Source organism: Sphaerisporangium corydalis, from assembly GCF_025506355.1.
Classification (GTDB): Bacteria; Actinomycetota; Actinomycetes; order Streptosporangiales; family Streptosporangiaceae; genus Sphaerisporangium; species Sphaerisporangium corydalis.
The window spans coordinates 1-57,671 of the sequence record NZ_JANZYP010000021.1; the positions used below are offsets into that span (position 1 = coordinate 1).

Below are 57,671 nucleotides of genomic sequence, written 5' to 3' on the forward strand. Positions count from 1 at the left end.
TCGCCGCTCGAGTACCCCGAAGGGCCTTTCCGCTCGACTTGCATGTGTTAAGCACGCCGCCAGCGTTCGTCCTGAGCCAGGATCAAACTCTCCAAACAATGCCTGAAGAAATCCCGGCGAACACCACGCATCACCTGCGCGATGTCAACCAAAGGAACCACCCCCCACACACCGAAGCGTGTGAAGGACGGAGAAAATGCATAATCATGCACTGGCTTTTAACACACTGTTGAGTTCTCAAGAAACGGACGCGTACACCGTTCGCGATCGAAGCCGGAGTGGCTACGATCCCGCCAGGGGCGGACATCTCGTTGATCAATTTTAGCTGGTCTCGACAACCCTTGTCAAATCATCCGACCTGAGTTGTGGCTGTCTCAACCGTCCATCTAATGCCACCCCGTCGCCAGGGCAACCCGTGTAACTTACCCCGTTGCCAACGCGCTGTCACATCGAACCATCGAAAAGTTCGAACCGATCTCGCGTGGACAACACTTCGAGGCCGGATCCTCCATCGGAGACGGTGAATCCGAGAGTGTGTACTCGGGATGCCCGGGAGCCAGGCGCCTGTGCGGCGGCCCGTCGTTTCCCTGGGGCGAACAGAACACTAAGCCGCCTCAGGAGCTTCGTCAAATCGCTCTGGGCAAGGTCTCCCAGCTCAATCCTCCGATGACACAAAGTCTCACCCGCCCGCTACAGGACTGTTGCCGAAGAGCGAACGTCTTCCTTCTTCGGCAGTGGATGGCGATGGCAGTCGACTGGGACGGTCGCGGGTCGGCGAAGGGACCAGGCCAGGTGTACTGGATGGCCGGTCTGGCGCCGGGTGGCCGGTCTGGCGCCGTATGGGGCGCCGGGAACACCGACCACCGTCCCGCCGCCTCGGCGCCGAAGAGGAGGAGCAGCAGCGGTGGGAGTGAGGACGGGCGAGGGTGGGATCCCAGGGGGGATCCCAGGGGGGATCCCAGGGGGGATCCCAGGGGGGATCCCAGGGGGGATCCCAGGGGGGATCCCGAGGGGTGTGAACCCGCAGGGTGGGATCCCGCGCGGGATGTGAGTGCGGGAGTGCGATCCCGCGCGGGAGTGGGAACCCGCGCGGGGGTGGGAACCCGCGCGGGGGTGGGAACCCGCGCGGGGGTGGGAACCCGCGCGGGGGTGGGTTAGTTGGGGGGGGTTTCGATGCCGGCTACGGAGCGTTTGCCTCGGCGGAGGACCAGGTAGCGGCCGTGGAGGAGATCGGCGGTGGTGGGGATGAGGGTCTCGTCGGTGACCTTGGTGTTGTTGAGGTAGGCGCCGCCCTCCTTGACGGCGCGGCGGGCCGCCGACTTGCTCTCCACCAGGCCGCTCTCGGCGAGCAGGTCGACGTAGGAGGCTCCGAGGGCGGGGACGGTGGCCCGGGGTACCTCGGCCAGCGCGGACGCGAGCGTGCGCTCAGGGAGCTCCTGGAGGGAGCCCTGGCCGAAGAGGGCGCCCGATGCGGCGATCACCGCGGCGCACTCGTCGGCGCCGTGGAGCAGCGTCGTGAACTCCTCCGCGAGGGCCCGCTGCGCCTCTCGTGCCGCAGGGCGCTCCGAGGCGCTCTTCTCCAGCGCCTCGATCTCGTCCCTGGTCCGGAAGCTGAAGATCTTCAGGAACTTCACGACGTCGCGGTCATCGGAGTTCAGCCAGAACTGGTAGAACGCGTACGGCGAGGTCAGCTCGGGGTCCAGCCAGACGGCGCCGCCGGCGGTCTTGCCGAACTTGGTGCCGTCGGCCTTGGTGATGAGCGGGACGGTCAGCGCGTGCACGTGGCCGCCCTCGACCCGGCGGATCAGGTCGCAGCCTGCCGTGATGTTGCCCCACTGGTCGCTGCCGCCGATCTGCAGCGTGCAGCCGTGGCGCCGGTGGAGTTCGAGGTAGTCGTTGGCCTGGAGGATCTGGTAGCTGAACTCGGTGTAGCTCAGCCCCTCCCCCGCCAGGCGAGAGGACACCGACTCGCGGGCGAGCATCCGGTTCACGGGGAAGTGCTTGCCGACGTCGCGCAGGAAGTCGATCGCCGACAGCCCGGCGGTCCAGTCGAGGTTGCTCACCAGGATGGAGCCGGAGGCGTCGGAGAGGTCGATGAACTTCTCGACCTGGACACGGATGCGGCTCACCCACTCCTCGACGACCTCGGTCGAGTTGAGCGAACGCTCCTCGCTCTTGCCGCTGGGGTCGCCGATCAGACCGGTGGCGCCGCCGACCAGGCCGATGGCGCGGTGGCCCGCGCGCTGGATGCGTGTCAGCGCGAGGAGCGGGACGAGGTTGCCGACGTGCAGCGAGGGCGCCGTCGGGTCGAATCCGCAATAGACCGTGATCGGACCTTCGTCCATCGCCACCCGGAGGGCGTCGATATCGGTGGACTGCGCGATCAGGCCGCGCCAAGCAAGGTCATCGAGGATGTCGGTCACGATCCCGGCCTTCATTGTTCGTTCGACGGATGGGTGTACGGCTTTCGCCCTGTCTTACAGCCTGCCCGATCATCGCACCACTCCGCCACTTGAAAGACGTACCGCGCGGTCGCGATGGAGGGCCGGCCGTGCCTGGGTATGACCAAGAGCCGACTCGGCCCGGGAGGACCGAGGGTCAGCTCGGCCTAGTCCGACCAGAAGCGGACTTGGCCCGGCACGACCGAGGGTGGATCGGTTCGGCACGACCGAGGTCAGGTCCATCCGCCGCGAGCAAGGGCGGGTGCGGCCCGTCACGACCGAGGTTCAGGCCGGTCTGGCATGTCCAAGGTGAGGCCCATCCGCCGCGAGCGAGGGCCGGTCCGGCCTGTGTGGACGAGGGTCAGGCCGGTCTGGTCTTTGGGACGTGCTTGCGGTACGGGGAGACGGTGGGGTCGCCGTCGATCCAGAAGCGCCAGGGGGTGGTGGCGCCGGTGGACACGCCGGTTCGCGGTCCGGAGCGGATCAGCGCCGGGTCGGCGGGCTCTCCCACCAGCACCTGAAGCTCCGCCGAACTCCAGCCGGCGTCGCTCTCGCGTGAGAGGTCGGCGCCGGACTCCGCGCCAGGGACGGGGGAAGTAGAGGGCCTGGATCCCGCGTGACCGCTTGGCTCGGCGTCGCTGTTCCGCTCCGCGTAAGCGCTGGAGTCCGGGCGACCGCTCCGCTCCAAATGACCGCTGAGGTCCGGGCGGGCGGGCCGTTCTGTGGGTGGGGGGGTGCAGCAGTCGAGGCCGTTGTGGGCGCGGGTCAGGGCCAGGGCGACGGCCAGGCGGGCTGGGCCTCGGGCCAGGTCGCGGGTGGGTGGGGTGCGGTCTCGGCCGGTGAGCGCGGGGGACGTGCTCGGGCGGTGGCGGCGGGTGCGGGCTAGGTCGGCGCCCTCGATGATCTCGCCGGCGCGTAGCAGCACCCCCGACCCCATCCCCTCGGGCAGGCAGACGAGGTTGGCGCAGTAGTGCATGCCGTAGGTGAAGTAGACGTACAGGTGCCCCGGGGGGCCGAACATGACGGAGTTGCGCGGGGTCCGCCCCCGGTAGGTGTGGGACGCGGGGTCCTCGCCGGGCGGGCCGTAGGCCTCGACCTCGGTGAGGCGTACCGCGACCGGCCCGTGCCGAAGGACGCGCCCGAGCAGGTCGGGCGCCACCTCGTGCGCGGGCCGGTCGAAGAACTCCCGATCCAGGATCCGGTCGCCCACCTAGAAGAACTCCCGATCTAGGATGCGGTGGCCCACCTCGAAGGACTCCCGATCCACGATCCGGTCCCCCACCTCGAAGGACTCCCGGTCCACGATCCGGTCCCCCACCTCGAAGATGTCCCGGTCTACGATCCGGTCGCCCACGCGGCCTGGCCGTCGACGATCTCGCGGAGGGCGGTGAGCTGGTCGCGGACCCGGTCGGGCGCGGTCCCCCCGTGCGCCTTGCGTGAGGCGAGGGCGCCCTGGACGTTCAGTACGTCGAGCGTGCCGGGCACGCCGCCACGGTCGCCGGGGACGGCCGCCCCGCCGGGGGTCTCCACGAAGTGCGGGGAGATCTTGGCGAGGTCCTGCTCGGTCAGCTTTTCGAAGGTGGTGTCGTTGACCTGGCACCACACCACGAGGTGGCCGACGGCCTCGTGGGCGTCGCGGAACGGCACTCCCCTGCGGACCAGCAGCTCGGCCAGGTCGGTGGCGAGCGCGAAGCCGTCGGGCGCCGAGGACTCCAGGCGGGCGGTGTTGACCCGCATGGTGGAGACCAGGCCGGAGACCGCGGGCAGCACGAGCAGCAGCGTGTCGACGGCGTCGAACACCGGCTCCTTGTCCTCCTGCAGGTCACGGTTGTAGGTGAGCGGCAGGCCCTTGAGGGTGGTCAGCAGGGACACCAGGTTGCCGATGAGCCGGCCGGACTTGCCGCGCGCCAGCTCGGCGACGTCGGGGTTCTTCTTCTGCGGCATGATCGACGAGCCCGTGGAGTAGGCGTCGTCCATCTCGATCCAGTGGAACTCCTGGGAGGCCCACAGGACGATCTCCTCGCCCAGCCGCGACAGGTGGACGCCGATCAGCGCCGCGCAGAACAGGAACTCGGCGGCGAAGTCGCGGTCGGCGACGGCGTCCATGGAGTTCGGCGCCGCGGAGTCGAAGCCGAGCTCCTCGGCCACCGCCTGCGGGTCCAGGGGCAGCGACGACCCGGCGAGGGCGCCGGCGCCCAGCGGGGAGACGGCCGCGCGCCGGTCCCAGTCGCGCAGCCGGTCGACGTCGCGGGCGATCGGGTGGACGTGCGCCAAAAGCTGGTGCCCGAACGACACCGGCTGGGCGTGCTGGAGGTGGGTCATGCCGGGGGCCGCGGTCGCGGCGTGCTCCTCGGCCTGGCTCATCAGGGCCGTCTCCAGCTCGACGAGCCGCGACACGATGGAGCGGACGTGGTCGCGGAGGTAGAGCCGCAGGTCGGTGGCCACCTGGTCGTTGCGGCTGCGGCCGGCGCGCAGTTTGCCGCCGAGTGAGCCGAGACGCTCCAGGAGTCCTCGTTCCAGCGCGGTGTGCACGTCCTCGTCGGCGACGACGGGGCGGAAGTCGCCGGACTTGCAGGCGAGTTCGAGGTCGTCCAGGGCCGCGAGCATGCGTTCGAGCTCCGCCTCGCTCAGCAGCCCCGCGCGGTGGAGGACCCGGGCGTGCGCCCGTGACGCCAGCAGGTCGTACGGCGCGAGCCTCCAGTCGAACTGCACGCTGACCGAGAGCCGCGTCAGCGCGTCCGCCGGTCCGCCTTCGAACCTGCCACCCCAGAGCCGCATGGGCTTGCCACCCTCAGCCACCGTTCTCCTCTTCTCCCAGATCCAATGCTCAATCCGCGACCCTAGCCCAAACGGGGCCCGTCAGCCGAGACGACCGTCCCGGGCGGCGGCGATCTTCGAGGGAAGGCTCCAGAGCTGGACGAATCCCTTGGCCAGGGACTGGTCGAAGGCGTCGCCGGTGTCGTAGGTGGCCAGCGAGAAGTCGTACAGGGACGTCTCGGAGCGCCGGCCGGTCACCACGGCGCGCCCGGCGTGCATGGTCATGCGGATGTCGCCGGTGACGTGCTTCTGGGCGTCGGCGATGAAGGTGTCGAGCGCGTTCTTCAGGGGCGAGAACCACAGGCCGTCGTAGACCAGTTCGCCCCACCGCTGGTCGACCGAGCGCTTGAAGCGGGCGAGGTCGCGTTCGACGGTGACGTTCTCCAGCTCCATGTGGGCGGTGATCAGGGCGATGGCGCCCGGCGCCTCGTACACCTCGCGGGACTTGATGCCGACGAGCCGGTCCTCGACCATGTCGAGCCGCCCGACGCCCTGGGCGCCGGCGCGCTGGTTGAGCTCGGCGATGATCTGGAACGGGGTGAGGGCGCGGCCGTCCAGTGCGGTCGGCACGCCCGCCTGGAAGGTGACCACGACCTCGTCGGGCTCACGCGGCTGGGCGGGGTCGGCGGTGTAGGAGTAGACGTCCTCGATGGGGCCGTTCCAGATGTCCTCCAGGAAGCCGGTCTCGACGGCCCTGCCCCAGATGTTCTGGTCGATGGAGTAGGGCGACTTCTTGGTGACGTCGATCGGCAGGCCCTTCTCCTCGGCGAAGGCGATGGCCTTGTCGCGGGTCCAGGCGTAGTCGCGGGCGGGCGCGATGACCTTCAGGGCGGGGTTGAGCGCGGAGAGGCCGGCCTCGAACCGGACCTGGTCGTTGCCCTTGCCGGTGCAGCCGTGGGAGACGTGGGTGCCGTTGAACGCCTTGGCGGCGGTGGCCAGGTGCTTGACGATCAGCGGCCGGGACAGGGCGGACACCAGCGGGTAGCGGTCCATGTAGAGGGCGTTGGCCTGGAGCGCGGGCACGCAGAAGTCGGCGGCGAACTCCTCGCGGGCGTCCACCACGACCGACTCGGCGGCGCCGCAGTCGAGGGCGCGCTGCCGGATGACCTCCATGTCCTCGCCGCCCTGGCCGACGTCGACGGCCACGGCGATGACCTCGGCGCCGGTCTGGTCGGCGAGGAAGGGGATGGCCACGGACGTGTCCAGGCCGCCGGAGTAGGCGAGTACCACCCTGTCAGTCATTGCTCTGCTCTCCCAGGAAAGAATTCTTGTATGGCTTGTTCGGGTAACACCCGGGCGGTCGGCCCGGCCGGCGCGAGCCGGTGGTGGGCGCCCGTTCCTCCGGGCCTGTCGCTGATGCCCGCCTCGCGCGGGCCGGCGATGCCCGCCTCACGCGGGCTGACTACGTCGGGCCGTCAGCCTGAGCAGTGAGTCCGCGAGGAGGGTGCCGCCCACCGGATCGCGGCTGATCACCAGGATCGTGTCGTCGCCGGCGACCGTGCCGAGGATCGACTCCCAGTCGGCGTGGTCCAGGGCGGAGGCGAGGAACTGGGCGGCGCCGGGGGGCGTCCGGACGATCACGAGGTTGGCCGAGGCGTCGGCCGAGACCAGCAGCTCCTCGGCCACCCGCCGCAGCCGGGCCGCCGGGCTCTCGCCCGCGCCCATGCGGGTCAGCGGTATGCGGGCCCCGCCCTCGCCGGGCAGCGCGTACACCAGGGAGCCGTCGTCGCCCCTGAGCTTCAGCGCGCCCAGTTCGTCGAGGTCACGCGAGAGGGTGGCCTGGGTGACCTCCACCCCGCTCTCGGCGAGCAGCCTGGCCAGCTCCGGCTGGGACTTGACGCGGTGGCGGTTGACCAGCTCGGCGATCTTCGCGAGCCGACCGGCCTTGGTCAGCGGGATGGTCATCGCGCCACCAGCCAGTGGAGCAGGGCCTTCTGGGCGTGCAGGCGGTTCTCCGCCTGGTCCCACACTACGCTGCGGGGGCCGTCGATCAGCTCGGCGGTGATCTCCAGGCCCCGGTAGGCGGGCAGGCAGTGCAGGACGATGACGTCGGGGGCGGCCAGGCCGGCCAGTTCGGAGTTGACCTGGTAGGGCATGAGCGCGGCGGCCCGCTCGTCCTTGCCGTCCTGTCCCATGGACACCCAGGTGTCGGTGGCCAGGACGTGGGTGCCCGCCGCGGCGGCGGCGGGGTCGGTGAGCACGGTGACCGATCCGCCGGTGGTGGCGGCGATCTCGGCGGCGCGGTTCAGGATGAGGGCGTCGGGCTGGTAGGCGGCCGGCGCGGCGACGCGGACGTGCATCCCGGCGGTGGCGCCGCCGAGCAGGTAGGAGTGGGCCATGTTGTTGGCGCCGTCGCCGAGGTAGGTGAGCGTCTGCCCGGCGAGGGTGCCCCGCCGCTCGCGGACGGTCAGCAGGTCGGCGAGGATCTGGCAGGGGTGGAACTCGTCGGTCAGCGCGTTGACGACGGGCACGGCCGACGCCGAGGCCATGGCCTCGATGCGGTCCTGGCCGAAGGTGCGCCACACGATCGCGGCGACCTGGCGGGACAGGACGCGGGCGGTGTCCTCGACCGGTTCCCCCCGGCCCATCTGGGAGCCGCCCGCGTCGATGATCAGCGGCTGGCCGCCCAGCTCGGCGATGCCGACCGCGAAGGAGACGCGGGTGCGGGTGGAGTGCTTGTCGAACAGGACCGCGACGGTCTTCGGGCCCTCGAACGGCCGGTGGGCGAACCGGTCCTTCTTCATCGTCTCGGCCAGGTCGAGCACCTCGGCCTGCTCGGCGGGCGTCAGGTCGTCGTCCCGCAGGAAGTGCCGGACGGCGCTCATGGGGCCACCTCGGCGAGGATGGCGGGAAGGGCGGCGACGAAGGTGCCGGCCTGCTCGGCGGTGATCACCAGCGGGGGCGCGATGCGCACGGCGTCGGGCTGGACGGCGTTGACCAGGAAGCCGGCGCGCTGGGCGGCGGCCTGGACGTCGGCGGCGCGGCCGTCGGTGAGCACGGCGGCCAGCCACAGGCCCCGCCCGCGCACCCCGGAGAGCAGCGGGTGGCCGATGGCGGCGATGCCCTGCTTGAGCCGTTCGCCGATGGTGCGGACGTGGGCGAGTAGCCCGTCGCGTTCGATGGTGGTGAGCACCGCGAGCGCGGCGGCGCTGGACACCGGGTTGCCGCCGAAGGTGGAGCCGTGGTCGCCCTTGGCGAAGATCGTGCCGGCGTCGCCGAGGCCGACGCAGGCGCCGATCGGCATCCCGCCGCCGAGGCCCTTGGCCAGGGTGAGCACGTCGGGGACGATGCCGTCGTGCTGGTGGGCGAACCAGTGGCCGGTGCGGCCGATCGCCGACTGGATCTCGTCGAGCACCAGCAGCGCGCCGGTGGCGTCGCAGATCTCCCTGGCGGTGGTGAAGTAGCCGTCGGGCGGCGGCACGACGCCGGCCTCGCCCTGGGTGGGCTCAAGGAAGACCGCCGCGCAGTCCTCGGTGACGGCCTGCTTGAGCGCGTCGGCGTCACCGTAGGGGACGAAGCGGACGTCGATCGGGAACGGGCCGAACTGGTCGCGGATGGACGCCTTGCCGGTCAGCGCGAGCGCCCCGAGGGTGCGGCCGTGGAAGCCGTTCTCGGCGGCGACGAAGTACCGCCTGCCGGTGGTCCTGCCGTGCTTGATGGCGAGCTTGAGCGCGCACTCGTTGGCCTCGGTGCCGGAGTTGGCGAGGAAGACCCTCCCCGGGGCCTCCAGCAGGTGGAGCAGGCGCTCGGCGAGCAGCACCTCCGGCTCGTTGACGAACAGGTTGGAGGTGTGGGCGATCGCCGCCACCTGCCGGGACACGGCCTCCACCAGCGCGGGGTGGGCGTGGCCGAGCGAGCTGACCGCGATGCCGGCGATCAGGTCGAGGTGGCGCACCCCGTCGGCGTCCCAGACGTAGCAGCCCTCGCCGCGGACCGGGACCAGGGGAGGGACCCCGTAGTTCGGCATGAACGCGGCCTCGAAGCGTTCCCTGAGCGCCTGGGCGCCGGTGCCTTTCACGATCCCGCCTCGGGCACGACCATGGTTCCGATCCCCTCGTCCGTGAAGATTTCGAGCAGTACCGAATGCGGCACCCTGCCGTCGAGCACGTGGGCCTGGGGGACGCCGCCGGTGACGGCCGTCAGGCAGGCCTCCATCTTGGGCACCATGCCGCTGGACAGCCCCGGCAGGAGCTTGGCCAGTTCGGGTGCGGTCAACCGGCTGATCACCTCGGCGGCCGTGCCCTCCCCCGCGGCCGGCCAGTCGGCGTACAGGCCCTCGACGTCGGTGAGGACGACGAGCTTGCCGGCGCCCAGCGCCACCGCGAGCGCCGCGGCGGCGGTGTCGGCGTTGACGTTGTAGATCTCGCCGTCCTCGCCGCGCGCGATCGAGGACACCACCGGGATGCGCCCGTCGTCGAGCAGGGCACGCACGGCGCCCGCCTCGACCCGGACGATCTCGCCGACCTGGCCGATGTCGACCTTCTCGCCGTTCACCTCGGCGTGCTTGCGCTCGGCGGTGAACAGGTGGGCGTCCTCGCCCGACATGCCGATCGCGAACGGGCCGTGCCGGTTGATCATGCCGACGACGTCGCGGTTGACCTGGCCGACCAGCACCATGCGCACGACCTGCATGGCCTCGGGGGTGGTCACGCGCAGCCCGGCGGTGAAGCTGCTGGCGATGCCGAGCCGGTCGAGGTGGGCGTTGATCTGGGGTCCGCCGCCGTGCACGACGACGGGCCTGAGCCCGGCGTGCAGCAGGAACACCATGTCGTCGGCGAAGCTCGCGCGCAGGGTCTCGTCGGCCATGGCGTGCCCGCCGTACTTCACGACGACGGTCGCGCCGCGGAAGCGCCGCAGCCAGGGCAGGGCCTCGATGAGGACGGCGGCCTTGGCGTGCGCCTGGTCCCCGCCGCCCAGGTCCGGCCCGCCGATCGCGCTCATGTCGAGTACGCCGAGTTCTCGTGGACGTAGTCGGCGGTGAGGTCGGTGGTGTGCACGGTGGCGCTGTGCGGCCCGGCCGACAGGTCGATGGTGATCGTCACGTCGCGGGGGCGCAGGTCGACCTTGGCGCGGTCGTCGCCGGTGGCGCCGCCCCGGCAGATCCAGATGCCGTTGATGGCGACGTTGACCCGGTCGGGCTCGAAGACCGCGTCGGTGGTGCCGACGGCCGACAGGACGCGGCCCCAGTTGGGGTCCTCGCCGTGGAGGGCGCACTTGAGCAGGTTGGACCTGGCCACGGCCCTGCCGACGTCCACGGCGTCGTCCTCGTGGGCGGCGCCGACGACCTCGATGGCGATGGCCTTGGTGGCGCCTTCGGCGTCGACCAGGAGCTGCCTCGCGAGGTCGGCGCAGACCTCGGTGACCTTCTTCTCGAACTCGGCGGGGTGGGGGGTGACGCCGGAGGCGCCGCTGGCGAGCAGCAGCACGGTGTCGTTGGTGGACATGCACCCGTCGGTGTCCAGCCGGTCGAAGGTGACCGAGACGGCCTTGCGCAGGACCCGGTCGAGCTCCTCGGAGGTCAGGTCCGCGTCGGTGGTGATCACGCTGATCATGGTGGCCATGGCGGGGGCGAGCATGCCCGCGCCCTTGGCCATGCCGCCCACCATGTAGCCCTCTCCCCGGCGGAAGGAGATCTTGGTGACGGTGTCGGTGGTGCGGATCGCGTCGGCGGCGGCCAGGCCGCCGTCCCTGGCGAGCTGGGCGTGCGCGGAGGCGACGCCGGGCAGCAGGGCGTCCATGGGCAGCCGCTCGCCGATCAGCCCCGTGGAGCAGACCGCGATCTCGCCGGCCGAGTCGCCGAGGAGTTCGGCGGTCGTCTCGGCGGTGGCGTGGGTGTCCTGGAAGCCGGCCGGGCCGGTGCAGGCGTTCGCCCCGCCGGAGTTGAGGACGACCGCGACCACCCGGCCGCCGGCGAGCACCTGCTGGGACCACAGGACCGGGGCGGCCTTGAAGCGGTTGCGGGTGAAGACCCCGGCCGCGGCCCGCGAGGGGCCGTCGTTGACGACCAGGGCGACGTCGCGGGCGCCGCCGGACTTCAGGCCCGCGGGGACTCCGGCGGCGCGGAAGCCGAGGGGGGCGGTGACGCTCATGCCCGCCCCCCGGGGGCCGGGGCGGGGATCATCTCGCTGCGCTCGCTCACGGGGCGACTCCATTGAGGGGAAGGCCGAGTTCTTCTGCCAGGCCGAGGGCGAGGTTGGCGCTCTGGATCGCCCCGCCCGCGGTGCCCTTGGTCAGGTTGTCGATGGCCACCACGGCGACGACGCGCCCGGCCCGCTCGTCCAGGGTCACCTGGAGCGCGGCGGTGTTGGCGCCGAGGGTCATGGCGGTGGAGGGCCAGGTGCCTTCGGGCAGCAGGCGCAGGAAGGGCTCATGCTCGGTCGCCGCCGCGTACGCCTCGCGCAGCGCCGTCTGGGTCAGCCCGGGGACGGCGAGGGCGGTGCAGGTGGCGAGGATGCCCCGGCTCATCGGGGCGAGCATCGGGGTGAAGGACACCCTCACCGGCCGGCCGGCGACCTTGGAGAGGTTCTGCGCCATCTCCGGGGTGTGGCGGTGGGCGCCACCGACGCCGTAGGCGCTGACCGCGCCCATGACCTCGCTGCCCAGCAGGCTGGTCTTGGGCGAGCGCCCGGCGCCGGAGGTGCCGCTGGCCGCGACGACCACGACGTCGGGCTCGGCCAGCCCGGCGGCGAAGGCGGGGAACAGGGCGAGGGTGGCCGAGGTCGGGTAGCAGCCGGGCACCGCGACGCGCCGGGCGGTCCGCAGGACCTCGCGCTGGCCGGGCAGCTCGGGCAGCCCGTACGGCCAGGTGCCGGCGTGCTCCCCGCCGTAGAAGCGGGTCCATTCGTCGGGGTCGTCGAGGCGGAAGTCGGCGCCGCAGTCGACGACCAAAGTGTCGTCGCCGAGCTGCCCGGCGATGGCGGCGGACCGGCCGTGCGGGAGGGCGAGGAAGACGACGTCGTGGCCCTTGAGCGCCTCGGCGGTGGTGTCCTGGAGCACCGTGCCCGCCAGGGCGGGGAGGTGCGGCTGGTGCTCGCCCAGCGTGCCTCCTGCGCTGGCGCCCGCCGTCAGCGCGCCGATCTCCAGGGCGGGGTGGGTCAGGAGCAGGCGCAGCAGCTCGCCTCCGGCGTATCCGCTGGCTCCGGCGACCGCGGCCTTCATCGCTCCCCCTCGCATGAACATGCACCCGACCTCATGACTTCTATACGGGAAAAGTATGCACGGCCCAGCATCTTCATGCAACCCGGCCCACCGGGACACGTCACTGACCCGAACCTCTGTTGTCCGTACCTACCGGTCGGTATCCTCGACTTCTCAGGAGACGGCACCTACTCATCCCCGGGAGTCACCGCGCATGACTGTCACCCACGACCAGGTCCAGGCCCAGCTCACCGGACCGGGCCAGCTCTTCGAGATGGACGAGGTCGAGGTCCTCGGGGCCAAGGTCCGCACCTGGAAGCACGCCCCCACGACCTTCCGCGCCCTCCTGGAGAACAGCCGCTTCCACGGCGACAAGGTCTTCCTCGCCTACGAGGACGAGCGGATCACCTACGAGGAGCACTTCCGGCGGGCGGCGACGCTGGCCCGGCGGCTCGCGGAGGACTTCGGCGTCACCAAGGGCGACCGGGTCGCCATCGCCATGCGCAACTACCCCGAGTGGGTCGTCTCGTTCTCGGCCATCCTGGCGCTCGGAGCGGTGGCGGTGCCGCTCAACGCCTGGTGGACCACCCCTGAGCTGGAGTACGGGGTGACCGACTCCGGGGCCAAGGTCGTCATCGTCGACGGCGAGCGGGCCGAGCGGCTGCGGGACACCGCGGCACCGATGATCGTCACCCGGTCGGCCGGCGGGCTTCCCCCCGGCGCGCGTGAGTTCGCCGAGGTCCTCGGCGAGGTGGACCCCGGCGCGACGCTCCCGGAGGTCGACCTCGGCCCCGAGGACCCCGCGACGATCTTCTACACCTCCGGGACCACCGGGCGCCCCAAGGGCGCGCTCGGCAGCCACCGCAACCTCGGCCAGTCGCCGATGACCGTCGCCTACGCCCTGCTGCGCAGCGTGGCCCTGGCCGGCAAGGACCCCGCCACGGCGGCGAGCGCGCGGCGGATCACCCTGCTCACCGTGCCGCTGTTCCACGTCACCGGGTGCTTCGCGGTGATGACCGCGACCATGTTCACCGGCGGCGGCCTGGTCCTGATGTACAAGTGGGACCCCGGACTGGCGCTCCAGCTCATCGAGCGGGAGAAGGTCACGATCATGACCGGCGTCCCCACGAACGCCTGGCAGCTGCTGTCCCACCCCGACTTCGGCAAGTACGACATCTCCAGCCTCGGCGGGGTGAGCTACGGCGGCGCCCCGGCCCCGCCCAAGCTGCTGGAGCGCATCAACGACCAGCTCCCGCAGCGCCAGGCCTCCAACGGGTACGGCATGACCGAGACGACCGCGCTCGCGATCTACAACAGCGGGCCCGCGTACCTGGCCAAGCCCGACAGCATCGGCCTGCCCGTGGCCGTGTGCGACGTGCGCGTCTCCGACCCCCTCGGCCGGGAGCTGCCGGTGGGCGAGGTCGGCGAGCTGTGCATGCGCGGCCCCAACGTGATCAGCGGCTACTGGAACCGCCCGGACGCGACGGCGGAGACGTTCGTTCAGGGATGGCTGCACACCGGCGACCTGGCCAGGGTCGACGAGGAGGGCTACGTCTTCATCGTCGACCGGGCCAAGGACATGGTCATCAGGGGCGGCGAGAACGTCTACTGCGCCGAGGTCGAGGCGGCCCTGTTCGAGCATCCCGCCATCGACGACGCCGCCGTCATCGGCATCCCCGACGACGAGCTGGGCGAGCAGGTCGGCGCCGTCGTGCGGCTGAAGCCGGGCACGCGGGCGACCGCCGAGGAGCTGCGCGGGTTCCTGGCCGGCGTGCTGGCCCCGTTCAAGATCCCGGTCCGGTTCTGGTTCCGCGACGCCGAGCTTCCGCGCAACCCCGGCGGCAAGATCCTCAAGACCCATCTGCGCAAGGAGACCCTCGGCCTGTGAGACCGCCGCGCGGCCCGGCGCCTCGGCCGAGGCGCCGGGCCCGCGGGAGGCGGACGGGAGCGGCGGCCCGTTCGCGGGCATCATGAACGCATGGCGGCGGGAGGCGGGATGGTCGGCGCATCGTCGGTCCGGTTCTACAGGGACAACGGGTACCTGCTGGTCAAAGGGCTGCTCAGCAGGTCGGAGGCCCTGGCCTACCGGGAGGAGAGCCACGCGGTGCTCGCGCGGCTGCGCGGGACGGACCCGACGTGGGGCAGCGCCCGTGAGCTGGCGGCCGGCCCGACCGAGCTGCGGCACTGCCACGACGCGCAGTTCTACTCGGCCGCGTTCGCGCGGCTCATGGTCGACCCGCGTTTCACCGACGTGGCGGCGGCCGTGATGGGCACCGGCAACGTCCAGCTCCACCACACCAAGATCTTCGTGAAGCCGGCGGAGAAGGGGTCGCCCTTCCCGATGCACCAGGACGCCCCGCACCTCCCCCACACCAGGCACACCGTGGGCGCCGCCATCTTCCACTTCGACGACGCGCCGGAGGAGAAGGGATGCGTGCGCGTCGTGCCGGGCAGCCACAAGAACGGGCCGCTCCCGCACATCGAGGAGGGCGGCTGGCATCTGCCGCCGTCACAGTGGCCGCTGGAGGCCGCCGTGCCCATCGAGGCCGAGGCGGGGGACGTGCTGTTCCTCAGCTACCTCACCGTGCACGGGTCCGGCGTCAACACCGCGCCCGAGGCGCGCACGACCCTGCTGATCCAGTTCCGCGATCCCGAGGACTCCCCCGCCGACGACGTCCACCACTCCAGGGGCCAGGGCATGATGCTGCGCGGCGTCGACCCGACCGTGCGGACGACCTGACCCCTCCCGGCGCCGGCGTGCTCACCGGCCGCGCGCCGAACGGCCGAGGACGGGGATGAGCACCGCGGCGACCACCAGGTGCATGCCGGCCAGGGTCACCGTGCTCGCCGTGCCGACGGCGCTACCGAGCGGCCCGGCCAGCGACAGCACGAGCACCACGACCGCGATGATCGTCCAGGCGCGCCCCGGCCGCGAGGTGACCCGCTCCAGCAGCGCGAGCAGCCCCCACGCGGCCAGCCCGGCGAGAACGCTCGTCACGGCCACCGAGGCCGGCCCGACGGGCTGCTCGGCACCGCCCGTCCGGACGGTCAGGTCGACTCCGGCCACCGGGCCGGCCAGCGCCCAGAGGGCGAGCGCCGCGGCCGCCGCGCCGGCCACCGCCAGCGCGCGCCGGGTGGCGCTCCTCGAAGCGGGACGGGTGGGCATGGTTTCGTGGGACACGTGTTTCCCCTTTGCGGGACGGGAGGAGCGGGCCGTACCACGGCAGGTCCGCTTGGTTCAGGTCCACAGCGTCGCCGTCGCGGCGCGGCCGCCGCCACGGGCGGGCGGCCATGCCGGGTCCGTCCGCGGTAGGTCAAGGCATCGACTTTGGTAGGTGCCGCCGCCGCGACACCCGGAACTACTGTTTGCCGGGTGAACGACGACAGCTACCGCGACGCCGAGGCCGAGGCCGACTGCCGCAGTGCCCCCGGGCCCGTCACCGTCACCACCGTGATAGCGGGGGTGGGGGTGATGGTCGCGCTGACGATCTGGGCCCGGCTCGGCGCGCGACCGGCCGAACCGTTCCTCGGTCTCGACATCGCGGCCGGGGTGCTGAGCTGGGCGCTCGCGCCCGTCGTGTTGTGGCGGCCGGTCCCCGCCGCGCTGGGACTCACCCTGCTGGCGCTGGTGTCGCCGGCCGCCACCCCGGCCGCCACGCTGGCCGCCCTGCTGGTCGCCCAACGGCGCGGTTTCCGCGTGGCGGTCGCGGTGGGCGCGGCGGGGATCGCGGCGCACGCGGTGCGCGGCGTGTGGCGGCCGATCGGAGGGATCTCCTACGCCTGGTGGCTGGTCCTGATCGTCGCCGGGTACGGCGCGCTGGTCGGCTGGGGCGCCCTGGCCCAGGCGCGCCGCGCGCTCGTCAGGTCGCTGCGCGAGCGCGCCCGCCGCGCCGAGGCCGAGCAGGGCCGGCGGGTGGCCGAGGCCCGGATGCTCGAACGGACCAGGATCGCCCGGGAGATGCACGACGTGCTGGCCCATCGGCTGTCCCTGCTGGCCACCTACGCGGGCGCGCTGGAGTACCGCCCTGACTCCCCGCCCGAACAGCTCTCCCGCGCCGCCGGGGTGGTCCGCGCCGGAGTGCACCAGGCGCTCGACGAGCTCCGCGAAGTGATCAGCGTGCTGCGCGACGAGGACACCGCCGACGACCAGGACCCCGAGGGATGGCCACAGCGCGCGCTGGCCGACCTTCCCCGGCTGGTCGACGAGTCCCGTGACGCGGGAGGGCAGGTGCGGTTGCGCGACGAGGTGGTCGATCCGGACGCCCTGCCCCCGGCCGCCGCGCGCACCGCCTACCGGGTCGTGCGGGAGGGGCTGACCAATGCCAGGAAGCACGCGGCGAGCCAGCCCGTCGAGGTGGTCCTGGAGGGCCGGCCCGGCGCCCGGTTCGTGATCGACATCCGCAACCCGCTGCGCGAGGGCGGCGCCGCCGCGCCGATCACCCCCGGCACCGGGACGGGCCTGGTCGGGCTGACCGAGCGGGTGCAGCTCGCGGGCGGGCGGCTCGACCACGAGGTGACCGCCGGCGAGTTCCGCCTGCACGCCTGGCTGCCGTGGCCGGCGTGAACCGCCCGCTGCGCGTGCTCGTCGTGGACGACGACGCCCTCGTGCGCGCCGGGCTGTCGATGATGCTCGACGGCATCCACGGCATCGCCGTGGTGGGCGAGGCCGCCGACGGCGACGAGGTGCTCGCGGCCGCAGACGCGCACGCGCCCGACGTCGTGCTGATGGACCTGCGGATGCCGCGCGTTGACGGCATCACCGCCACCCGCAGGCTGCGGAGCAGGCGGAACCCGCCGGAGGTGATCATGCTGACCACGTTCGACACCGACGAGAACATCGTGTACGCGCTGCGCGCCGGGGCCAGCGGCTTCCTGCTCAAGGACACCCCGCCCGCGCAGATCGTCGAAGCGGTCCGCAAGGTCGCGGCCGGGGACCCGATCCTGTCCCCCCGGATCACCCGCAGGCTCATGGACCGCACGGCCACACAGGCGGGCGCCTACCAGCGGGCCCGCGCGGCGCTGGCCACCCTCAGCCCGCGCGAGAACGAGGTGGTCCTCGCCGTGGCGCACGGCCGGGCCAACGCCGAGATCGCCGCGGAACTGTTCATGAGCGTGGCCACCGTCAAGGCGCACGTCTCCAACGTGCTCGGCAAACTGGGCCTCGACAACCGCACCCAGATCGCCCTCCTCGCGCACGACGCCGGCCTCACCTGACCCGGGGCGCGCGCGCCCGGGACGGCGGGCCACCTCGGAAAATGAATTGCTCCGCGACGGCGCCGGCCTCCAGAATTGCCGTCTGTGCCCACCAGCCCGCCACGATCGCTCAGAACGCTGCTGCTCCGCCTGCGCATGGACGTGAGCCCGATCCGCGAGTCCCGCGACTTCCGGCTCCTGCTCGGCTCGGGTGTGGTGAGCATGTTCGGCAGCGTGCTGACCATGGTGGCCGTGCCGTTCCAGATGAAGCAGCTCACCGGCTCCTACGTCGCGGTCGGCCTGGTCAGCCTCGCGGAGTTCGGGCCGATGGTGGTGTGCGGGCTGTGGGGCGGGGCCATCGCCGACGCCCTCGACCGGCGCAAGATCGTCGTGCTGTCCGAGGTCGGCCTGTGCGTCACCTCGGTGCTGCTCATGGCGAGCGCCCTGTGGCTGCCGCCGCAGGCGCAGATCCCGGTGCTGTACGTGGTGGCGGGGCTCTCGGCTGGCCTGTCCAGCCTGCGCGGCCCCAGCGAACAGGCGATCATCAACCGGGTGCTGAGGCTCGACCAGATGGGCGCGGCGTTCGCCATCCAGGGCCTGACCCGCAACGCGGGCATGATCGTGGGCCCGGCCGTCGGCGGGGTCATCGTGGTCGCCTTCGGGCCCGCGACCTCCTACGGCATCGACATCGTGACCTTCCTGCTGTCGCTGATCCTGCTCGTCCGGGTCAGGCCGGTGTCGCTGGCGGCCGAGGCCGCCCCCGCCTCGCTGAGCTCACTGGTGGAAGGGGTCAGGTACGCCCTCAGGCGCCCCGATCTGATGGGCACCTACCTGGTCGACATCGCGGCCATGGTGTTCGCGTTCTCCAACGCCCTGTTCCCCTTCCTCGCCGAGGACCTGCACGCCACCCCGGCCCTCGGCGTGCTGTACGCGGCGGGAGGCGTCGGTTCGGTGATCGCCTCCGCCACCTCCGGCTGGACCGCGCACGTCCACCGCCACGGCCGGGCCGTCATCGTGTCGGCCACCCTGTGGGGCGCGGGCGTGCTCGTGGCCTCGGTCATGCCGAACATCTGGCTGATGGCGGTGTTCCTGGCCCTGGCCGGCGGCGCCGACATGATCAGCGGGTTGTTCCGCGGCATCATCTGGAACCAGACGATCCCCGACGAGTACCGGGGCCGGCTCGCCGGCATCGAGCTGCTGTCGTACTCCACCGGCCCCATGCTCGGCGACGCCCGCGCCGGTTTCCTGGCCCAGGCGGGCGGCCCCCGCTTCTCCCTGGGCCTGGGCGGCCTGCTGTGCATGGGCGCGGTCGCCGCCATGGCCGCCGCGCTGCCGAGGTTCCGCGCCTACGACGCCCGCACCGACGAACACGCCCTGGCCGAACGCGCCCGCCGCGAAACACCCGTCTCCCCCTGACCCCTGGCGGGGGCGCCGCCCTTCGGGATGGAAAGGGGGCGCGATTATCACAGCGGCCATTGATCCGATGTGGGGGCGAGCGTATGTTCCTCGCAGACACCCGAGTCCACCTCATGTTTTGGGGGTTCTCCACATGCCCGCACGTCTCCGGCGGACGATCACGGCGGCCTCGGCCCTGGTGATCCTCGCGCTGGCATCCCCCGTCGTGCCCGCCTCCGCGGCCGTCTACACCGCCGACGACTACTGTCTCGGCCAGTGCGCGGACGTGCTGCCGCCAGGCCAGAACGGCAACGCGACCCTCGTCGAGATCCTCGCCAACCAGTCGCTCGGCACGATGCCCCGGCACAGCGACGACCAGCTCGGCAAGTACGCCGGCCTCATCTCCGGGTACACCGGGCTGACCGACGACCAGATCAGCGCCTTCTTCAACGACGGCTCGTTCGGCGTGCCCGCCGGGCAGGCCGAGAGCACCACCAGCCCACGGGCGGACGTGACCATCGTCCGCGACCGGGCCACCGGCGTGCCGCACATCACCGGGACCACCCGCGAGGGCACGATGTTCGGCGCCGGCTACGCGGGCGCGCAGGACCGCCTGTGGGTCATGGACCTGATGCGGCACGTCGGCCGGGGCGAGCTGACCCCGTTCGCCGGCGGCGCGCCCGGCAACCGCGCGCTGGAACAGAGCGTCTGGCGCAACTCCCCCTACACCGAGGCCGACCTGCAGGCCCAGATCACCAGGCTCGGCGCCGCCGGCCCCCGGGGCGCCCAGCTCTACGCCGACGTGCAGAACTACGTCAGCGGGATCAACGCCTACATCGACCACTGCATGGCCGGGCGCAACTGCCCCGGCGAGTACGTGCTGACCGGCCACCTCGACGCGATCACCAACGAGGGCGGGCCCCAGGACTTCACCATGACCGACCTGGTCGCGGTGTCCGGCGTGATCGGCGGTCTGTTCGGCGGCGGTGGCGGGGCCGAGATGCAGTCCGCGCTCGTGCGGGTCGCCGCCCGCGCCAAGTACGGCACCGTCGCCGGCGACCAGGCCTGGTCGGCGTTCCGGGCGCGCAACGACCCCGAGGCCACGCTCACCCTGCACGACGGGCAGAGCTTCCCCTCGGGCGACGCCCCCGGCGCCACCGGGGCCGTGCTCCCCGACCCCTCGACCGTCCCGGTGGACATCACCGAACGCGAGAGCGGGTCGGCCACCACCGCGACCTCCGCCTCCCGGGGCGCGCTGGACGGGCTCCTGGTCGACAACTCCAAGCCCGGCATGTCCAACGCCGTGGTGGTGTCGGCCGCGAAGTCCGCCTCCGGCCACCCGATCGCCGTCTTCGGCCCGCAGACCGGGTACTTCGCCCCCCAGCTCCTCATGCTGGAGGAACTGTCGGGGCCCGGCATCCGGGCACGCGGCGCCGCCTTCTCCGGGCTGAACTTCTACGTCCTGCTCGGCCGGGGCACCGACTACGCGTGGAGCGCGACCTCCTCCGGCCAGGACATCACCGACACCTACGCCCTGCGGCTCTGCGAGCCCGGCGGCGGCACGGCGACCACGGCGTCGGACCACTACCTGTACCACGGCACCTGCACGGCCATGGAGACGCTGAAGAAGACCAACTCCTGGAAGCCCACGGTCGCCGACACCACGGCCGCCGGGTCCTACGACCTGGTGATGAAACGCACCAAGTACGGCCTGGTGACCTGGCGCGGCACCGTCGGCGGGCAGCCCACCGCGTTCGCCTCCCTGCGGTCGACCTACCAGCACGAGGCCGACTCGGCGATCGGGTTCCAGATGTTCAACGACCCGGCCCAGATGGGCGACGCCGCCGCGTTCGCCAACTCCGCCTCGGCGATCGGCTTCGCGTTCAACTGGTTCTACGTCAACTCCACCGACGCGGCGTACTTCATGTCGGGCAACACCCCGGTCAGGTCAGCCGCCTCCGACCCGAACCTGCCGATGCCGGCCGACACCGCGCACGAATGGGCCGGCTTCGATCCCACCGCCAACACCGCCACCTACACCGCCCCGGCCACCCACCCGCAGACCGCGGGCCAGGACTACCTGGTGAGCTGGAACAACAAGCAGGCCAAGGACTACGGCGCGGCGGACGGCAACTTCAGTTTCGGCCCCGTGCACCGGGCCGACCTGCTGGACGCCCCGGTCAAGGCGGCGCTGTCCGGCGCGGGCAAGCTGGACCGGGCCGGCACCGTGAAGATCGTCGCCGACGCCGCCGTCACCGACCTGCGCGGCAAGAAGGTGCTCCCCGACCTGCTGCGGGTGATCAACAGCGCGGCCGTGACCGACCCGGCGCTCGCCTCGGCGGTGGCACGGCTCTCGGCGTGGGCCTCCTCGGGCGCCCGCAGGCTGGAGACCTCACCGGGCAGCCGGGCCTACGCCGACGCCGACGCCATCCGGGTGTTCGACGCCTGGTGGCCGAAGCTGGTGCGGGCCGAGTTCAAACCCGCCCTGGGCGACGGGCTCTACCAGTCGCTGGTCAACGCCCTGCAGATCAACGAGTCCCCCTCGGGCCACCAGCAAGGAGACGTCTCCAGCCTGCCCGGCTCGGCCAACGAGGCCCAGACCCACAAGGGGTCCTCGTTCCAGTACGGGTGGTGGGGCCTGGTCGGCAAGGACGTCCGGTCGGTGCTCGGCGACCCCGTCGCCGGCCCGCTGGCCGCCAGGTACTGCGGCGGCGGCACGGTGGCGGGCTGCCGCACGGCCCTGCTCTCCAGCCTGTCGGCGGCGCTCGCCGAACCCGCCACCACCACCTACCCGGCCGACGACGCGTGCGCGGCGGGCGACCAGTGGTGCGCCGACTCCATCCGCCAGTCACCGCTCGGCGGCATCAAACAGCAGCTGATCGCCTGGCAGAACCGGCCAACGTACCAGCAGGTCGTGTCGTTCCCCGCCCACCGGGGCGACGCGATCGCCAACCTGTCGATCGGCGGGTCGGCCACCGCGTCCAGCAGCCAGTTCATCCTGCTCTACCCGGCGGGCAAGGCCATCGACGGCGACCCCTCCACCCGGTGGTCCAGCGCGTCCAGCGACGACCAGTGGCTCCGGGTCGACCTCGGCTCCACCAAGACCGTGGCCCGGGTGGTGCTCCGCTGGGAGGCCGCCTACGGGTCGGCGTACGCGATCCAGACCTCCACCGACGGCTCGGCCTGGACCACCGTCCACTCCACCGCCACCGGGAACGGCGGCGTGGACAACGTCACGTTCGCCCCGGTCACCGCGCGCTACGTGCGCATGAAGGGCGTCACCCGCGGCACCTCCTACGGGTACTCCCTCTACGAGATGGAGGTATACCCCCGCTGACCGCGCGGCACGGACGGCGGCGGACCGGGTCCGCCGCCGTCCCCGCGGCTAGGCCCCGCGCATCTGGGCGCCGGTGCGCTCGGACGCGGACGCCACCGCGGCGTCCCTGGCGGCCGTGGTCTCCTCGACCGTCAGCGTGCGGTCCGGAGCCCGGAAGCGCAGGGTGTAGGCCAGCGACTTCCTGCCCTCGCCCACCTGCGCGCCGGTGTACAGGTCGAACAGCCGGATCGACTCCAGCAGCGGCCCCGAGCCCGCGCGCAGCGCCGCCTCGACCTCGCTCACCGGGACCTCGGCCGGGACGACCAGCGCGACGTCCTGCGTGGCCACCGGGTAGGACGAGACCGGCTCGGCCTTCACCGGGCCGGGCAGCAACGCCTCAAGGACGCTCAGCTCCAACTCCATCGCGCAGGTGCGCGCCGGCAGCCCGTACGCCTCGGCGACGCGCGGGTGCAGCTCGCCGGCGTGCCCGAGCAGCGTCTCCCCCGCGTACAGCGCGGCGCACCGGCCGGGGTGCCACGGCTCGTGGCGGTCGGCCCGCACGCTCACCTCGACCCCGGCCTCACGCGCCACCACGCGCGCGGCCTCGACGGCGTCGGCCCAGGTCGCGTTGCGGCCCTCGCCCCACCAGCCGGACCGGTCGTGCTCACCGGCCAGCACCACGGCCAGCCGGAGCGGCTGGCGCGGCAGGGCGGCCGCGATGGAGGCCAGCTCCTCCTCGGTCGGCCTGCGGTCGACCCCGAGCACCGGGGCGGTGGCCGGGGCGCCAGGCTCGGGCCGGTAGACCAGGCCGGACTCGAACAGCGCCAGGTCGCCGAACCCCCGGCCCACGTTGCGCACCAGGGTCTTCAGCAGCCCCGGCAGCAAGGTCGTGCGCATCAGCGGCTCGTCCTCGCTGATCGGGTTGGCCAGGCGCAGGGCACGGCGCCGCGCGTCCTCTGCGGGAAGCTGCAGGCCGTCCAGGTCGCGCTCGCCCATGAACGGGTAGGAGAGCGTCTCGACGTACCCGGCGGAGGCGATCGCCCGGCCCACGCGGCGGCGCAGGCGCTGCGCCTCGGTGAGACCCGCCCCCGCCGGGGCGGCCGGCAGCACCGACGGCAGCTTCTCGTACCCTTCGAGGCGGATGACCTCCTCGGCGAGGTCGTTGGGGTCGGTCAGGTCGGGACGCCACGACGGCGCGGTCACCGTGAGCAGCTCGGCCGGGTCCGGCGGCACCGGGCCCTCCAGCACGTCGGCCGGCGGCGCCTCGGCCCCGGCGCCCTGGCTGACCACGGTGCAGCCGACCTGCTCCAGGCGGCGCACCACCGTGTCGCGGCCGTAGACGACGCCGGCCACCCGGTCGGGGTGGTCGGCCGGGATGGTGATCGTCGCGGGCTCGGTGTCCACCCAGGCGTGGGTGACGCCCGTGTCCGCGGTGCCGCCGCCGTAGGCGACCAAGAGCTGGACCGCGCGCCAGGAGGCGTACAGGGGAAGCTCGCGGTCGACGCCGCGCTCGAACCGGCGCGACGCCTCGCTGACCAGGTTGTGGCGCCGCGACATGCGGCTGGTGCCGGTGGCGGAGAAGTGCGCCGCCTCGATCACCAGGTCGGTGGACGCGTCGGAGATCTCGGTGTCCAGCCCGCCCATCGTGCCGGCCATCGAGATCGCGCCGGAGGAGTCGGTGATCAGGATGTCCTCGGGGTGCAGCTCGCGCACCACGTGGTCCAGCGTCTCCAGGGTCTCGCCCGGCCCGGCCCTGCGGACCACGACGGGCCCGCTCAGCCGGGAGCGGTCGAAGGCGTGCAGCGGCTGGCCCAGCTCGATCATCAGGTAGTTGGTGACGTCGACGGCCAGGGACACCGGCCGCATCCCCGCGCGGGCCAGGCGCACCTGCATCCACATCGGGGTCTCGGCGGCCGGGTCGACCCCCGACACCGAGCGCAGCACGAAGCGGTCGCACGCCGAGGGGTCGGCGATCGACGCCGGGTGGGACTCGCCGGCGGGCGCGGGCGGCTCCACGTCGGCCGGGTCGCGCCACGGCACCCCGAAGGCCGTGGCGGCCTCGCGGGCCACGCCGCGGATCGACAGCGCGTACCCCCGGTCGGGGGCGATCTCCAGCTCGATGACGTCGTCGCGCAGGCCGAGCAGCTCGACCACGTCGGCGCCGAGGTGGGTGTCGGCGGGCAGGATCAGGATGCCGCTGTGGTCCTCGCCGATGCCCAGCTCGCGCGCCGAGCAGATCATGCCGTCGGACACGTGGCCGTAGGTCTTGCGGGAACCGACCTCGAACCCGCCCGGCAGCACCGCGCCGGGAAGGGCCACCGCCACCCGGTCGCCGACCGCGAAGTTGACGGCGCCGCAGATGACCCAGCGCGGCGCCGCCTCCCCGACCTCGACCGAGCAGTAGCGGATGGGCTTCTTGAAGCCGGCCAGTTCCTCGACGGAGAGCACCTCGCCGACGACGACGTTCTTGATGTCGCCGCCGACGGACTCGATCGACTCCAGCTTGAGTCCGGCCGCCGTGAGCTTCTCGGCGACCTCTTGGGCGGTGGCGGCGGGCAGGTCGACGTACTCCCGCAGCCAGGAGAGCGGGAACTTCATCAGGCCTCCATACCGAACGGGAGTGTGAAGCGCACATCTCCCTCGACCATGTCTCGCATGTCCTCGGCGTCGTGGCGGAACATCAGCGTCCGCTCGACGCCCATGCCGAAGGCGAACCCGCTGTACCGTGCGGGATCGACGCCGCAGGCCACCAGCACGCGCGGGTTGACCATGCCGCAGCCGCCCCACTCGATCCAGCCCTCGGACTTGCAGGTGCGGCACGGCGGGTTGCCCGGGACGGCCGAGGCGCCCCGGCAGACGAAGCAGCGCAGGTCCATCTCGGCCGACGGCTCGGTGAACGGGAAGTAGTGGGGGCGGAAACGGGTGCCGATGCCCTCGCCGAACATGACCTCGGCGAACCGGTCGAGCGTCCCCTTCAGGTGGGCCATGGTCAGGCCCTCGTCGATCGCCAGCCCCTCGACCTGGTGGAAGACCGGGGTGTGGGTGGCGTCGAGCTCGTCGGTGCGGAAGGTCTTGCCGGGCGAGATCACGTACACCGGCAGCTCGCGCGACAGCAGCGCGCGGACCTGCACCGGGGAGGTCTGGGTGCGCAGCACCATGCCCGAGTCCGCTGACTCGACGAAGAACGTGTCGTGCTCGGAGCGGACCGGGTCGTCGGGCGCGATGTTGAGGGCGTCGAAGTTGTACCACTCGCCCTCCAGCTCGGGCCCCTCGGCCACCTCGTAGCCCATGGCGACGAAGGCGTCGGCGATGCGCTCCTGCAGGGTCGTGAGGGGGTGCCTGGCCCCGCGCGGCGCGCGGTCCCAGGGCAGCGTGACGTCGACGGTCTCCTCGATCAGGACGCGTTCGTCACGTTCGGCCGCCAGCGCGGCCTGCCGGGCGGCGACGGCCTCGCCGATCGCCTTGCGCGCCCCGCCGATGCGCTTGCCGGCCTCGGCCCGGGCCTGCGGCGGCAGCGCGCCGATCTCGCGGTTGGCGAGCGCGATCGGGGACCGGTCCCCCGCGTGGGCCAGCCGCGCCTGCTTGAGTTCGTCGAGGTCGGCGGCGGCGCCGATGGCGGCCACGGCTTCGGCCTCCATGCGCGCCACCTCGTCGGCGTGCAACGGCGTCACCTCGACCGGGTCATAGGTGTTCGACAAGAGAGAGCTCCGTATCCAGGGCTTGAGCGGGCACGAGTCTAGTCCGTCCCGAGTGGCGAGCCGATCGCGCGCGGGCCCGCCGGGGCCGGCGCGACTCGGCCGGGGCCGGCGGATGCCGGCGTGGTGTGGCCCACCGGCCGTCCCGGGCGACGCCTCAGGCGAAGTCGGGGGTGCCGGCGGGCATGGTAAATCGGAACTCGGCGCCGCCGCCGGGCGCCCGCTGCACGCTGATCGTGCCGCCGTGCGCCTCCACGAGGCCCTTGACGATGAACAGGCCGAGGCCCGTGCCACCGCGGCGCCGCCCGTTGCCCCGCCAGAACTGGCGGAAGACGCGCGAGGCCAGCTCGGGTGCGACACCCTCGCCCTGGTCACGCACGGACACGGCGACTCCCCATTCGACAGGCTCTACCACTATGGTGACGGTACCTCGGCCATGGCGCACCGCGTTTTCCAGCAAGTTTCCGAGGATCTGGTCGACCTTGTCCTGATCGAGCCACATCTCGGGTAGATCTCCGGGCACTTCCAGCAGGAAACGATCATCCCGCTCGCCCGCGGCCACCCGACCCGCGATGATCTTACGTGCCCTGGCGGGGACGTCGACAACCTGGCGGTGGATCTGCAGGCGGCCCGACTCTATGCGGGACACGTCGAGCAGCTCGGTGATCAGGCGGGTGACCCGGTCGGCGTCGGCGTTGACCGTCTCCAGCATCACGCGCTTCTGGTCGTCGGTGAACCTGCCCCACTTGGCCAGCAGTGTGGCGGTGAAGCCCTTGACGCTGGTCAGCGGGGAACGCAGCTCGTGGGCCACCGTGGAGACCAGGTCGGCCCGGCTGCGCTCCAGGCGGGCGCGCGCCGCGGCGTCGCGCAGGGTGACCACGACCCGGGCCACGTCGCCGCTCCGCTCGGGACTGCGCACGAAACGGGCGGCCACCAGCAGCTCGTTGCCGCCGGGCAGGTAGAGCGAGCACTCGGGCTGGCGGCTGCGGGTGCGCAGCCCGCCGTAGGCGTCGAGCCACTTCCACCAGTCGCGCCCGTCGTCGTCGCGGAAGGGCAGGACGTCGGGGAAGGTCTTGCCGACGACGGCGTCCGGCTCGATGCCGGTCAGGCGGGACGCGGCCCGGTTGAAGGCGGTCACCCTGCCGCGGTCGTCGGTCACGATGACGCCGTCGGGCAGGTCGTCGACCTCGATCGAGCATGCGTCATCGGCGTCCCGTTGATGGGTTCGTCCGCCGCGCACTATCGCCTCCTCGACCCTACAGGGCCGACAATAGCGGGTTTCCCGTGCCGGACGGCAGCCCCACGCTCCGGGCGGGACGCCCCCGGCGGGCCCGGAACGCCTCCCCCGAGGACAAATGCGGGCGGTGGCCGGACGTCCCGCGGGCGGCCCGCGGGACGCCTAGGCCGAGCGCTGCGCCCGCGCCGAGGCATAGAGGCAGACACCGGCGGCCATCGCCAGGTTGAGGCTCTCGGCCCGTCCGTAGATGGGCACCCGTACGGCCTCGTCGGCCATGGCGAGGATCTCCTCGGGCAGCCCCCAGGCCTCGTTGCCGAAGATCCACGCCGTCGGGCCGCTCAGGTCCACGTCGTCGAGCGTCCGCTCCCCCGCGCCGTCGGCGGCGAGCACGCGCAGCCCCTTGTCCTTCAGATGGCGCACGGCCCCGGCCACGGGGGCCGAGGTGACGACGGGGAGGTGGAACAGGCTCCCGGCGCTGGCCCTGACGCACTTGCCGTTGTAGGGGTCCACCGAGGCGTCGGTGAACACCACCGCGTCGGCCCCCGCCGCGTCCGCCGTGCGCAGGACCGTGCCGGCGTTGCCGGGGTCGCGCACGTGGGCGAGGACGGCGACCAGCCTGGCGTCCCCGGTGACGCCCTCGGCCAGCGGGACGTGCACGAACCGGCAGACCGCCAGCAGCCCCTGCGGGGTCACGGTCTGGGCCAGCTCGGCCATGACCTCGCCGCTCGCTCCGTGCACCGGGATCCCGGCCAGCCGGGCGGCGGTCACGATGTCGGCGTGCCTGGTCTCGGCCTCGGCGGTGGTGAACAGCTCGCTGGCGACGCCCGGGAGGGCGAGCGCCTCCCGCACCGCCTGCGGCCCCTCGGCCAGGAAGGCGCGGTCCCTGTCCCTGAACGCGCGCTTGGTCAGGCGTTTGGCCGCCTTGACGCGCGGCGACCTGATGTTGGTCAGCTCGGACCCTGCCACGTACCCCCCTGGTAGAACCCTGGACCGTCGCGGCGCCCCTGTGAGCGGTCCGCGGGGGCCCGGGAGGGCGTCCCGGGGACCCGGGAGAGCGCCGGTGAAATGAGTGAACGACCCGCTCCGCGACAGAACGAGTCGTTCACTGGGTCGTACGTCGGATCAGCTCGCGACCGGCGCGTTCACGTCCGACGGCAGTGCCTTCCTTGCGGTCTCGGCCAGCGCCGCGAAGGTCGGGGCGTCGTTGACCGCGAGGTCGGCGAGGATCTTACGGTCCACCTCGACACCAGCGGCCTTCAGGCCCTGGATGAACCGGTTGTAGGTGATGCCGTTCGCGCGCGCCGCCGCGTTGATGCGCTGGATCCAAAGGCGCCGGAAGGTGCCCTTCTTGTCCTTGCGATCACGGTAGGCATAGGTCAGTGAGTGGAGCATCTGCTCCTTGGCCTTGCGGTACAGCCTCGACCGCTGACCCCGGTAACCACTCGCCCGCTCGAGGACGACGCGGCGCTTCTTCTTGGCGTTGAGCGCCCGCTTTACGCGTGCCATTGTTCTATCTCCCCGGGGGTTCGGTTACTTGCCGAGCAGCTTTTTGATCTTCTTGGTGTCGGCGTCGGACATGACGACCTCAGGCTTGAGACGACGCGTCACCGTGGACGCCTTGTGCTCGTTGTAGTGAGCACGGTTCGCACGACGGCGAATGATCTTGCCGCTTCCGCTGAGGCGGAAACGCTTCTTCGCACCACTGTGCGTCTTCATCTTCGGCATGTCAGCCGTCTCTCCCTCGTTCATCCGTGCCGATTTCCCGGGTCAAGGTACCCCAGCCAAACGTCTGCCTGGCCGTGAACCTGACCCGGTCTTCGGTGTCTTGTCCACATCCCGCCGCGATGTCAGGCGGGGAGCGTCACTCCTGCGGTTCCGCCGACGCCATTTCCGGATCGAGGCCCATGTCGCCCTCCGCCGGATCGCCGGAGGTCCTCGCACGAGCCGCGGCCCGCTCGGCCTTGGCTTCCGCCTTCTTCTTGTGCGGCCCGATCACCATGATCATGTTTCGGCCGTCCTGCTTGGGCTGCGACTCGACGAAACCGAGTTCGGTGACGTCCTCCGCCAGCCTCTGCAGGAGCCGGAAACCCAGCTCGGGCCGCGACTGCTCGCGACCGCGGAACATGATCGTGACCTTGACCTTGTCCCCCGCCTTGAGGAACCTCACGACGTGACCCTTCTTGGTCTCGTAGTCGTGCGGGTCGATCTTCGGCCGGAGCTTGATCTCCTTGATGATCGTGTGCGCCTGGTTGCGGCGCGCCTCGCGTGCCTTCATGGCGGACTCGTACTTGAACTTGCCGTAGTCCATGAGCTTGCACACGGGCGGACGAGCCGTGGCCGCGACCTCGACGAGGTCGAGGTCGGACTCCTGGGCCAGCTTCAGGGCATCGCCGATGGAGACGATACCGACCTGCTCGCCGTTCGGGCCAACGAGGCGGACCTCGGGCACGCGAATACGCTCGTTGATGCGGGGCTCAGTGCTGATGGGACCTCCTAGGTACCTGGCATTTATCCGCGTCGGTGCTTGACCGTGCCGGGGAGTCTCGCGAAATGCGAAAAGCCCCACACGTCGCGCATGCGGGGCCACTGAGCTCTCGGAGCACATGTCCTGGAGCTCGCCGGAGAAAGTCCGGTGGTGATCCTTGACCCGCCGGCCTTCCGGTCGAACAGGTGGGAGGAGGACCTCCGCTTGCGCGTCCAGCAGCCATGCCGGACCGATCAAGCAACAACGTTACCACAACACCCGACCCCCACCGAATAGTCCCCGCCCCCCACCACGGGCCATCACGATCCGTGAACCATCGGGCACGTAGCGTCGGAGTGCGGGCGGTCAACCCGTTCGAGCCGCTCGTTCGAGGAGTTCGGTCTCGCCGGCGGCGCGTACGGTTTCCAGGGGGACGTGGGCGTGGCCCGTGTACAGCTCCACCTGGCGGATCGCCTGGTGGAGGAGCATGGCGAAGCCGCTGACGATGGTGCCGCCCGCGGCGTGCACGGCTCGGGCCAGGGGCGTCGGCCACGGTGAGTAGACCACGTCGAACACCACCGGCACCGCGGCGAGCGTCTTGGCGTACGCGTCGGCCGCGCCCGAGGGCAGGGTGGAGATCACCAGGTCCACGTCGAGCACGGTGTCGATCTTGTCGAAGGTCTGCACCGCGAGGGTGAGGCCGAGCCGTTCTGCGACCTCCGCCGTCTCCCTCGCCCGCGCCGGGTCGCGGGCCACCAGCGTCGCCTCGCGCAGGCCGAGCTCGCGCAGCGCGGCGAGCGAGGAGGCCGCGGTGGCGCCGCCGCCGATGACGGCCGCGGCCCGGGGCGCCGGGGCGCCCGACTCGGCCAGGGCCTGGACGACGCCGTGCACGTCGGTGTTCTCGCCGTGTCTTCCGCCCTCGCGGAACACCACGGTGTTGGCCCCGCCGACCTCGACCGCGAGGCCGGAGACCGTGTCGAGCAGCGGCATCACGGCCCGTTTGAGCGGCATCGTCAGCGACAGGCCAGCCCATTCGGGGCCCATCGCCGACAGCAGCCCCGGCAGGCCGTCCTCGTCGCACTCGATCGCGTCGTAGCTCCAGCCGCGCAGCCCGAGCGCCTCGAAGGCGGCGCGGTGCAGGACCGGCGAGAGGGAGTGGGCGATCGGCGAGCCGAGGACGGCGGCACGCCGATCCATCAGCCCGCCCCGTGGTTCTTGTTGAACTCCTCGGCCAGCTTGAAGAACTCCGCCTCGGAGTCGGTGAACTTGGTGATGTGCCGCTTGGGGTCGGTGGTCACGAAGAACAGCCAGGTGCCGTCGGCCGGCTCCAGCGCGGCCTTGATGGCGTGGTCGCCCGGGTTGCCGATCGGCCCGGGCGGCAGGCCGAGGCGCGCGTAGGTGTTGTAGGGCGACTTGCTCTTGAGCTCTTCGTGGGTCGCGGCGATGCCGAACTTGCCCAGGCCGTACATGACGGTGCTGTCCATCTGCAGCCGCATCTGCGGCGTGCGGTTCAGCCGGTTGTAGATCACCCGGGACACCTTGGGCATGTCCTGCTCGCTGCCCGACTCCGCCTGCACGATGCTGGCGATGGTCATGACCTCGAGGGGCGTGCGTCCCACCCGCTTGGCCTTCGCGACCAGGTCGGCGTCGGCGGCGGCGCGCTTGTAGCGGGTCACCATCGCGGCCAGGACGTCGTCGGGGCTGGACTTGGGCGAGACCTCGTAGGTGGCGGGGAAGGCGAAGCCCTCCAGCCGCCTGGCGTACGCGGGGAGGCCGAGCGCCTCGCGGTCCCTGGCGGCCTTGCGGAAGTCCTCGACGGGCCGGCCCGTGGCGGTCGAGAGCTGTTCCAGCACCTGCGAGAGCCGCAGTCCCTCGCGCACGGTCACCGTGGTCTGCAGCCGGCGCTTGGGGTCCAGGAGCGGGACGGCGCTGCTCGCGGCCATGCCCTTGCGCAGTTTGTACTCGCCGGGCTGCAGCGAGGCGCTCTTGCCCGCCGCGCCGATGGCGTTGACGAACGCCCGCTCGCTGGCCACCACGCCCTGCTCGACGAGGGTCTGCGCCACTTCGGTGGCGCTCTGGCCCGCCTTGATCTCCACGAGCACCTCGCCGGAGCCCTGCCCGGTGAAGTCCTTGGGGACCGCGACGTCGCGGATCCAGTTGTAGCCGTAGTACCCGCCGACGCCCAGCACGCCCGCGATGATGATCACCGCGACGAAGAAGGCGAGGAAGCCCTTGCGTTTCTGGCGCCGCTGGCGTCGCCTGCTGCGGCTTCGCGAGGATCGGGAGGAAACGCGAGACCGGCGCCGGGGACCCTCGTCGTCCTCGGCACCCAGCAGACTATCGAGGTCCAGATCGTTCATAGGTGCGCTCGCCAATCTCCCGGTAGGACCGCCCCGGCGTCAAGCGGGTACCCCGAATTGGGGGGAGATACCACGCAAGTCACTCCCGCGCCGGGGGCCGCGCCGGCCCGGGTGACCGGGCGTCCGCGGGGGGCGGTGGGGGTCCCGCCGGGCATCAGTGCTGCCCGAGACGGTGGTTCAGCTCTTCTCGGAGTTTCACGAACTCACTCTCTTTGTCAGTGAATTTCGTGATTCTACGCGCTGGGTCGATCGTGACAAACCAGTACCAATCACCCTTAGCCGGACGAAGCGCCGCCAGGAGCGCCGCCTCGCCGGGATTGCTGATCGGGCCAGGAGGCAGCCCGGGATGCATATACGTGTTGTAAGGAGTGTCCCGCTTGATCTCGGCGTGCGAGGCCACGATGCCGTGCTTGCCCAGGCCGTACATCACCGTGCTGTCCATCTCCAGCTTGGCTCTGGACGCGAGGCGATTGTAGATCACCCTTGCGATCTTCGGATAGTCGCCGTCCCTGCCTCCCTCCGCCTGCACGATGCTCGCCACGACCACCACCTCACGCGGCGTCAGCCGGTTCGCCGCGGCGCCCGCCTCCAGGTTCACGTGGGCGGCGGCGCGCCTGAACCGGCGCACCATGGACCGCAGCAGATCGCGCGGCGTGGTCCCCGGCTCGACGTCGTAGGTCGCCGGGAACAGGAACCCCTCGACGGTCCCCTTGGCGTACGCGGGCAGCGCCAGCTCGGCCGGGCGGGCGGCCACCGCCCCCAGCCCGGCCGCGGGCATTCCCGCCCCGCGCGCCAGGCGCGCGACGGTCTCGGCCGCGCGCAGCCCCTCGGGGATCGTCACCCGTTTGCGGATCCTGGACTCGCGGGCCAGCAGCAGGTCGACCGCGGAGGAGGCGGCCATCCGCCGGCGCAGGCGGTAGCGGCCCGGCCGCAGGCTGCCGGCCTTGCCGCGCCGCTCGACCGCGTTGACGAACGAGCGCGAACTCGCCACCACCTCGGCGCGGACCAGGATCTCGCCGATCTGCGCGGCGCTCGCGCCCGGGACGATCTCGACGACGACCGGGCCAGAGCCCGCGCCGTCGAAGTCCTCCGGCGCCATGATCGGGCCGAACAGCGCCAGCGCGCCGGCGAGGCCTACGGCCACCACCGCCACGACCCCGCCGCCGGCCAGCAGGAGCAGCTTGCGACGGCCGCGGGCCGCGCGCTCGGCCGGCGGCTCGGGCGCGCGTTCCTCGGTGAACGAGAACAGGTCGTCGGAACCGTCGCCGCCCTCGCCGGGGCCGGCGGGCCGGGTCACCTGGCCGGCCCGGCGCTCGATTCCCCGCCGGGGCGCTGCCCCGGCGGCTCGACGGGTCTGCCCGGGGGCGCGCCGCTCGACCTCTCGGCGTCCAGGGCGGCCTGCAGCAGCACCACGGCCGCGGCCTGGTCGACCACTCCCCGCTGGTCCCTGGCCTTCACACCGCTGGCCCGCAGGCCCTGCTGCGCCGTGACCGTGGTCAGGCGTTCGTCGTACAGGCGGACGGGCGTCGGCGCGAGCCGCGCGGCGAGCCGGACGGCGAAGCCCCGCGCGGCGGCGGCGGCGTGGCTCTCCCGGCCCGACAGCGAGGTGGGCAGGCCCACCACCAGCTCGACGGCCTCGTGCTCCGCGGCGATCGCGGCGATGCGGTCGAGGTCGCCCCTGCCCCGGCGCACGGTCTCCACCGGTGTGGCCAGCAGGCCCGAGGGGTCGCTGCGGGCCACGCCGATGCGGACCGACCCGACGTCCACGCCGATGCGGACGCCGCGCCTCACGGCGGGCTCGTCGCGCGAGACCGCGCGTGCCGGGCGTCCATGGTCAGGACAGGGTCTCCTGGATCGCGTGCTCGACGGCGCCGAGCGCGTCGCCGATCGCCTCGGGACGGGTCCCCCCGCCCTGCGCGACGTCATCCTTGCCGCCACCGCCACCCCCAAGAGCCTTGGCGGCGACGCCGACCAGTCGCCCGGCCTTCAGTCCCCGGGTGCGCCCCGCATCGTTCACAGCGGCGACCACGACCGGCCGGTCCGCGGGCACACCGGCGATCACGATCATCGCGGCGCGGTCACCGGGAAACCGGCCGCGCACGTCTAGGGCGAGTTTACGCAGGTCATCGGCCGAAGTGCCGTCAGGCGCGCGGTGGGTCACGACCGAGACGCCGCCGATGTCGCGGGCGGAGGCGGCCAGCTCGCCCGCGGCGGCGAGCACCTGGGCCGAGCGGAGCCGCTCCAGCTCCCGCTCGGCGGCGCGCAGGCGGGTGACGATGCCCTCCACGCGCTCGGGCAGCTCCTCGCGTCGCGCCTTGAGCTGCTCGCTGATCTGGGCCACCAGCACGCTCTCGCGGGCCAGGAAGCGGAAGGCGTCGATGCCGACCAGGGCCTCGACGCGCCGCACGCCGGCGCCGATCGACGCCTCGCCGAGCACCTTGACCAGGCCGAGCTGGCCCGAGCTGGCCACGTGGGTGCCCCCGCACAGCTCGCGGGAGTAGTCGCCCACCTCGACGATGCGGACCTCGTCGCCGTACTTCTCGCCGAACAGCGCGAGGGCGCCCATGGAACGGGCCTCGGCCAGCGAGGTGTGGTAGGCGTTGACCTTGAGGTCGTTGATCAGGATGGCGTTGACCTCGTCCTCGACGTCGCGCAGCACGGTGGGCGGCACGGCCCCGGCGGCGGTGAAGTCGAAGCGGAAGCGCCCCGGAGAGTTCTCCGAGCCCGCCTGGGCCGCGCTCTCGCCGAGCGCGTTGCGGAAGCCGCGGTGGACCAGGTGGGTCGCGGTGTGGCTGCGCGAGATGGCGCGGCGGCGCTCGACGTCGATCTCGGCCTGGGCCTGGTCGCCCACGCGGATCTCGCCGTCGCGGACCTTGCCGCGGTGCACCACCAGGCCCGCGAACGGGGACTGGGCGTCGGTGACGTCGACGTGCGCGCCGCTCGTGCGGATGAGGCCCTGGTCGGAGAGCTGGCCGCCGCCCTCGGCGTAGAAGGGGGTGCGGTCAAGGACGACCTCGACGGTGGTGCCGGCGCCCGCGGCCGGGACCGGCGCCCCGTCGACGAGCAGGCCGATGACGTTGACCTCGGCCGTGGTGTGGTCGTAGCCGAGGAAGTCGACCTTGCCCGCGCGGTCGAGCATCTCGCCGAGCGCCGACAGGTCGGCGTTGCCGGTCTTCTTGGCCGCCGAGTCGGCCTTGGCGCGGTCGCGCTGCTCGGTCATCAGGCGGCGGAAGCCGTCCTCGTCGACGACCAGGCCCTGCTCGGCCGCCATCTCCAGCGTCAGGTCGATCGGGAACCCGTAGGTGTCGTGGAGCTGGAACGCCTGGTCGCCGGCCAGGGTCGCCGCGCCCTTGCGCTTGGTCTCCTCCACCGCCGCGTCGAAGATGGCGGTGCCCGTGCGGAGGGTGCCGAGGAAGGAGATCTCCTCGGCGTCGATCACCGGGTGGATGCGGGCCGCCTCGCCCTTGAGCTCGGGGTACTGGTCGCCCATCGCCTCGATGGTGGTGGCGGCCAGTTCGTGCATGTAGCGCTCCTCGCCCGCGCCGAGCAGGCGCAGGTTGCGGATCGCGCGGCGCAGCATGCGGCGCAGGACGTAGCCCCGGCCCTCGTTGGAGGGCAGGACGCCGTCGCCCACCAGCATGACCCCGGCCCTGAGGTGGTCGGCGACCACGCGCAGCGAGACGTCGGCGCGCGCGTTCCTGCCGTAGCGCGTCTTGGTGAGCTCGGCGGCCCTGTCGAGGATCTTGTAGGTGGTGTCGATCTCGTAGATGTTGTCGACGCCCTGCAGGATCGCCGCCATGCGCTCCAGGCCCATGCCGGTGTCGACGCTCTTGGCGGGCAGGTCGCCGAGGATCGGGAAGCCGTCCTTGCCGCCGCCCGCGCCGCGCTCGAACTGCATGAAGACGTTGTTCCACACCTCGAGGTAGCGGGTCTCGTCGGCGACGGGCCCGCCGTCGCGGCCGTACTCGGGGCCGCGGTCGTAGTAGATCTCCGAGCACGGCCCGCAGGGGCCGGGGACGCCCATCGACCAGAAGTTGTCGGCCATGCCCCGGCGCTGGATACGCTCGGCCGGGACGCCCACCTTGTCGTGCCAGATGCCGTGGGCCTCGTCGTCGTCGTGGTAGACGGTGACCCAGAGGCGCTCCTCGGAGAACCCGAAGCCGCCCTGCGACTCGGGCCGGGTCAGCAGATCCCAGGCGTACGGGAGGGCCTGCTCCTTGAAGTAGTCGCCGAAGGAGAAGTTGCCGAGCATCTGGAAGAAGCTGGCGTGCCGCGTGGTCTTGCCCACCTCGTCGATGTCGAGGGTGCGGATGACCTTCTGGGCGCTGGCGGCCCGGGGGTAGGGCGGCTTCTTCTGGCCGAGGAAGTACGGCTTGAAGGGCACCATGCCCGCGTTGACCAGCAGCAGCGTCGGGTCCTCTGCGACCAGGCTGGCCGAGGGCACGACGGTGTGTCCGCGCTCCTCGAAGAAACGCAGGAAGCGGCGGGCGATCTCTGCCGACTCCATCTCAGCGGCCGTCCTTTACGTCGTGGTGGATTTCTCTGACACTGTCAAGCCCGTAGAGCGCCCGCAACTCGTGTTCCCTGCCGGCCGCCAGGCGGCGCACCTCGGTGGCGAACACGCGCGCCTCGGCCGCGGCGTAGGAGGCCCGGCCGGCGACGCGGCGGGCGACGTGGTCGGGCTTGAGCGCCTGCAGCCTGCGCGACACCCACAGCGCGATGTACGCGCCGAGGGCCATGTAGAACAGCCGCCGGATCATGCCCGCCGCCTCCCGCCGGGCGGTCCCTGGATCGGGCGGCGGCGCCGGGCGGCGGCCGCGCGCAGTCCGTGGACCAGTGAGGAGGCCTTGATCAGCGGCTTGGCGAAGATCGTCGACGCGACGCCGGTGACCTGCATCATGTTGCCGCTGACCTCCTTCATGTTGCCCGCGATGGCCTCGACGGTGATGAGCTGGCGGTTGGTCTCGGCGACGGTGGCGCTGACCTCGTCGAGCAGCGGGACCACCCGCTCGCTCAGCTCGGCGACCATCTTGGTGGTCTCGGTGAGCAGCCGGGCCAGCCTCACCAGCACCACTGCAAGAAAACAGACCAGTATCGCCCAGAACATCGCGACGATGAGGCCCGCTACCTCTCCGGCGGTAAGCATGTCGATGCGTCCCCTCGTAGGTGGCCTACGGAATGTCGGGCCCGGCTAGGGCGGTGGAATGGGGAAGACCCTATCGCGCCCGGGGCCGGTGCCCGTGCTCAGCTCGCCCTGCCCGCCACGCCGGGATGGTCACGGCCGTCCGCGCAGGAATTCGCGGATCTTGGCCCACCGGTCGGCGAAGTGGGCCTCGGCGCCGTGCCGGGTCGGCTCGTAGTAGCGCCGGTCGCGGATCTCCTCGGGCGCGTACTCCTGCCTGACCAGGCCGTGCTCGAAGTCGTGGGGGTACTCGTAGCCCTTGCCGTGGCCCAGTTTGGCCGCGCCTGGGTAGTGCGCGTCGCGCAGGTGGCCGGGGATCTGCCCGATCAGGCCGCGCCGGACGTCGTCGGAGGCGGCGCCGATGGCCTTGATGACGGCGTTGGACTTCGGGGCCAGGGCGCAGTGGATGACCGCCTGGGCGAGGTTGAGGCGGCCTTCGGGCAGGCCGATCATCTGCACGGCCTGCGCGGCGGCCACGGCGACCTGCAGGCAGGTGGGGTCGGCCATGCCGACGTCCTCGGAGGCGAAGATCATGATGCGGCGGGCCAGGAACCGGGGGTCCTCCCCCGCCTCGATCATGCGGGCCAGGTAGTGCAGCGCCGCGTCGGCGTCGGAGCCGCGCATGCTCTTGATGAACGCGCTGATGACGTCGTAGTGCTGGTCGCCCTGCCGGTCGTAGCGCACGGCGGCCTTGTCGGCCGCCTTCTCCACGGTCTCGACCGTGATCTCGCCGTCGGGGATCAGCAGCGCCGCCGCCTCGAGGTAGGTCAGCGAGCGGCGGGCGTCCCCTCCGGCCAGGCGGGCCAGGTGGTCCTTGGCCTCGGGCGCGAGGCTCACCCGGCCGCCGAGGCCGCGCGGGTCGGTCACCGCGCGGTCGAGCACGGCCTTGACGTCGGTCTCCGTGAGCGACTCCAGCGTCAGCAGCAGCGACCGCGACAGCAGCGGGGAGATGACCGAGAAGTAGGGGTTCTCGGTGGTGGCGCCGATGAAGGTCACCCAGCGGTTCTCCACCGCGGGCAGCAGCGCGTCCTGCTGTGCCTTGTTGAAGCGGTGGACCTCGTCGATGAACAGGACGGTCTGGCGGCCGGTCATGCCGAGGTCGCTCTTGGCCTGGTCGATGGCCGCCCTGACCTCCTTGACCCCCGCCGACACGGCGGACACCTCGACGAAGCGCCGTTTGGTGACCCCCGCGACGACGTAGGCGAGCGTGGTCTTGCCGGTGCCGGGAGGGCCCCACAGGAACAGCGACATGGGGGCCTCGCTCTCGACCAGGCGGCGCAGGGGGGTGCCCTGGCCGAGCAGGTGGCGCTGGCCGATCACCTCGTCGAGGGTGCGCGGCCGCATGCGCACGGCCAGCGGCTCCTGGCTCTTGCGGGCTTCCTCCGCCGCCGAGTCGAACAAACTCTCCACGCGCCGACACTACCGCCGATACCGCAGGTCGACCGTGTCGTGGTGGGGCCCCCAGGTCAGCTCGAACGTCCAGCAGCCGGGCGTGGGCACGTCGGTGACGCTGGGGTAGATCTCGCCGGGGCCCGAATTGGCGGCGAAGGACGTGTGGACGACGGGGCGGTCCTTGCCGCGCGGGTGGGCGGTGACGCGCAGGTCGAAGGTCCCGCGCGGGTGCCGTACGTACCAGAGGATCTTGTTGGCCGGGTCCGTCGGCGCGCCGGCGCGCAGCGGCTCGGCGAACAGGAAGCCGACCGTGTCGCCCTGGTCGCCGAGGACGTAGTGGATGTCGGGGGCGTTCGGCGCGGCCCACACCGGCGCGTTCCCCGAGCGGACCGGGTTGTCCCCGCAGCCGCCCGCGACCGTGGCGGACGGTGAGGGCGCCAGGGCGGGCGGTGTGGCCTCTGGTGAGGGCGCCACGGCGGCCGGGGAGGTGGCGGTGGCCGTGGGCGGGGCCTCACCGGTGGCGGCGGGTGAGGTGGTGCACGCGGCGGCCGCCAGGCAGGCCACCACGATCGTTGTGCGTTTCATGCCCCTTGTACCGCCTCCGGGCCGGGGAGGTTCCCGGCCCGGAGCGGGCGTCCGCGCCTACTTCGCCCAGACGGCGATGGCCCCGGTGTGACCGGCCTGCAGGACGTAGAACCCGGCGACCAGCGCGAGCACCACGGTCACGGCCGACAGCACCCCGGTCGTCACCTTGCCGAGCTTGAGCGAGGAGTAGACCAGCAGGAGCGCCGCGACGCCGAGGCCGATGACGCTCAGCAGCAGGGGGGTGGCGTAGCTCTGGTGGTCGCTGACGCGCTGGCCGAACGTGCTCTTGGGGAAGGTGCCCCCGAACTGGCGGTCGGCGAACGCCTGACCGCTGGCCCTGGCGGCGAAGGCGCTCACGGGGGCGACGATGGCCAGCAGGACCACCGCCCACGATAGGCGCGGGCGCACCCGGGGGACCACGCCGTACACGATGGAGCCGAGGGCGAGCAGGGGGATGAAGATCACCGCGGCATGGATGATCAGGGGGTGGGCCGGCAGGCCGAGGATCTCGTCGAACATGTGTTGGCTCCTGTGAAGTGGCTCGTCACTTATACGGATCCGGCGCCCCGGAGGTTCGCCCGGGGCTCCAGGTCACGCGAGCGACCCCCTTCGCCCCGTGTGGCCCGATGGTCCCGGTAGGAGCGTCAAGCCACCGTAAGAAATTCCCCAAGGCAACATTCCGCTGGGCAACCATAGCGCCCGGGGTCAAGAAGGATCTCCCGACGGGCGCTGACTGGGCGTTTTATACGGGTCCAACGTAAAGGCCGGTACGATTCCCGAGCACATAAAGTCATCTATCGGCAATTGGAAGGCATACCGTGACCGACGTGGATCGCCAGACCCAGCTGGCACGGGAGCACCGCGAGCGGCAGGCACAGCGCGACGGCCAGGACGGCGGCAAGGGCAGGTCCAAGCGCAACACGATCATCGGCGCCATCGTCGGCGTCGTGGTCGTCGTCGGCGGAATCGTGGCCGCCACCACGCTCATGGGGGGCAAGGACGACGCGAAGCCGCCGGTCGCGGAGGCCAGCCCTTCCGCCTCCGCCTCCACCGGCGCCTCGGCCCCGGCGGCGCTGCCCAGCTCGTCGGCGGAACCGGGCAAGGCCGGGGCCGTGACCTGCACCTACCGCGACGACACCGGCGGGGGCCCGGCCAAGAAGGTGGGCAGGCCGCCGGCGAAGCCGGATATGAAGGCCAAGAACATGACGATCACCACCAGCCAGGGCACGATCGTCATCGAGCTGGCGACCGCACAGGCGCCCTGCACGGTCAACTCCTTCGAGTTCCTCGCCAAGAAGAACTTCTTCGACAACACCCACTGCCACCGCCTGGCGACGCCGGAGACCACGGGCCTCGGCATGCTGCAGTGCGGCGACCCGCTGGCCAAGGGCGACGGCAAGACCAAGGCCGACGGCACCGGCGGCCCGGGGTACATGTTCGACGACGAGAACCTCGGCGGCATCCCGCTCGGCCGCGGCACGGTCGCCATGTCACAGGCGTCGGAGGACGCCAACTCCAACGGCAGCCAGTTCTGGATCTCCTTCTCCGACGAGAACACCCAGCTCTCGTCCCAGGGGGCCGCCTTCACGCCGTTCGGCGTGGTGGTCAAGGGAATGGACGTCATCGACAAGATCGCCAAGGGTGGCATCATCCCGTTCAACAACGACCCGATGGCCGACGTCAGGGGCGAGGGCTCCAACGCGCCGAAGCTGCCGGTCGTGATCAAGGACATGAAGATCACCCGCTAGCCGCGGGACCCATGCGAAGAGCCCCCGGCGCCGGACGGCGCCGGGGGCTCACGCGTATGACCGCCGCGCCGGCCCGGACGGGCGCGGCGGAGGATCAGGCGCGGCGGACGATCAGCCCGCCAGCCGCCCGGCCAGCGTCCCGACCAGCTCGCCGAGCGGGACCGCGGTCTGCTCGCCGCTCTCCATGTGCTTGACCTGGGCCGACCCGGCGGCGAGGTCGCGCTCGCCCAGGATCACCGCGTAGACGGCCCCCGAGCGGTCGGCGCCCTTCATCGCGCCCTTGAGCCCCTTGCCGTCGAAGGCCATGTCCGCGGCCACGCCGGCGGCCCGCAGCTCGTGGACCAGCTTGAACAGGCGCCGCGCCGCCTCCTCGCCGAGCGGCACGCCGTACACCGCGACGCGGGGCGGCACCTCGCGGGCCAGGTCCTCGGCCTCCACGGCGAGGATGATGCGGTCCACGCCCACGGCGAACCCGACGCCGGGCAGCGACGGGCCGCCGATGTCCTCGGAGAGCCCGTCGTAGCGCCCGCCGCCGCCGATGCCCGACTGGGCGCCGAGCAGGGGGTGGTCGAACTCGTAGGTCGTGCGGGTGTAGTAGTCGAGGCCGCGCACGAGCCTCGGGGTGTCCTCCCAGGGCACGCCGAGGTCCTCCAGCAGGGTGCGGACCCGGTCGTGGTGGGCCTTGCAGGACGCGCACAGGTGGTCGGTGATCAGCGGGGCGTCCGCCACCTGGGCCTGAACCTCGGGACGCTTGTCGTCCAGCACCCGCAGCGGGTTGATCTCGATGCGCGCGCGGGTGGCCTCGTCCAGGTCCAGCGCGCGCAGGAAGTCCTGCAGGGCGGCGCGGTAGGCCGGGCGGCACTGCTTGCACCCGAGGGTGTTCAGCAGCAGGCGCACCCGGGTCAGCCCGAGGGCCTGGTAGCCCGACCAGGCGATCGCGATGGTCTCGGCGTCCACCGCGGGGTCCTCGGTGCCGATGGCCTCGACGTTGAACTGCTGGAGCTGGCGGTAGCGGCCCGCCTGCGGGCGCTCGTAGCGGAACGCGGGGCCGGTGGTCCACAGCTTGACCGGCAACTGGCCGTTGTGCAGGCCGTGCTCCAGCGTGGAGCGCATCACGCCGGCGGTGAACTCCGGCCGCAGCGTCATCGAGCGGCCGCCCCTGTCGGCGAAGGTGTACATCTCCTTGGTCACCACGTCGGTCGACTCGCCGACGCCGCGCGCGTACAGCTCGGTGTCCTCGAAGACCGGCACCTCGATGTAGGAGTAGCCGGAGTTCAGCGCCATGGTGGCGAAGGCCGTGCGGACCGCGAGGAAGGTCGCGGAACGCGGCGGCAGGTATTCGGGTACGCCCTTGGGCGCCTGAAAGGTCATCACAGTCCCCTGGTTGGGCCCGCGAACGGAGCCGCCTCCGCGAGATACGGGTTCGTGGCGCGTTCGCGGCCGATCGTCGTTTGTGGTCCGTGACCGGGCAGCACCGTCGTGTCGTCCGGCAGCGTCAGGCAGACGCCGCCCAGACTGCGCAGGATGGTCTGGTAGTCACCGCCCGGCAGATCGCTGCGGCCGATGGAGCCGGCGAACAGCAGGTCGCCCGAGAACATGACGCGCTCCTCGGGCAGCCTGAAGGTCACCGACCCCCGGGTATGGCCGGGGGCGTGGTCGACGGTGACGTCCATGCCGGCGAGCCGCAGGACCGCGCCGTCCGACAGCTCGCGCACGTCGTCGGGCTCGGTGAACGTCAGCCCGCCGAAGAACTGCTGGCGGGCCATCAGGGACAGGCCCTTGCCGGGATCGGACAGCAGATCGCGGTCCTCGGGGTGGATCCAGGCGGGCACGTCACGCGCTCCGCACACCGGGGCGACCGACCACATGTGATCGATGTGACCGTGCGTCAGCAGCACGGCGACCGGCTTGAGCCGATGCTCGCGCAGCAGGTCGTCCAGGGCCGGGACCGCGTCCTGACCTGGGTCGACGATCACGCACTCCTCGCCCGCGGCGGGAGAGACGACGTAGCAGTTGGCCTGGAATGATCCGGCGGGAAAGCCGTCGATGAGCACGGAAACGGTCCTCGGTGTGATCGATCTCGTCAAGGAAAGCGGATGGGAATGTAACCGAAGGGTACCGGTGCGGGTCGCCGGGCTGCGAACCATCGCCCGTTGGCCGATACGATTCGCCCACTCCATAAAGGTGGCGGTCGTCCAGCGAGGCGGCCATACACGATCAACTCGGACAGTCGGGAGGGCTCAGCGGTGGCGACCGGCAAGGACCGTCAAAAGCAGCTCGCACGAGAGCATTACGAACGTCAGCAGCAGGCTCGCGCCCAGCGGCAGCTTCGCGCGAAGCGCATGGCGATCATCGGCACGAGCGTGGGCGTGGTGATCGTGGTGGGCGCCATCTTCTCGGCGGTCGCGCTCCTAGGCGGCGGTGACACCAAGAGCGAGGCCGCCTCGGCGACGCCGTCGGCCTCCGCGCCCCCCTCGGCGCCCCCGTCCGCGGGACCCCAGCCCAAGCCGTACGACGCGGCGACCGACACGTGCGACTTCGTCGCCGACAGCGCCGGCGGCCCGGCCAAGGACGTGGGCCTGCCCCCGGCCAAGGCCGACACCGCGGCCAAGACGATGACGATCGCGACCAACCACGGCGACATCGTGGTGAGCCTCGCCACCGGCAAGGCGCCCTGCGCGGTCAGCTCGTTCGCCTATCTGGCCAAGAAGAAGTACTTCGACGGGTCCAAGTGTCACCGTCTGGGCCCGGCGAGCTTCCCCATGCTGCAGTGCGGCGACCCGCTGGCCAAGGCCGACGGCAAGAACCCCACCGACGGCCAGGGCGGCCCCGGGTACCGCTTCGCCGACGAGAACCTCAGCGGCGCCAAGTACACCCGCGGGGTGGTCGCGATGGCCAACAGCGGGGCCAACACCAATGGAAGCCAATTCTTCATCATCTTCGGTGACCTCCAACTGGCCCCGAACTACACGCCGTTCGGTACCGTCACAAAGGGGCTCAAAATCCTCGACGCTGTGAGCAAGAAGGGCGTCCTGCCCGGCGGGATGGGCGACGGCTCGGGTGCTCCCAAGGATCCGGTCGAAATCAAAAACGTGACAATCTCTGGCAAGAGCTGACGTAATACAACCAAGGACGTACAGCGTCCTGGAGGCTGATTCGAGTGCGGGAGGACACGGTGAGCACCGACCCGTGGGGCCGGGTAGACGACGACGGCACCGTCTACGTTCGTACGGCCGAGGGAGAACGGGCCGTCGGGTCCTGGCAGGCCGGTGAACCGGAAGAGGCCCTCGCCTACTTCCATCGCAAGTACGACGAGCTGGCGACCCAGGTGGAACTGCTGGAACAGCGGGTCCGGGGCACCGACCTGCCACCCGCACAGGCCGAGGCGACGATCGTCAAACTGCGGGAGTCCATCGCCGAGGCGCACGCCGTCGGCGACCTCGCGGCCCTGGAAGGCCGCCTCGAGGCGCTCACCGACCTGGTCGGCAAGCGCCGTGAGGAGGTACGGGCCGCCCGGGACCAGGCACGCGCCCAGTCCCGGGAGATCAAGGAACGCATCGTCGCCGAGGCCGAGCGCATCGCCGAGGACACCACCCACTGGAAGTCCGGCGGCGAGCGGCTGCGGCAGCTCGTCGAGGAGTGGAAGGCCGCCGAGCGCATCGACCGGGTCACCGAGGCGGCCCTGTGGAAGCGTCTCTCGGCCGCCCGCACGGCCTTCGCCAAGCGGCGCAAGTCCTACTTCGCCGGGCTGGACGAGCAGCGCGAGTCGGTGCGCAGCATCAAGGAGCGCATCGTCAGCGAGGCCGAGGCGCTGTCCGGTTCGAGCGACTGGGGCGAGACCGCCTCGGCCTACCGCGAGCTGATGCGGCGCTGGAAGACCGCCGGCCGGGCCTCCCGCGAGGCCGAGGACGACCTGTGGAACCGCTTCAAGGCCGCCCAGGACCAGTTCTTCCAGGCCCGCTCGGCGGTGTTCGCCGAGCGCGACGCCTCGCTGCGGGAGAACGCCGAGGCCAAGGAGGCCATCCTCGCCGACGCCGAGCGCATCATGCCGGTCACCGACGCGCGCGCCGCGCGGGCGGCCCTGCGGAGCGTGCTGGAGCGGTGGGAGTCGGTGGGCGCGGTGCCGCGCGAGATGCGCGACAAGCTGGAGGGCGGCCTGCGCCGGATCGACGAGGCCGTGCGCAAGGCCGAGGAGACCGAGTGGAAGCGGTCCAACCCCGAGGCACGCGCCCGGGCGCAGAACACCGTCGACCAGCTGCGCAGGTCCATCGAGCAGCTGGAGGGCCGCATGGCCAAGGCGACGGCCGCCGGCAAGGACAAGGACGTCAAGGAGGCCGAGGAGGCCATCGCCGCCCGCCGGTCGTGGCTGGAGGAGGCCGAGCGCACCCTGGCCGAGTTCTCCTGACCGGCCCGCGCCACGAGCGCCCTGCCGCGCGGGGGCGCGGCACGGGCGAACGCCCCCCGTCCCCGCGCCCCGGCCGATTCCGTGGTCCTGAGGACGGCCGATCCATGACGCGGCGGACGTCCAAGGCGCCCTGGATGTCTCGGGCGGTCGTCAGTTCGTGACGCGGTAGACGTCGTAGACGCCCTGAATGTTGCGGACGGCCTTCAGCACGTGGCCCAGGTGCTTGGGATCGCCCATCTCGAAGGTGAACTTGCTGACCGCCGTGCGGTCGCGTGAGGTGGTCACCGAGGCGGACAGGATGTTCACGTGCTGGTCGGACAGCATGCGCGTGACGTCCGACAGCAGGCGTGGCCGGTCGAGCGCCTCCACCTGGATGGCCACCAGGAACACCGAGTCGTCGCTCGGCGACCAGCTCACCTCGACCAGGCGGTCGGGCTCGGTCCTGAGCTGCTCGATGTTCGGGCAGTTGAGGCGGTGCACCGAGACGCCGTGGCCCCGGGTCACGAAGCCCACGATGTCGTCGCCGGGCACCGGCGTGCAGCAGCGCGACAGCCGCACCCACACGTCGGAGTCGCCCGCCACGATCACACCGGCGTTGGTGCCGGTGCGCGGCCGGCCGCGCAGCTTGGTGGGCACCGCCGCCTCGGCGATGTCCTCCTCGGCGCCCTCGACCCCCCCGAGCGACTGCACGAGCCGCTGCACGACCGCCTGAGCGGCCGTGTGACCCTCTCCGACGGCCGCGTACAGGGCGCTGACGTCGGGATAGCGCAGGTCCCTGGCGAGGGCCAGGAGGCTCTCTCCGGACATCAGGCGCTGCAGCGGGAGGCCCTGCTTGCGCATGGCCCGCCCGATGGCCTCCTTGCCGGCCTCGATCGCGGTCTCGCGGCGCTCCTTGGAGAACCACTGGCGGATCTTGTTGCGCGCCCGGCCGCTCTTGACGAACTTCAGCCAGTCACGCGAGGGCCCGGCGTCGGGCGACTTGGAGGTGAAGATCTCGACCGCGTCGCCGTTGCTCAGCCGCGACTCCAGCGGCACCAGGCGCCCGTTCACCCGGGCCCCGATGCACCGGTGGCCGACCTCGGTGTGCACGGCGTAGGCGAAGTCGACCGGGGTGGCGCCCTCGGGCAGCGCGATCACCTGGCCGCGCGGCGTGAAGACGAACACCTCCGACACCGACAGGTCGAAGCGGAGCGACTCCAGGAACTCGCCCGGGTCGGCGGTCTCCTTCTGCCAGTCCAGGAGCTGGCGCAGCCAGGCCATGTCGCCCGCCGACTTCACGCGGGCGCCGGCCGGGCCGGAGACGCCGATCTCCTCCTTGTACTTCCAGTGGGCCGCGACCCCGTACTCCGCGCGGTGGTGCATGGCGCGGGTGCGGATCTGCAGCTCCACCGGCTTGCCCTCGGGCCCGATCACCGTGGTGTGCAGCGACTGGTACATGTTGAACTTGGGCATCGCGATGTAGTCTTTGAACCGGCCGGGAACGGGGTTCCACCTGGCATGGATCGTTCCGAGCGCCGCATAGCAGTCGCGCACCGTGTCGACGAGCACCCGGATGCCCACCAGGTCGTAGATGTCGTCGAACGCCACCTCGCGCGCGATCATCTTCTGGTAGATCGAGTAGTAGTGCTTGGGCCTGCCCTTGACCGCCGCGCGGATCTTGGCCTCGCGCAGGTCGGCGGAGACCTTCTCGATGACCTCCTGCAGGAACAGGTCGCGGCGCGGGGCCCGCTCGGACACCATCCGGGCGATCTCGTCGTAGCGCTTGGGGTAGAGCATCCCGAACGCGAGATCCTCCAGCTCCCACTTGATGGTGTTCATGCCGAGCCGGTGGGCCAGCGGCGCGAAGATCTCCAGCGTCTCGCGGGCCTTCTGCTCCTGCTTGTGCCGGGGCAGGTAACGCAGGGTGCGCATGTTGTGCAGGCGGTCGGCGAGCTTGATGACCAGCACCCGGATGTCGCGGGACATGGCCACGACCATCTTGCGCACGGTCTCGGCCTGCGCGGCGTCCCCGAACTTGACCTTGTCGAGCTTGGTCACCCCGTCGACCAGCAGGGCGATGTTCTCCCCGAAGTCGGCGCTCAGCTCGTCCAGGCCGTAGGCGGTGTCCTCCACGGTGTCGTGCAGGAGGGCGGCGCACAGGGTCTCGTCGTCGGTGCCGAGCTCGGCCAGGATCGTCGCCACCGCGAGCGGGTGGGTGATGTAGGGGTCGCCGCTCTTCCGCTTCTGGTCGCGGTGATGGTAGGCCGCCACATCGTAGGCGCGCTCGATCACGCGCAGATCCGCCTTCGGGTGGGTGGCCCGGACCGTCTTGAACAGCGGTTCCAGAACCGGATTCATCGCGCCACCCCACTGCCCCCCGAACCGGGAAAGCCTGCGACGTGCGGCAGGCGCCGGTTTCTCGTCCGTGCCGGCGGACATGGCTAAACCCGTTTCGTCCGCGGGCGCGGAAACCGGCTCAGGGGTGTCGGTCACGTCGGGCAAGGCCACATCACGGGGCACTCAGACTCCTCACGTCGAGTCCAGATCCTCCAGTGTATCCACGCTGGGGACACCGACCTCGCGGGGAGTGGATCAGATGACCACCAGGGCACGCACATCGACGCCGTTCAGGCGGTTCCTGCCCTTGAGGAAGGCGAGCTCCATCAGCACGGAGACGCCGACGACGTCGGCACCGGCCCGGCTGACCAGTTCCACCGCCGCCTGGGCCGTGCCGCCCGTGGCGAGCACGTCGTCGACGATGAGCACGCGGTCGCCCGGAGCGAAGGCGTCGCGGTGAACTTCGATGACGGCGGAACCGTACTCCAGATCGTAGGACGCTTCGAGCGCCTCGGCAGGGAGTTTGCCCTTTTTACGGACGGGCACGAACCCGGCGCCCGACCGGTAGGCCACCGGGGCCGCCAGGATGAAGCCGCGCGCCTCAATGCCGACGATCTTGTCGACGTCCAGGTCCTCGGCGAGCGCGTCGATCACCGCGCGGAACGCGGCGGGATCCCCGAGCAGCGGGGTGATGTCCTTGAAGACGACACCCGGCCGGGGATAGTCGGGGACGTCCCTGATCCGGCCGAGGATCGTGGTGGTGAGGTCGGTCATGCGGGGGGGTCCCTTCCGGACGGCAGCGAAGCGCCCCCGTGATACCAGTGAGATCACAGGGGCGCCGCGCCGGATGCCTTGCTAGCGCTTCTTTCGCTTGCCTCCGGCCACCGCGCCGTTCGACGAGGCGGTGGCACCCGGGGAGGCGCCGGCGGAACCGGCCGCCGCCGGCTCCTTGCCCTTGCCGCCGGAACGGGGGGCGTCCTCGACCGCGGCCGTCTTCTTGTTGGTGGCGAGGCGCTTGGCGAGCGCGATGTACTTCGGCTCGCGCTCCTTGAGGCGCACGAGCAGCGGGGTCGCCACGCACAACGAGGAGTACGTGCCGACGATCATGCCGACGAACAGGGCGAGCGACAGGTCCTTCAGCGTGCCCGCGCCGAACAGCGTGGTGCCGATGAACAGGATCGCCGCCACGGGCAGGATCGCGACCAGCGAGGTGTTGAGCGATCGGATCAGGGTGTGGTTCAGGGCGTTGTTGGCGGCCTGCGTGTAGGTCATCTTGGCGGTCGTGCCGAGCTTGGCGGTGACCTCCTTGATCATGTCGAACACGACGACCGCGTCGTACAGCGAGTAGCCGAGGATCGTGAGGAAGCCCAGCATGGTCGCGGGCGTCACCTCGAAGCCCGACCAGGCGTACACGCCCGCGGTGATGACCAGGTCGTGGATCAGCGCGACCACCGCCGCCAGCGCCATCTTCCACTCGAAGGCCAGCGTGAGGTACAGGATGATCGCGATCATGAAGACGATCAGGCCGATGACGGCCTTGTTGAGGACCTCACCGCCCCAGGTGGCGCCGATGATCTGCTTGCTGACCTGGTCGCCAGGGACCTTGTACTTGTCGGAGATGACCTTCTGGACCCGGCTGACCTCGCTGACCGGCAGGCTCTCGGTCGTCACCCGCCAGCGCGGGCCGGCCTCCTGGACGATCACCTGGTGGACGCCGGCGCCCTCGACCGTGGACCGCACGTCCTGGATGGTGGAGGAGGTGGGCTTGCTGAAGCTGAAGACCGAGCCGCCCTTGAACTCGACGCCCAGGTTGAGGCCCTGGAACACCAGGCCCGCGATCGAGATCACCAGGAGAAAGCCGGACAGGCCGTACCAGAGCCTGTAGCGGCCGACGAAGTCGATGTCGACCTCGCCGCGGTACAGACGGCGCCCGATCACGCCGATGCGCGACATCAGCCCTCCTGCGTAATGGTCGTGCGGACGTCGGCCGGCTCACGGCTCATGCGCTCGGCGTCCAGGCCGGAGAGCTTGTGGCCCTTGGCGAAGAACGGCACCTTGGCCAGCGCGGCGACGAACGGCTTGGTGAACAGGAACACCACCATGATGTCGATCAGGGTGGTGAGCCCCATGGCGAACGCGAACCCGGCCACGCCGCCGACGGCCAGGAAGTACAGCACCAGCGCGGCGATGAACATGACCGCGTCCGCGATCAGGATCGTGCGCCGGGCCCGCACCCAGGCGACCTCGACGGCCACCCGCAGGGATCGCCTGCCTTCCTTCATCTCGTCGCGCATTCGCTCGAAGTAGACGATGAAGGAGTCGGCGGTGATGCCGATCGAGACGATCAGGCCGATGATGTGCGGCAGCGACAGGCGGAAGTTGGCGTTGTGACCCAGCAGCACGACGGCCTGGTAGGTCAGGATCGTCGCCACCCCGAGGCTCGCCACCGCCACCAGGCCGAGGCCGCGGTAGTACAGCAGGCTGTAGAACACCACGAGGATGAGGCCGATGCCGCCCGCGAGCAGGCCGCCCCTGAGCTGGTCGGCGCCCAGCGTGCCGGACACCTCCTCGATCGAGCTCTGCACGAACTTCAGCGGCAGCGCGCCGAACTTGAGCTCGTTCGCCAGGTCGGTGGAGGTCTTCTGGGTGAAGCTGCCGGAGATGCGGGCCTGGCCGCCGGGGATGGGCTCCTCGATCACGGGAGCGGAGATGACCACCCCGTCCAGCACCATGGCGAGCTGGTTGCGCGGCTGCGGCGCGCTGGTGATCTGCCCGGTGATCTTCGCGAACTGGCTGGCGCCCTGGCTCTTGAAGTTGACCGAGACGATCCACTCGCCGGTGGTGGAGTCGACGCCGGAGGTGGCACCGGAGACCTCGGTGCCCTTGACCGCGGCCTTCTCCAGCACGTACTTGGCGCCACCGTCGTCGCTGCAGGCGACGATCTGCTTGCCGGGGTCGTCCTGGACGCCGCGGCCCGGGTCCTTCTTGGTGCAGTCGAGGTTCTGGAACTGCGTGGCCACCGCGGGGTCGACGCCCGTGAGGTCGACTCCGGCGAGGGGGTCCTCGGCGGTGGGGGCGGACGGCTGCCCGCTCGGCTGGCCCGAGGGCGCCGAGGCGCTCGGCTCGGGGGTGGCGGCCTTGCCGCTCGGCTTGGCCGAGGCGCCCGAGGCCGACGCGGAGGGCGCCGGGGTCGGGGCGGTCAGCGCCGAGGACAGCGCCCGCCCGGCGGGCGTGCCGCTGGGCGCGGGCTTGGCCGTCGACGACGGTTCGGCGGTCGGCTTGGCGGAGCCCTTGCCCGTGGGCGACGGGCTCCCTGACGGCACGGGGGTGGCCGGGGCGGTCGGCAGCTTGCCCGGCGTGGCGTTGGCGGCGGCCACCGCGAGCACTTGACGGAACCGCAGCTCGGCCGTGGTACCGACGCTCTTGACGACCTCGTCGGTGCCAGCTCCGCCGACCGAGATGACGATGTTGTCACCGGACTTGGCGACGTCGGCGTCGGCCAGGCCGTGGCCGTTCACCCGTTCACGGATGATGTTGACGGCCAGGTCGAGGCTCTCCTGGGAGGGAGCGGCCCCGCTCTGCGTGACCGGTGACAGCGTCACCGTGGTGCCGCCGGCGAGGTCGAGCGCGTACTTCGGGACGAATGCCTTTTGCAGGAGCATCGTCGCGCCCATGGCGAGGATGAGCGCCAGGAGCGCCAGGAGCACGCGTCCCGGTCTGCTCTGGCTACTGGTCGATGGGGCCACTGGTGGTCAGTTCTTTCGTCAAGGGGTTTGCGGTGAGCCTACTCAGGACTTCGGATTGGTCGAGCCCTCGTCTCCCCTGCGCTCAGGGGCGTCTACCACCGTCTCGTCGGCGAGGGTCTCCCGCTCGACCTCTTCATTGTCCACCGTCTCGTCCTCGACCGGAGTCAGCACACGGCCGATCGCGGCCTTGGTCCACCGGGTCTGCACGCCGGGCGCGATCTCCAGGATGACGTCGTCGTCCTGGAGGGCGGCCACGGTCGCGAAAAGGCCGGTGGTGGTCATCACGCTGGTACCAGGCGTGAGATTGCTCTGCATCTGCGCCTGCTCCTGCTGCCGCTTGCGCTGCGGGCGGATGAGCAGGAAATAAAAGACCACGACCAGCAAGATCAGTGGCACGAACGATCCAAGGCCCTGCACGGGGCTTCCTTCCGGTAAGTACTGACCGGCCTGGCGCCGGATGTCTGGCGACGATCGGCACGGCCACACTCTGATCATGTCAGCGTACACAGCCAGCCAAGCCACGGAGTTTAGGCGAGCTTGTCAAAGCCCGGCAACGAACCCACGCTCCGGCACGCAGGAAAGTTCCCGTTGTCACCGATCTGTGACCAGCCGATACAGCAGGCTTGAAACTTTCGGACGTCGCGCTCCCCCGGGCCGGGCGCCCGCCGCCGGAGCAGGGCATACGGCCGCCCGAGTGGCCCGGACCAGGGACGACCGGGGGCCGTCGCGCGGAGGGTCCGGCGCGGTTCCCTGTCAAGGGTTCCTGTCAGAACCGCACCGGCGCCACCTGCCGGACGGGTTACCGGCGCCGACCGGGGCGATTTAGAAATTTCAGTGAATTGTCCGGATTTCCCGCCCGTGCCCGCCGGAACGGGCCGGGCGCCCGCCGCCGGTGCCCTCCCGATCTCACCCCGGCGGGACAATCCCGTTTGCCGCCTCAGGAGACAGGGTCCCGTCCGTGGGCTCAGGCGAAGTCGTCCTTCGTCGCCTCATGCCGGGGTCGTCGTCCGACGCCTCGGGCGCGGTCGTCGTCCGGCGCCTCAGGGGGCGGGGTCGTCGAACAGGGCAGGGTGGGTGATCGCGCCGAACGCCTGCGGCGGCGGGGTCAGCCCGAGGTGCAGCCAGGCGGACGCCGTCGCCACCCGCCCCCTCGGGGTGCGGGCCAGCAGGCCCTGGCGGACCAGGAACGGCTCGGCGACGACCTCGACGGTCTCGGGCTCCTCCCCCACGGCCACCGCCAGGGTGGACAACCCGACCGGGCCGCCGCCGAACTTGCGCAGCAGGGCGCCCAGCACGGCGCGGTCGAGCCGGTCGAGCCCCTCGGCGTCGACCTCGTACAGGTTGAGCGCGGCGGAGGCGATGTCGCGGGTGATGACGCCGTCGGTGCGGACCTCGGCGAAGTCGCGGACCCGCCTGAGCAGGCGGTTGGCGATGCGGGGCGTGCCGCGCGACCGCCGGGCGATCTCGTGGCCGCCCTCCTCGGGCAGGTCGAGGGACAGCAGCCGCGACGAGCGGCGCAGCACCTGCTCCAGTTCCTCGACGTCGTAGAAGTCCATGTGGGCGACGAAGCCGAACCGGTCGCGCAGCGGCGCGGGCAGCAGGCCCGCGCGGGTCGTGGCCCCCACGAGCGTGAACGGCGCGATCTCCAGCGGGATGGCGGTGGCGCCCGGGCCCTTGCCGACGATGATGTCGACCCGGAAGTCCTCCATGGCCAGGTAGAGCATCTCCTCGGCGGGACGGGCCATGCGGTGGATCTCGTCGATGAACAGGACCTCGCCCTCGGAGAGGGTCGACAGGATCGCCGCCAGGTCCCCCGCCCGTTCCAGGGCGGGCCCGGAGGTCAGCCGGAGCGGCATCGCCAGCTCGGCCGCGATGATCATCGCGAGGGTGGTCTTGCCCAGGCCGGGCGAGCCGCTCATCAGCACGTGGTCCGGCGGCCGGCCCCGGCGGACCGCGCTTTCGAGCACCAGGGAGAGCTGCTCGCGCACCCGGCCCTGGCCGATGAACTCGCTCAGCCGCTTGGGCCGCAGCGCCGACTCGATCGCCTGCTCGTCGCCTTCGGCGTCCGGCGACACCAGATCCCTCTCCACGGCTGGTCAGCGCCCCTATCGCACGCTCAGGGCCCGCAGGGCCGCCTTCAGCAGGGCCGCCACCGCGGGCGTGCGTCCCGCGGCGAGCTCCGCGTCGGCCTCGGGGGAGACGACCGCGATGGCCTCGTCGGCGTCCTTGGCGGAGTATCCGAGGCCGACCAGGCCGGAATGGACCTGTTCGCGCCAGGCCGGCTTCTTGGCCTGCCCGTTGAGCGCGGCGGCCAGGGCCGCGTCGGGCGTGCCGAGCTTGTCCTTCAGCTCCAGGATGATGCGCTGGGCGCCCTTCTGCCCGATGCCGGGGACCAGGGTGAGGGCCTTGACGTCGGCGCTCGCGACCGCGACCCGCAGGGCGTTCGGCGTGTGGACCGCGATCATGGCCAGCGCGAGCCTCGGGCCGACGCCCGAGGCGGTCTGTACCAGCTCGAACACCACGCGCTCGTCGTCGGTGCCGAAGCCGAACAGCGTGAGCGAGTCCTCGCGTACCACAAGGGAGGTGGCCAGCCGGGCGTCCTCGCCGACGCGGAGCGTCGCGAGGGTGCCGGGGGTGCAGTGGACCAGGACGCCGACGCCGCCGACCTCCACCACCGCGGAGTCGGGGGCGATCGCGGCGACGCGCCCGGCGACCGAGGCGATCACAGGCCCGTCCCCCGCACGGTCGCGGCGCGGCCGGTGCCCGGCGGCACGGCGGCGCGGGAGGCGCCCGGCGCACCGCGCGTGCCCGGGACGGCGGGCGGGCGGGCGGCCTTGGCCTTGGCGACGGCCTCGGCGAGGCGGTTCTGCGTGCCGCCGCGCCAGATGTGGCAGATGGCGAGGGCGAGGGCGTCGGCGGCGTCGGCGGGCTTGGGCATGGCGTCGAGCCGGAGCAGGCGGGTCACCATGGCGCCGACCTGGGCCTTGTCGGCGTTGCCGTAACCGGTGATCGCGGCCTTGACCTCGGAGGGGGTGTGCAGGGCGACGGGCAGCCCTCTGCGCGCGGCGCAGACGATCGCGACGGCGGAGGCCTGGGCGGTGCCCATGACGGTGCGCAGGTTGCTCTGGCTGAAGACCCGCTCGACCGCGACGGCGTCGGGCCGGATCTCGTCGAGCCAGGCCTCGATCTCGGCCTCGATCGCGACCAGGCGCGGGCCGATGTCCTCGCCGGCGGGGCTGCGCGCGACGCCCACCTTGACCAGCGAGAGCGCGCCCCCCGCCCGTCCCTCGACGGCACCGAGACCACAGCGGGTCAGCCCGGGGTCGACCCCCATCACCCGCAGCAGCGGTAGCCGCACCGGCACGCCTCCCCAGAACGCCGAACACCTGTTCGGCCCCGAACTCTACCCCGGCCGCCCCGGCGGCGCACCACCAACACGCCACCCGCACCGCCCGGCGCCGTACGCCGTATGGAGATCGCGGCCGGCGCCCCGGGAGGGTCAGAAGTAGTCGAGCATGTAGGGCTTGGCGGCGAAGGCGGCGCCGAGCAGGTCGTCTGTCTCGGGGGCACCGGCCGTGAGCAGGCCCGCGCGCCGCAGGGCGGCCGGCCGGACGCCGGCGAACAGGGCCGACAGGCCGCCGATGGTGAGGCGGGAGGCCTCCTCCCCGGCGGGGACCTCGGCGGGGGCGGCCTCGCCCCGGCCTTCGGAGACGGAAAGGCGCCAGGCGCCGGAGTTGGCGGGACGCTGCGGGTCGTCCACCTCGAGGAGGGTGTCCACCGCGACCCCGGCCGGGTAGCCGCGCCCGCCGATCGCGGAGGGAAGGTCGACCACGCGCAGCATCCAGCTCGACTTGCGCAGCGCGTCGGTGGACCGCTCGCGCAGCAGCCACAGCACCGGGTCGTCGGGTTCGATGGTGGCGGTCACCGTGGTGGCGATGGAGGAGGAGGTGCCGACGAGCGACCACAGCGCCCTGGCGGTCGCCTCGGAGCCGGCCACCAGGTTGTCCACGTCGATGTCGTCGCCGTCCCAGCGGTACATGACGTAGCCGTCGTCGGCGAGGTAGGCGAAGTCGTCCTCGTCGTCGAGCCACAGACGGGTCGTCGGCTCGTCCCACCCCATCGGCCCGGAGGCGCGCGAGGCGGTGTGGACACGCGCGAGGACGGCGCGCAGCTCGGCGGCGTCGCCGGGCCCCATGCGCCGCAGCTTGACCCCGCCGTCGCGGTCGGCGAGCGTGCGCAGGCCCTCGGCGGGCAGCGTGACGCGGTTGCGGGCTCCGGCGTGCTCCCAGCCGAGGCTCCGGTACAGCGGGGTGGTCGCGGGGTACAGCGCCGACAGGGCGTGGCCGAGGCCGGCGCAGCGCTCCAGCACCTCGCGCATGATCAGGCGCCCGAGGCCGCGTCCCCGGTCCTCGGGGGCGACGGTGACGCTGGCGACGCCGCCCATGGACACCGGGCGGCCGTGCCACCACTGCTCGAAGTCGTGGATCCTGGCCGTCGCGACCAGGCGCCCGCCGTCGACGACGCCCAGGTAGCGCCCCTCGGCCATCGCGTGCGTGACCATCGCCCGCCAGGGCTCCACGCTGTCGGCGGGGATGAGGCCGAAGGCACGCTTGCGGCTGTCGAGTACGGCGTCGAGGTCGCCTGTGGTCAGCTCACGGATCTCCACAACCGCCCAACCTATGGCGGCGCCCCGTACCAGGTCGAATCGTTTTCGCCGCGCGCCCGGCCCTTCACCGGGGCCGGGCGGCGGGAGGCGGGACGGCTAGTCGAGCTTGGCCAGGACGTCGTCGGAGACGTCGAAGTTGGCGTAGACGTTCTGGACGTCGTCGCTGTCCTCCAGGGCGTCGATCAGGCGGAACACCTTGCGCGCCGAGTCCTCGTCGAGGGGGACGCTCAGCGTGGGCAGGAAGCCGCTCTCCGCCGAGTCGTAGTCGATGCCGGCGTCCTGCAGGGCCTTGCGCACCGGGACCAGGTCGCCGGCCTCGGAGACGACCTCGAAGGACTCGCCCAGGTCGTTGACCTCCTCGGCGCCGGCGTCCAGGACGGCGGTCAGCACGTCGTCCTCGCCCAGGGCACCCTTGGGGACGATCACGACGCCCTTGCGGTTGAACATGTACGACACCGAGCCGGGGTCGGCCATCGAGCCGCCGTTGCGCGTCATGGCCACGCGCACCTCCGAGGCCGCGCGGTTGCGGTTGTCGGTGAGGCACTCGACCAGGACCGCGACGCCGCCCGGCGCGTAGCCCTCGTACATGATGGTCTGCCAGTCGGCGCCGCCGGCCTCCAGGCCGCCGCCGCGCTTGCGGGCCCGTTCGATGTTGTCGACGGGCACCGAGCTCTTGCGCGCCTTCTGGATGGCGTCGTAGAGGGTGGGGTTGCCGTCGGGGTCAGGACCGCCGGTCCGGGCCGCCACCTCGATGTTCTTGATGAGCTTGGCGAAAAGCTTGCCGCGCTTGGCGTCGACCACGGCCTTCTTGTGCTTCGTCGTCGCCCATTTGGAGTGGCCGGACATCGGCTAGAGCTCCCTCACCATCTCGACAAAATACGAATGAACCCGCGTGTCCCCGGTCAGCTCGGGGTGGAAGGACGTCGCGAGCAGAGGTCCCTGCCGGACCGCGACGATCCTATCTCCCGGCTCGGCCAGTCCCAGCACCTCGACATCCGCGCCGACGGACTCGACCCAGGGGGCCCGGATGAAGACGGCGCGCATGGGACCGCGTCCCGCGAAGTCCAAGGATGCCTCAAAAGAGTCGACCTGGCGGCCGAAGGCGTTGCGGCGCACCACCATGTCGATGCCGCCGAGCGTCTGCTGCCCCTCGACGCCGCCCTCGATGCGGTCGGCCAGCATGATCATCCCGGCGCAGGACCCGTAGGCCGGCATGCCGGACTTCACGCGCATGCGCAGCGGTTCGAGCAGCTCGAAGGCCTCGGCGAGCTTCCAGATGGTGGTCGACTCGCCTCCCGGGACGACCAGCGCGTCCACGGCCTCCAGCTCCGCCGGGCGGCGGACCGTGACCGCGCGAGCGCCGGTGGCCTGGAGGGAGCGGACGTGTTCTCGCACGTCGCCCTGCAGGGCGAGCACGCCGATCGTCGGTGCGGACGTCACCCGGTGTTCCTCTCGATCACTGCTCGGATGCCACGGCGCCACGGCGCGGCGCGGCGCCTCCAGGCCCCCGTGGGCACATACGTGCCAAAAGCCTATGGCCATGGGAACAACGCCCCAAACGACCCTCGGCTTCCCG

General features: G+C 71.7%; 51 protein-coding genes and 1 rRNA gene. 9 read left to right on the forward strand and 43 right to left on the reverse strand.

All coding sequences use genetic code 11. The features are described from left to right. The 12 genes from NYZ98_RS16690 to argC all read right to left on the reverse strand — a co-directional run. Positions 1 to 98, reverse strand: a 16S ribosomal RNA gene (locus tag NYZ98_RS16690); the annotation flags it as partial. A 1,056-nt stretch (positions 99 to 1,154) separates the two neighbouring features. After that, positions 1,155 to 2,423, reverse strand: coding sequence for a tyrosine--tRNA ligase (gene tyrS / locus NYZ98_RS16695; RefSeq protein ID WP_262843705.1), 1,269 nt, complete (start codon positions 2,421 to 2,423; stop codon positions 1,155 to 1,157). 379 nt (positions 2,424 to 2,802) lie between these two features. Then, positions 2,803 to 3,651: a DNA-3-methyladenine glycosylase gene (locus tag NYZ98_RS16700; protein WP_262843706.1), complete on the reverse strand. Its 849-nt coding sequence runs from the start codon at positions 3,649 to 3,651 to the stop codon at positions 2,803 to 2,805. Then, a complete protein-coding gene (locus NYZ98_RS16705; RefSeq protein WP_262843707.1) occupies positions 3,652 to 3,795 on the reverse strand; it encodes a hypothetical protein in 144 nt (47 codons plus the stop codon). Then, a complete protein-coding gene (argH, locus tag NYZ98_RS16710; protein ID WP_262843792.1) occupies positions 3,777 to 5,219 on the reverse strand; it encodes an argininosuccinate lyase in 1,443 nt (480 codons plus the stop codon). Before argH ends, NYZ98_RS16705 begins: the two co-directional genes overlap by 19 nt. An 81-nt stretch (positions 5,220 to 5,300) precedes the next feature. Further along, entirely contained in the window at positions 5,301 to 6,500 is a 1,200-nt protein-coding gene (locus tag NYZ98_RS16715) for an argininosuccinate synthase (protein ID WP_262843708.1), read from the reverse strand. Positions 6,501 to 6,647: 147 nt separating this feature from the next. After that, complete coding sequence (locus NYZ98_RS16720) at positions 6,648 to 7,163, reverse strand: arginine repressor (protein WP_262843709.1); 516 nt, start codon at positions 7,161 to 7,163, stop codon at positions 6,648 to 6,650. Then, positions 7,160 to 8,083, reverse strand: a complete 924-nt coding sequence (gene argF, locus NYZ98_RS16725; RefSeq protein ID WP_262843710.1) for an ornithine carbamoyltransferase — start codon at positions 8,081 to 8,083, stop codon at positions 7,160 to 7,162. Before argF ends, NYZ98_RS16720 begins: the two co-directional genes overlap by 4 nt. Next, positions 8,080 to 9,225 carry an acetylornithine transaminase gene (locus tag NYZ98_RS16730; protein WP_262843793.1) on the reverse strand — a complete coding sequence of 382 codons (1,146 nt, stop codon included), beginning with the start codon at positions 9,223 to 9,225 and terminating at the stop codon, positions 8,080 to 8,082. Before NYZ98_RS16730 ends, argF begins: the two co-directional genes overlap by 4 nt. 47 nt (positions 9,226 to 9,272) lie before the next feature. Next, positions 9,273 to 10,199, reverse strand: coding sequence for an acetylglutamate kinase (gene argB / locus NYZ98_RS16735; RefSeq protein ID WP_262843711.1), 927 nt, complete (start codon positions 10,197 to 10,199; stop codon positions 9,273 to 9,275). After that, positions 10,196 to 11,347, reverse strand: a complete 1,152-nt coding sequence (argJ, locus tag NYZ98_RS16740; RefSeq protein WP_262843712.1) for a bifunctional glutamate N-acetyltransferase/amino-acid acetyltransferase ArgJ — start codon at positions 11,345 to 11,347, stop codon at positions 10,196 to 10,198. Before argJ ends, argB begins: the two co-directional genes overlap by 4 nt. Positions 11,348 to 11,393: 46 nt before the next feature. Next, entirely contained in the window at positions 11,394 to 12,416 is a 1,023-nt protein-coding gene (argC, locus tag NYZ98_RS16745; RefSeq protein ID WP_262843713.1) for an N-acetyl-gamma-glutamyl-phosphate reductase, read from the reverse strand. A gap of 193 nt (positions 12,417 to 12,609) precedes the next feature. Between argC and NYZ98_RS16750 the strand changes: the two genes are divergently transcribed. Next, complete coding sequence (locus NYZ98_RS16750; protein ID WP_262843714.1) at positions 12,610 to 14,283, forward strand: class I adenylate-forming enzyme family protein; 1,674 nt, start codon at positions 12,610 to 12,612, stop codon at positions 14,281 to 14,283. A 108-nt stretch (positions 14,284 to 14,391) separates the two neighbouring features. After that, positions 14,392 to 15,135 carry a phytanoyl-CoA dioxygenase family protein gene (locus NYZ98_RS16755; RefSeq protein ID WP_262843715.1) on the forward strand — a complete coding sequence of 248 codons (744 nt, stop codon included), beginning with the start codon at positions 14,392 to 14,394 and terminating at the stop codon, positions 15,133 to 15,135. A 21-nt stretch (positions 15,136 to 15,156) separates the two neighbouring features. On the opposite strand, the gene NYZ98_RS16760 is transcribed toward NYZ98_RS16755, so the two are convergent. Continuing rightward, positions 15,157 to 15,576, reverse strand: a complete 420-nt coding sequence (locus NYZ98_RS16760) for a DUF6069 family protein (RefSeq protein ID WP_262843716.1) — start codon at positions 15,574 to 15,576, stop codon at positions 15,157 to 15,159. Positions 15,577 to 15,768: 192 nt separating this feature from the next. Between NYZ98_RS16760 and NYZ98_RS16765 the strand changes: the two genes are divergently transcribed. The 4 genes from NYZ98_RS16765 to NYZ98_RS16780 all read left to right on the forward strand — a co-directional run bounded on the left by NYZ98_RS16765 (position 15,769) and on the right by NYZ98_RS16780 (position 22,320). After that, positions 15,769 to 16,959 carry a sensor histidine kinase gene (locus NYZ98_RS16765; protein ID WP_262843717.1) on the forward strand — a complete coding sequence of 397 codons (1,191 nt, stop codon included), beginning with the start codon at positions 15,769 to 15,771 and terminating at the stop codon, positions 16,957 to 16,959. Next, positions 16,947 to 17,609, forward strand: a complete 663-nt coding sequence (locus NYZ98_RS16770) for a response regulator transcription factor (protein WP_262843718.1) — start codon at positions 16,947 to 16,949, stop codon at positions 17,607 to 17,609. Before NYZ98_RS16765 ends, NYZ98_RS16770 begins: the two co-directional genes overlap by 13 nt. Positions 17,610 to 17,693: 84 nt before the next feature. Beyond that, positions 17,694 to 19,004, forward strand: a complete 1,311-nt coding sequence (locus NYZ98_RS16775; protein WP_262843719.1) for an MFS transporter — start codon at positions 17,694 to 17,696, stop codon at positions 19,002 to 19,004. 133 nt (positions 19,005 to 19,137) lie between these two features. Continuing rightward, a complete protein-coding gene (locus NYZ98_RS16780) occupies positions 19,138 to 22,320 on the forward strand; it encodes a penicillin acylase family protein (protein ID WP_262843720.1) in 3,183 nt (1,060 codons plus the stop codon). Between the two features lie 48 nt (positions 22,321 to 22,368). On the opposite strand, the gene pheT is transcribed toward NYZ98_RS16780, so the two are convergent. The 17 genes from pheT to NYZ98_RS16865 form a co-directional block, all read right to left on the reverse strand. Beyond that, positions 22,369 to 24,897: a phenylalanine--tRNA ligase subunit beta gene (gene pheT, locus NYZ98_RS16785; RefSeq protein WP_262843721.1), complete on the reverse strand. Its 2,529-nt coding sequence runs from the start codon at positions 24,895 to 24,897 to the stop codon at positions 22,369 to 22,371. Further along, positions 24,897 to 25,937 carry a phenylalanine--tRNA ligase subunit alpha gene (pheS, locus tag NYZ98_RS16790; protein ID WP_262843794.1) on the reverse strand — a complete coding sequence of 347 codons (1,041 nt, stop codon included), beginning with the start codon at positions 25,935 to 25,937 and terminating at the stop codon, positions 24,897 to 24,899. The genes pheT and pheS overlap by 1 nt, the downstream gene beginning before the upstream one ends. A gap of 214 nt (positions 25,938 to 26,151) precedes the next feature. Continuing rightward, positions 26,152 to 27,234, reverse strand: coding sequence for a sensor histidine kinase (locus NYZ98_RS16795; RefSeq protein WP_262843722.1), 1,083 nt, complete (start codon positions 27,232 to 27,234; stop codon positions 26,152 to 26,154). A gap of 159 nt (positions 27,235 to 27,393) precedes the next feature. Then, positions 27,394 to 28,197 (reverse strand): TrmH family RNA methyltransferase, encoded by an 804-nt coding sequence (locus NYZ98_RS16800; RefSeq protein ID WP_262843723.1) that lies wholly within the window; start codon positions 28,195 to 28,197, stop codon positions 27,394 to 27,396. A 156-nt stretch (positions 28,198 to 28,353) separates the two neighbouring features. Beyond that, positions 28,354 to 28,737, reverse strand: coding sequence for a 50S ribosomal protein L20 (rplT, locus tag NYZ98_RS16805; protein WP_262843724.1), 384 nt, complete (start codon positions 28,735 to 28,737; stop codon positions 28,354 to 28,356). Between the two features lie 24 nt (positions 28,738 to 28,761). After that, positions 28,762 to 28,956: a 50S ribosomal protein L35 gene (gene rpmI / locus NYZ98_RS16810; RefSeq protein WP_248960076.1), complete on the reverse strand. Its 195-nt coding sequence runs from the start codon at positions 28,954 to 28,956 to the stop codon at positions 28,762 to 28,764. A 136-nt stretch (positions 28,957 to 29,092) separates the two neighbouring features. Beyond that, a complete protein-coding gene (infC, locus tag NYZ98_RS16815) occupies positions 29,093 to 29,797 on the reverse strand; it encodes a translation initiation factor IF-3 (protein ID WP_456115254.1) in 705 nt (234 codons plus the stop codon). Positions 29,798 to 30,061: 264 nt separating this feature from the next. Next, positions 30,062 to 30,892, reverse strand: coding sequence for a shikimate dehydrogenase (locus NYZ98_RS16820; protein ID WP_262843725.1), 831 nt, complete (start codon positions 30,890 to 30,892; stop codon positions 30,062 to 30,064). After that, entirely contained in the window at positions 30,892 to 32,055 is a 1,164-nt protein-coding gene (gene mltG / locus NYZ98_RS16825; protein WP_262843726.1) for an endolytic transglycosylase MltG, read from the reverse strand. Before mltG (NYZ98_RS16825) ends, NYZ98_RS16820 begins: the two co-directional genes overlap by 1 nt. 154 nt (positions 32,056 to 32,209) lie before the next feature. After that, the gene (mltG, locus tag NYZ98_RS16830) at positions 32,210 to 33,352 is read right to left on the reverse strand and encodes an endolytic transglycosylase MltG (protein WP_262843727.1); all 1,143 of its coding nucleotides are present in this window, start codon (positions 33,350 to 33,352) and stop codon (positions 32,210 to 32,212) included. Next, positions 33,349 to 33,846 carry a Holliday junction resolvase RuvX gene (gene ruvX / locus NYZ98_RS16835; RefSeq protein ID WP_262843728.1) on the reverse strand — a complete coding sequence of 166 codons (498 nt, stop codon included), beginning with the start codon at positions 33,844 to 33,846 and terminating at the stop codon, positions 33,349 to 33,351. The genes mltG (NYZ98_RS16830) and ruvX overlap by 4 nt, the downstream gene beginning before the upstream one ends. Positions 33,847 to 33,889: 43 nt before the next feature. Continuing rightward, positions 33,890 to 36,562 carry an alanine--tRNA ligase gene (gene alaS / locus NYZ98_RS16840; RefSeq protein ID WP_262843729.1) on the reverse strand — a complete coding sequence of 891 codons (2,673 nt, stop codon included), beginning with the start codon at positions 36,560 to 36,562 and terminating at the stop codon, positions 33,890 to 33,892. 1 nt (position 36,563) lies between these two features. Next, positions 36,564 to 36,815: a hypothetical protein gene (locus NYZ98_RS16845; protein ID WP_262843730.1), complete on the reverse strand. Its 252-nt coding sequence runs from the start codon at positions 36,813 to 36,815 to the stop codon at positions 36,564 to 36,566. Continuing rightward, the gene (locus NYZ98_RS16850; RefSeq protein WP_262843731.1) at positions 36,812 to 37,201 is read right to left on the reverse strand and encodes a DUF948 domain-containing protein; all 390 of its coding nucleotides are present in this window, start codon (positions 37,199 to 37,201) and stop codon (positions 36,812 to 36,814) included. Before NYZ98_RS16850 ends, NYZ98_RS16845 begins: the two co-directional genes overlap by 4 nt. A 129-nt stretch (positions 37,202 to 37,330) precedes the next feature. After that, a complete protein-coding gene (locus tag NYZ98_RS16855) occupies positions 37,331 to 38,647 on the reverse strand; it encodes a replication-associated recombination protein A (protein WP_262843732.1) in 1,317 nt (438 codons plus the stop codon). Between the two features lie 9 nt (positions 38,648 to 38,656). Beyond that, complete coding sequence (locus NYZ98_RS16860) at positions 38,657 to 39,214, reverse strand: hypothetical protein (RefSeq protein ID WP_262843733.1); 558 nt, start codon at positions 39,212 to 39,214, stop codon at positions 38,657 to 38,659. 57 nt (positions 39,215 to 39,271) lie between these two features. Beyond that, positions 39,272 to 39,733 carry a DUF2231 domain-containing protein gene (locus NYZ98_RS16865; RefSeq protein WP_262843734.1) on the reverse strand — a complete coding sequence of 154 codons (462 nt, stop codon included), beginning with the start codon at positions 39,731 to 39,733 and terminating at the stop codon, positions 39,272 to 39,274. 308 nt (positions 39,734 to 40,041) lie between these two features. On the opposite strand from NYZ98_RS16865, the gene NYZ98_RS16870 reads away from it, so the two are divergent. Further along, complete coding sequence (locus NYZ98_RS16870; protein WP_316249573.1) at positions 40,042 to 40,962, forward strand: peptidylprolyl isomerase; 921 nt, start codon at positions 40,042 to 40,044, stop codon at positions 40,960 to 40,962. A 111-nt stretch (positions 40,963 to 41,073) separates the two neighbouring features. On the opposite strand, the gene hisS is transcribed toward NYZ98_RS16870, so the two are convergent. Next, positions 41,074 to 42,333 (reverse strand): histidine--tRNA ligase, encoded by a 1,260-nt coding sequence (hisS, locus tag NYZ98_RS16875; protein WP_262843736.1) that lies wholly within the window; start codon positions 42,331 to 42,333, stop codon positions 41,074 to 41,076. After that, positions 42,333 to 43,016 carry an MBL fold metallo-hydrolase gene (locus tag NYZ98_RS16880; RefSeq protein WP_262843737.1) on the reverse strand — a complete coding sequence of 228 codons (684 nt, stop codon included), beginning with the start codon at positions 43,014 to 43,016 and terminating at the stop codon, positions 42,333 to 42,335. Before NYZ98_RS16880 ends, hisS begins: the two co-directional genes overlap by 1 nt. Positions 43,017 to 43,208: 192 nt before the next feature. Here NYZ98_RS16880 and NYZ98_RS16885 point away from each other — a divergent pair, with 192 nt between their 5' ends. Then, positions 43,209 to 44,078 (forward strand): peptidylprolyl isomerase, encoded by an 870-nt coding sequence (locus tag NYZ98_RS16885; protein ID WP_262843738.1) that lies wholly within the window; start codon positions 43,209 to 43,211, stop codon positions 44,076 to 44,078. Positions 44,079 to 44,137: 59 nt separating this feature from the next. Then, a complete protein-coding gene (locus tag NYZ98_RS16890; protein WP_262843739.1) occupies positions 44,138 to 45,367 on the forward strand; it encodes a DUF349 domain-containing protein in 1,230 nt (409 codons plus the stop codon). 150 nt (positions 45,368 to 45,517) lie between these two features. Here NYZ98_RS16890 and NYZ98_RS16895 read toward each other — a convergent pair whose 3' ends face one another. The 11 genes from NYZ98_RS16895 to pdxT form a co-directional block, all read right to left on the reverse strand. Next, on the reverse strand, positions 45,518 to 47,704 hold the full coding sequence (locus tag NYZ98_RS16895; protein WP_262843740.1) for a RelA/SpoT family protein: 2,187 nt from the start codon (positions 47,702 to 47,704) through the stop codon (positions 45,518 to 45,520). Positions 47,705 to 47,938: 234 nt separating this feature from the next. After that, positions 47,939 to 48,457, reverse strand: coding sequence for an adenine phosphoribosyltransferase (locus NYZ98_RS16900; RefSeq protein ID WP_262843741.1), 519 nt, complete (start codon positions 48,455 to 48,457; stop codon positions 47,939 to 47,941). A gap of 81 nt (positions 48,458 to 48,538) precedes the next feature. Next, positions 48,539 to 49,636, reverse strand: a complete 1,098-nt coding sequence (gene secF / locus NYZ98_RS16905) for a protein translocase subunit SecF (RefSeq protein ID WP_262843742.1) — start codon at positions 49,634 to 49,636, stop codon at positions 48,539 to 48,541. Then, on the reverse strand, positions 49,636 to 51,390 hold the full coding sequence (gene secD / locus NYZ98_RS16910) for a protein translocase subunit SecD (RefSeq protein ID WP_316249574.1): 1,755 nt from the start codon (positions 51,388 to 51,390) through the stop codon (positions 49,636 to 49,638). Before secD ends, secF begins: the two co-directional genes overlap by 1 nt. An 81-nt stretch (positions 51,391 to 51,471) precedes the next feature. After that, complete coding sequence (gene yajC, locus NYZ98_RS16915; protein ID WP_262843743.1) at positions 51,472 to 51,825, reverse strand: preprotein translocase subunit YajC; 354 nt, start codon at positions 51,823 to 51,825, stop codon at positions 51,472 to 51,474. Between the two features lie 644 nt (positions 51,826 to 52,469). After that, complete coding sequence (gene ruvB / locus NYZ98_RS16920; protein ID WP_262843744.1) at positions 52,470 to 53,519, reverse strand: Holliday junction branch migration DNA helicase RuvB; 1,050 nt, start codon at positions 53,517 to 53,519, stop codon at positions 52,470 to 52,472. A gap of 15 nt (positions 53,520 to 53,534) precedes the next feature. Beyond that, positions 53,535 to 54,155 (reverse strand): Holliday junction branch migration protein RuvA, encoded by a 621-nt coding sequence (ruvA, locus tag NYZ98_RS16925; protein ID WP_262843745.1) that lies wholly within the window; start codon positions 54,153 to 54,155, stop codon positions 53,535 to 53,537. Continuing rightward, a complete protein-coding gene (ruvC, locus tag NYZ98_RS16930) occupies positions 54,152 to 54,772 on the reverse strand; it encodes a crossover junction endodeoxyribonuclease RuvC (RefSeq protein ID WP_262843797.1) in 621 nt (206 codons plus the stop codon). Before ruvC ends, ruvA begins: the two co-directional genes overlap by 4 nt. A 156-nt stretch (positions 54,773 to 54,928) precedes the next feature. Continuing rightward, the gene (locus NYZ98_RS16935; RefSeq protein WP_262843746.1) at positions 54,929 to 56,095 is read right to left on the reverse strand and encodes a GNAT family N-acetyltransferase; all 1,167 of its coding nucleotides are present in this window, start codon (positions 56,093 to 56,095) and stop codon (positions 54,929 to 54,931) included. 96 nt (positions 56,096 to 56,191) lie between these two features. After that, entirely contained in the window at positions 56,192 to 56,941 is a 750-nt protein-coding gene (locus tag NYZ98_RS16940; protein ID WP_262843747.1) for a YebC/PmpR family DNA-binding transcriptional regulator, read from the reverse strand. A gap of 3 nt (positions 56,942 to 56,944) precedes the next feature. Beyond that, on the reverse strand, positions 56,945 to 57,535 hold the full coding sequence (pdxT, locus tag NYZ98_RS16945; RefSeq protein WP_262843748.1) for a pyridoxal 5'-phosphate synthase glutaminase subunit PdxT: 591 nt from the start codon (positions 57,533 to 57,535) through the stop codon (positions 56,945 to 56,947). Positions 57,536 to 57,671 lie beyond the last annotated feature (136 nt).

Coding starts and splice junctions, on each gene's coding strand:
- argH (WP_262843792.1), bottom strand. CDS start 5,219: ATGCGGCTCTGGGGTGGCAGGTTCGAAGGCGGACCGGCGGACGCGCTG.
- NYZ98_RS16715 (WP_262843708.1), bottom strand. CDS start 6,500: ATGACTGACAGGGTGGTACTCGCCTACTCCGGCGGCCTGGACACGTCC.
- NYZ98_RS16720 (WP_262843709.1), bottom strand. CDS start 7,163: ATGACCATCCCGCTGACCAAGGCCGGTCGGCTCGCGAAGATCGCCGAG.
- argF (WP_262843710.1), bottom strand. CDS start 8,083: ATGAGCGCCGTCCGGCACTTCCTGCGGGACGACGACCTGACGCCCGCC.
- NYZ98_RS16730 (WP_262843793.1), bottom strand. CDS start 9,225: ATGCCGAACTACGGGGTCCCTCCCCTGGTCCCGGTCCGCGGCGAGGGC.
- argB (WP_262843711.1), bottom strand. CDS start 10,199: ATGAGCGCGATCGGCGGGCCGGACCTGGGCGGCGGGGACCAGGCGCAC.
- argJ (WP_262843712.1), bottom strand. CDS start 11,347: ATGAGCGTCACCGCCCCCCTCGGCTTCCGCGCCGCCGGAGTCCCCGCG.
- argC (WP_262843713.1), bottom strand. CDS start 12,416: ATGAAGGCCGCGGTCGCCGGAGCCAGCGGATACGCCGGAGGCGAGCTG.
- NYZ98_RS16750 (WP_262843714.1), top strand. CDS start 12,610: ATGACTGTCACCCACGACCAGGTCCAGGCCCAGCTCACCGGACCGGGC.
- NYZ98_RS16755 (WP_262843715.1), top strand. CDS start 14,392: ATGGTCGGCGCATCGTCGGTCCGGTTCTACAGGGACAACGGGTACCTG.
- NYZ98_RS16780 (WP_262843720.1), top strand. CDS start 19,138: ATGCCCGCACGTCTCCGGCGGACGATCACGGCGGCCTCGGCCCTGGTG.
- pheT (WP_262843721.1), bottom strand. CDS start 24,897: ATGAAGTTCCCGCTCTCCTGGCTGCGGGAGTACGTCGACCTGCCCGCC.
- pheS (WP_262843794.1), bottom strand. CDS start 25,937: ATGGAGGCCGAAGCCGTGGCCGCCATCGGCGCCGCCGCCGACCTCGAC.
- rplT (WP_262843724.1), bottom strand. CDS start 28,737: ATGGCACGCGTAAAGCGGGCGCTCAACGCCAAGAAGAAGCGCCGCGTC.
- rpmI (WP_248960076.1), bottom strand. CDS start 28,956: ATGCCGAAGATGAAGACGCACAGTGGTGCGAAGAAGCGTTTCCGCCTC.
- NYZ98_RS16820 (WP_262843725.1), bottom strand. CDS start 30,892: ATGGATCGGCGTGCCGCCGTCCTCGGCTCGCCGATCGCCCACTCCCTC.
- mltG (WP_262843726.1), bottom strand. CDS start 32,055: ATGAACGATCTGGACCTCGATAGTCTGCTGGGTGCCGAGGACGACGAG.
- alaS (WP_262843729.1), bottom strand. CDS start 36,562: ATGGAGTCGGCAGAGATCGCCCGCCGCTTCCTGCGTTTCTTCGAGGAG.
- NYZ98_RS16845 (WP_262843730.1), bottom strand. CDS start 36,815: ATGATCCGGCGGCTGTTCTACATGGCCCTCGGCGCGTACATCGCGCTG.
- NYZ98_RS16850 (WP_262843731.1), bottom strand. CDS start 37,201: ATGCTTACCGCCGGAGAGGTAGCGGGCCTCATCGTCGCGATGTTCTGG.
- NYZ98_RS16860 (WP_262843733.1), bottom strand. CDS start 39,214: ATGAAACGCACAACGATCGTGGTGGCCTGCCTGGCGGCCGCCGCGTGC.
- NYZ98_RS16865 (WP_262843734.1), bottom strand. CDS start 39,733: ATGTTCGACGAGATCCTCGGCCTGCCGGCCCACCCCCTGATCATCCAT.
- hisS (WP_262843736.1), bottom strand. CDS start 42,333: ATGACCTTTCAGGCGCCCAAGGGCGTACCCGAATACCTGCCGCCGCGT.
- NYZ98_RS16895 (WP_262843740.1), bottom strand. CDS start 47,704: ATGAATCCGGTTCTGGAACCGCTGTTCAAGACGGTCCGGGCCACCCAC.
- NYZ98_RS16900 (WP_262843741.1), bottom strand. CDS start 48,457: ATGACCGACCTCACCACCACGATCCTCGGCCGGATCAGGGACGTCCCC.
- secF (WP_262843742.1), bottom strand. CDS start 49,636: ATGTCGCGCATCGGCGTGATCGGGCGCCGTCTGTACCGCGGCGAGGTC.
- NYZ98_RS16940 (WP_262843747.1), bottom strand. CDS start 56,941: ATGTCCGGCCACTCCAAATGGGCGACGACGAAGCACAAGAAGGCCGTG.